The 55385-nt window shown below is 70.7% G+C and carries 60 protein-coding genes (2 of these 60 cut by a window edge); 32 read left to right on the plus strand and 28 right to left on the minus strand.

Annotated elements, in window-relative coordinates:
* From HEB94_RS13550 to HEB94_RS13565, 4 genes are all read left to right on the plus strand, one after another.
* A protein-coding gene (locus HEB94_RS13550) for an SDR family NAD(P)-dependent oxidoreductase (protein ID WP_192750216.1) crosses the window boundary here: on the plus strand, window positions 1-131 show its 3' portion. The gene continues 694 nt to the left of window position 1, outside the view; 131 of the gene's 825 nt are visible here — the last part of the coding sequence; the start codon falls outside the window, past its left edge; its stop codon occupies window positions 129-131.
* Between the two features lie 137 nt (window positions 132-268).
* Window positions 269-1159: an oxidoreductase gene (locus HEB94_RS13555; protein ID WP_192750217.1), complete on the plus strand. Its 891-nt coding sequence runs from the start codon at window positions 269-271 to the stop codon at window positions 1157-1159.
* A gap of 127 nt (window positions 1160-1286) precedes the next feature.
* Window positions 1287-2123, plus strand: a complete 837-nt coding sequence (locus HEB94_RS13560; protein ID WP_192750218.1) for a helix-turn-helix transcriptional regulator — start codon at window positions 1287-1289, stop codon at window positions 2121-2123.
* A 42-nt stretch (window positions 2124-2165) separates the two neighbouring features.
* Window positions 2166-2555 carry an MmcQ/YjbR family DNA-binding protein gene (locus HEB94_RS13565; protein ID WP_192750219.1) on the plus strand — a complete coding sequence of 130 codons (390 nt, stop codon included), beginning with the start codon at window positions 2166-2168 and terminating at the stop codon, window positions 2553-2555.
* A gap of 69 nt (window positions 2556-2624) precedes the next feature.
* On the opposite strand, the gene HEB94_RS13570 is transcribed toward HEB94_RS13565, so the two are convergent.
* The 3 genes from HEB94_RS13570 to HEB94_RS13580 form a co-directional block, all read right to left on the minus strand.
* Complete coding sequence (locus HEB94_RS13570) at window positions 2625-3203, minus strand: TetR/AcrR family transcriptional regulator (RefSeq protein ID WP_192750220.1); 579 nt, start codon at window positions 3201-3203, stop codon at window positions 2625-2627.
* Window positions 3204-3215: 12 nt separating this feature from the next.
* The gene (locus HEB94_RS13575) at window positions 3216-3938 is read right to left on the minus strand and encodes an MBL fold metallo-hydrolase (RefSeq protein WP_192750221.1); all 723 of its coding nucleotides are present in this window, start codon (window positions 3936-3938) and stop codon (window positions 3216-3218) included.
* A gap of 76 nt (window positions 3939-4014) precedes the next feature.
* Window positions 4015-5454 carry an MFS transporter gene (locus HEB94_RS13580; RefSeq protein WP_202897168.1) on the minus strand — a complete coding sequence of 480 codons (1440 nt, stop codon included), beginning with the start codon at window positions 5452-5454 and terminating at the stop codon, window positions 4015-4017.
* Between the two features lie 308 nt (window positions 5455-5762).
* Here HEB94_RS13580 and HEB94_RS13585 point away from each other — a divergent pair, with 308 nt between their 5' ends.
* The 3 genes from HEB94_RS13585 to HEB94_RS13595 are packed head-to-tail and all read left to right on the plus strand — an operon-like array spanning window position 5763 to window position 8268.
* Complete coding sequence (locus tag HEB94_RS13585) at window positions 5763-6314, plus strand: hypothetical protein (RefSeq protein ID WP_202896326.1); 552 nt, start codon at window positions 5763-5765, stop codon at window positions 6312-6314.
* 35 nt (window positions 6315-6349) lie between these two features.
* Window positions 6350-7465 (plus strand): Dyp-type peroxidase, encoded by a 1116-nt coding sequence (locus tag HEB94_RS13590; protein WP_192750223.1) that lies wholly within the window; start codon window positions 6350-6352, stop codon window positions 7463-7465.
* A complete protein-coding gene (locus tag HEB94_RS13595; protein WP_192750224.1) occupies window positions 7462-8268 on the plus strand; it encodes a family 1 encapsulin nanocompartment shell protein in 807 nt (268 codons plus the stop codon). The genes HEB94_RS13590 and HEB94_RS13595 overlap by 4 nt, the downstream gene beginning before the upstream one ends.
* Before the next feature lie 43 nt (window positions 8269-8311).
* Here the strand turns inward: HEB94_RS13595 and HEB94_RS13600 are convergent, their stop codons facing one another.
* The 3 genes from HEB94_RS13600 to HEB94_RS13610 all read right to left on the minus strand — a co-directional run bounded on the left by HEB94_RS13600 (window position 8312) and on the right by HEB94_RS13610 (window position 10002).
* On the minus strand, window positions 8312-8923 hold the full coding sequence (locus HEB94_RS13600) for a methylated-DNA--[protein]-cysteine S-methyltransferase (protein WP_202896327.1): 612 nt from the start codon (window positions 8921-8923) through the stop codon (window positions 8312-8314).
* Window positions 8920-9411, minus strand: a complete 492-nt coding sequence (locus HEB94_RS13605) for an RNA polymerase sigma factor (RefSeq protein ID WP_337917658.1) — start codon at window positions 9409-9411, stop codon at window positions 8920-8922. The genes HEB94_RS13600 and HEB94_RS13605 overlap by 4 nt, the downstream gene beginning before the upstream one ends.
* 135 nt (window positions 9412-9546) lie before the next feature.
* Window positions 9547-10002 (minus strand): nitroreductase family deazaflavin-dependent oxidoreductase, encoded by a 456-nt coding sequence (locus HEB94_RS13610; RefSeq protein ID WP_192750226.1) that lies wholly within the window; start codon window positions 10000-10002, stop codon window positions 9547-9549.
* 95 nt (window positions 10003-10097) lie between these two features.
* Here HEB94_RS13610 and HEB94_RS13615 point away from each other — a divergent pair, with 95 nt between their 5' ends.
* From HEB94_RS13615 to HEB94_RS13630, 4 genes are all read left to right on the plus strand, one after another.
* Window positions 10098-10727 carry a TetR/AcrR family transcriptional regulator gene (locus HEB94_RS13615; protein WP_192750227.1) on the plus strand — a complete coding sequence of 210 codons (630 nt, stop codon included), beginning with the start codon at window positions 10098-10100 and terminating at the stop codon, window positions 10725-10727.
* A gap of 139 nt (window positions 10728-10866) precedes the next feature.
* Window positions 10867-11280, plus strand: a complete 414-nt coding sequence (locus tag HEB94_RS13620) for a YciI family protein (protein WP_202897169.1) — start codon at window positions 10867-10869, stop codon at window positions 11278-11280.
* Window positions 11280-12530 (plus strand): sigma-70 family RNA polymerase sigma factor, encoded by a 1251-nt coding sequence (locus HEB94_RS13625; RefSeq protein ID WP_192756424.1) that lies wholly within the window; start codon window positions 11280-11282, stop codon window positions 12528-12530. Before HEB94_RS13620 ends, HEB94_RS13625 begins: the two co-directional genes overlap by 1 nt.
* Before the next feature lie 150 nt (window positions 12531-12680).
* Window positions 12681-14801: an ABC transporter substrate-binding protein gene (locus tag HEB94_RS13630; RefSeq protein WP_192750229.1), complete on the plus strand. Its 2121-nt coding sequence runs from the start codon at window positions 12681-12683 to the stop codon at window positions 14799-14801.
* A gap of 161 nt (window positions 14802-14962) precedes the next feature.
* Here the strand turns inward: HEB94_RS13630 and HEB94_RS13635 are convergent, their stop codons facing one another.
* Entirely contained in the window at window positions 14963-16429 is a 1467-nt protein-coding gene (locus HEB94_RS13635; RefSeq protein WP_192750230.1) for an HNH endonuclease signature motif containing protein, read from the minus strand.
* 272 nt (window positions 16430-16701) lie between these two features.
* On the opposite strand from HEB94_RS13635, the gene HEB94_RS13640 reads away from it, so the two are divergent.
* The gene (locus HEB94_RS13640; RefSeq protein ID WP_202896328.1) at window positions 16702-17097 is read left to right on the plus strand and encodes an alkaline phosphatase PhoX; all 396 of its coding nucleotides are present in this window, start codon (window positions 16702-16704) and stop codon (window positions 17095-17097) included.
* A 177-nt stretch (window positions 17098-17274) separates the two neighbouring features.
* On the opposite strand, the gene HEB94_RS13645 is transcribed toward HEB94_RS13640, so the two are convergent.
* Window positions 17275-18054 carry a class I SAM-dependent methyltransferase gene (locus HEB94_RS13645; RefSeq protein ID WP_192750231.1) on the minus strand — a complete coding sequence of 260 codons (780 nt, stop codon included), beginning with the start codon at window positions 18052-18054 and terminating at the stop codon, window positions 17275-17277.
* Window positions 18055-18169: 115 nt separating this feature from the next.
* On the opposite strand from HEB94_RS13645, the gene HEB94_RS13650 reads away from it, so the two are divergent.
* The 6 genes from HEB94_RS13650 (at window position 18170) to HEB94_RS13675 (ending at window position 24328) form a co-directional block, all read left to right on the plus strand.
* Entirely contained in the window at window positions 18170-18673 is a 504-nt protein-coding gene (locus HEB94_RS13650) for a winged helix-turn-helix transcriptional regulator (RefSeq protein WP_192750232.1), read from the plus strand.
* A 310-nt stretch (window positions 18674-18983) separates the two neighbouring features.
* Window positions 18984-19931 (plus strand): glycosyltransferase, encoded by a 948-nt coding sequence (locus HEB94_RS13655; protein WP_202896329.1) that lies wholly within the window; start codon window positions 18984-18986, stop codon window positions 19929-19931.
* Between the two features lie 178 nt (window positions 19932-20109).
* Window positions 20110-21243 carry a glycosyltransferase gene (locus HEB94_RS13660; RefSeq protein ID WP_192750234.1) on the plus strand — a complete coding sequence of 378 codons (1134 nt, stop codon included), beginning with the start codon at window positions 20110-20112 and terminating at the stop codon, window positions 21241-21243.
* A gap of 35 nt (window positions 21244-21278) precedes the next feature.
* Window positions 21279-22244 carry a glycosyltransferase gene (locus HEB94_RS13665; protein WP_202896330.1) on the plus strand — a complete coding sequence of 322 codons (966 nt, stop codon included), beginning with the start codon at window positions 21279-21281 and terminating at the stop codon, window positions 22242-22244.
* A complete protein-coding gene (locus HEB94_RS52425) occupies window positions 22241-23710 on the plus strand; it encodes a glycoside hydrolase family 130 protein (RefSeq protein WP_202896331.1) in 1470 nt (489 codons plus the stop codon). Before HEB94_RS13665 ends, HEB94_RS52425 begins: the two co-directional genes overlap by 4 nt.
* Window positions 23711-23782: 72 nt before the next feature.
* Window positions 23783-24328, plus strand: a complete 546-nt coding sequence (locus tag HEB94_RS13675; RefSeq protein WP_337917659.1) for a GNAT family N-acetyltransferase — start codon at window positions 23783-23785, stop codon at window positions 24326-24328.
* Here HEB94_RS13675 and HEB94_RS13680 read toward each other — a convergent pair.
* The 3 genes from HEB94_RS13680 to HEB94_RS13690 all read right to left on the minus strand — a co-directional run bounded on the left by HEB94_RS13680 (window position 24298) and on the right by HEB94_RS13690 (window position 26327).
* Window positions 24298-24948, minus strand: coding sequence for an SRPBCC family protein (locus HEB94_RS13680; RefSeq protein ID WP_337917660.1), 651 nt, complete (start codon window positions 24946-24948; stop codon window positions 24298-24300). The genes HEB94_RS13675 and HEB94_RS13680 overlap by 31 nt on opposite strands.
* Window positions 24949-25059: 111 nt before the next feature.
* Entirely contained in the window at window positions 25060-25752 is a 693-nt protein-coding gene (locus tag HEB94_RS13685) for a class I SAM-dependent methyltransferase (protein WP_192750236.1), read from the minus strand.
* Between the two features lie 5 nt (window positions 25753-25757).
* The gene (locus tag HEB94_RS13690) at window positions 25758-26327 is read right to left on the minus strand and encodes a methyltransferase domain-containing protein (RefSeq protein ID WP_192750237.1); all 570 of its coding nucleotides are present in this window, start codon (window positions 26325-26327) and stop codon (window positions 25758-25760) included.
* A 118-nt stretch (window positions 26328-26445) separates the two neighbouring features.
* Between HEB94_RS13690 and HEB94_RS13695 the strand changes: the two genes are divergently transcribed.
* Both HEB94_RS13695 and HEB94_RS13700 read left to right on the plus strand, forming a co-directional pair.
* Complete coding sequence (locus tag HEB94_RS13695; protein WP_192750238.1) at window positions 26446-28581, plus strand: ABC transporter substrate-binding protein; 2136 nt, start codon at window positions 26446-26448, stop codon at window positions 28579-28581.
* 39 nt (window positions 28582-28620) lie between these two features.
* Window positions 28621-28983, plus strand: coding sequence for a VOC family protein (locus tag HEB94_RS13700; protein ID WP_202896333.1), 363 nt, complete (start codon window positions 28621-28623; stop codon window positions 28981-28983).
* A 12-nt stretch (window positions 28984-28995) separates the two neighbouring features.
* Here the strand turns inward: HEB94_RS13700 and HEB94_RS13705 are convergent, their stop codons facing one another.
* Complete coding sequence (locus tag HEB94_RS13705) at window positions 28996-29388, minus strand: DUF2237 family protein (RefSeq protein WP_192750239.1); 393 nt, start codon at window positions 29386-29388, stop codon at window positions 28996-28998.
* A 360-nt stretch (window positions 29389-29748) separates the two neighbouring features.
* On the opposite strand from HEB94_RS13705, the gene HEB94_RS13710 reads away from it, so the two are divergent.
* Window positions 29749-31422 (plus strand): alkaline phosphatase D family protein, encoded by a 1674-nt coding sequence (locus HEB94_RS13710; protein WP_192750240.1) that lies wholly within the window; start codon window positions 29749-29751, stop codon window positions 31420-31422.
* Window positions 31423-31532: 110 nt separating this feature from the next.
* Here the strand turns inward: HEB94_RS13710 and HEB94_RS13715 are convergent, their stop codons facing one another.
* The 3 genes from HEB94_RS13715 to HEB94_RS13725 all read right to left on the minus strand — a co-directional run bounded on the left by HEB94_RS13715 (window position 31533) and on the right by HEB94_RS13725 (window position 35520).
* Window positions 31533-32147 carry a gamma carbonic anhydrase family protein gene (locus HEB94_RS13715; protein ID WP_192750241.1) on the minus strand — a complete coding sequence of 205 codons (615 nt, stop codon included), beginning with the start codon at window positions 32145-32147 and terminating at the stop codon, window positions 31533-31535.
* A gap of 73 nt (window positions 32148-32220) precedes the next feature.
* Window positions 32221-35118, minus strand: a complete 2898-nt coding sequence (locus tag HEB94_RS13720) for a GAF domain-containing protein (protein WP_192750242.1) — start codon at window positions 35116-35118, stop codon at window positions 32221-32223.
* Between the two features lie 132 nt (window positions 35119-35250).
* On the minus strand, window positions 35251-35520 hold the full coding sequence (locus tag HEB94_RS13725; RefSeq protein ID WP_192750243.1) for a DUF6343 family protein: 270 nt from the start codon (window positions 35518-35520) through the stop codon (window positions 35251-35253).
* Window positions 35521-35655: 135 nt separating this feature from the next.
* Between HEB94_RS13725 and HEB94_RS13730 the strand changes: the two genes are divergently transcribed.
* On the plus strand, window positions 35656-36444 hold the full coding sequence (locus tag HEB94_RS13730; protein ID WP_337917661.1) for a class I SAM-dependent methyltransferase: 789 nt from the start codon (window positions 35656-35658) through the stop codon (window positions 36442-36444).
* A gap of 12 nt (window positions 36445-36456) precedes the next feature.
* Here HEB94_RS13730 and HEB94_RS13735 read toward each other — a convergent pair whose 3' ends face one another.
* From HEB94_RS13735 to HEB94_RS13745, 3 genes are all read right to left on the minus strand, one after another.
* The gene (locus HEB94_RS13735; protein WP_202896334.1) at window positions 36457-36633 is read right to left on the minus strand and encodes a LapA family protein; all 177 of its coding nucleotides are present in this window, start codon (window positions 36631-36633) and stop codon (window positions 36457-36459) included.
* A 220-nt stretch (window positions 36634-36853) separates the two neighbouring features.
* Window positions 36854-37339 carry a GAF domain-containing protein gene (locus tag HEB94_RS13740; protein ID WP_202896335.1) on the minus strand — a complete coding sequence of 162 codons (486 nt, stop codon included), beginning with the start codon at window positions 37337-37339 and terminating at the stop codon, window positions 36854-36856.
* Between the two features lie 290 nt (window positions 37340-37629).
* Window positions 37630-38151, minus strand: coding sequence for an SRPBCC family protein (locus tag HEB94_RS13745; RefSeq protein ID WP_192750245.1), 522 nt, complete (start codon window positions 38149-38151; stop codon window positions 37630-37632).
* A gap of 151 nt (window positions 38152-38302) precedes the next feature.
* Between HEB94_RS13745 and HEB94_RS49245 the strand changes: the two genes are divergently transcribed.
* The 8 genes from HEB94_RS49245 to HEB94_RS13780 all read left to right on the plus strand — a co-directional run bounded on the left by HEB94_RS49245 (window position 38303) and on the right by HEB94_RS13780 (window position 45844).
* A complete protein-coding gene (locus tag HEB94_RS49245) occupies window positions 38303-38980 on the plus strand; it encodes an AAA family ATPase (protein WP_202896336.1) in 678 nt (225 codons plus the stop codon).
* Window positions 38953-41127, plus strand: coding sequence for a LuxR C-terminal-related transcriptional regulator (locus HEB94_RS53500; protein WP_202896337.1), 2175 nt, complete (start codon window positions 38953-38955; stop codon window positions 41125-41127). Before HEB94_RS49245 ends, HEB94_RS53500 begins: the two co-directional genes overlap by 28 nt.
* A gap of 70 nt (window positions 41128-41197) precedes the next feature.
* Window positions 41198-41530 carry a hypothetical protein gene (locus tag HEB94_RS13755; protein ID WP_192750246.1) on the plus strand — a complete coding sequence of 111 codons (333 nt, stop codon included), beginning with the start codon at window positions 41198-41200 and terminating at the stop codon, window positions 41528-41530.
* Complete coding sequence (locus HEB94_RS13760; RefSeq protein ID WP_192750247.1) at window positions 41518-42102, plus strand: hypothetical protein; 585 nt, start codon at window positions 41518-41520, stop codon at window positions 42100-42102. Before HEB94_RS13755 ends, HEB94_RS13760 begins: the two co-directional genes overlap by 13 nt.
* Window positions 42103-42131: 29 nt before the next feature.
* Window positions 42132-42695, plus strand: coding sequence for a DUF3558 family protein (locus HEB94_RS13765; protein WP_202896338.1), 564 nt, complete (start codon window positions 42132-42134; stop codon window positions 42693-42695).
* Window positions 42696-42844: 149 nt separating this feature from the next.
* Window positions 42845-43123, plus strand: a complete 279-nt coding sequence (locus HEB94_RS13770) for a hypothetical protein (protein WP_192750248.1) — start codon at window positions 42845-42847, stop codon at window positions 43121-43123.
* Window positions 43096-44424, plus strand: a complete 1329-nt coding sequence (locus tag HEB94_RS13775) for a hypothetical protein (RefSeq protein WP_192750249.1) — start codon at window positions 43096-43098, stop codon at window positions 44422-44424. Before HEB94_RS13770 ends, HEB94_RS13775 begins: the two co-directional genes overlap by 28 nt.
* Window positions 44417-45844 carry a hypothetical protein gene (locus tag HEB94_RS13780; protein WP_238361520.1) on the plus strand — a complete coding sequence of 476 codons (1428 nt, stop codon included), beginning with the start codon at window positions 44417-44419 and terminating at the stop codon, window positions 45842-45844. Before HEB94_RS13775 ends, HEB94_RS13780 begins: the two co-directional genes overlap by 8 nt.
* On the opposite strand, the gene HEB94_RS13785 is transcribed toward HEB94_RS13780, so the two are convergent.
* The 4 genes from HEB94_RS13785 to HEB94_RS13800 are packed head-to-tail and all read right to left on the minus strand — an operon-like array spanning window position 45801 to window position 48892.
* On the minus strand, window positions 45801-46310 hold the full coding sequence (locus HEB94_RS13785; protein WP_192750250.1) for a hypothetical protein: 510 nt from the start codon (window positions 46308-46310) through the stop codon (window positions 45801-45803). The genes HEB94_RS13780 and HEB94_RS13785 overlap by 44 nt on opposite strands.
* 11 nt (window positions 46311-46321) lie before the next feature.
* Complete coding sequence (locus HEB94_RS53505; protein ID WP_192750251.1) at window positions 46322-47629, minus strand: molybdopterin-dependent oxidoreductase; 1308 nt, start codon at window positions 47627-47629, stop codon at window positions 46322-46324.
* On the minus strand, window positions 47626-48234 hold the full coding sequence (locus tag HEB94_RS13795) for a TIGR04282 family arsenosugar biosynthesis glycosyltransferase (protein ID WP_192750252.1): 609 nt from the start codon (window positions 48232-48234) through the stop codon (window positions 47626-47628). The genes HEB94_RS53505 and HEB94_RS13795 overlap by 4 nt, the downstream gene beginning before the upstream one ends.
* Window positions 48224-48892, minus strand: a complete 669-nt coding sequence (locus HEB94_RS13800) for a glycosyltransferase family 2 protein (protein WP_192750253.1) — start codon at window positions 48890-48892, stop codon at window positions 48224-48226. Before HEB94_RS13800 ends, HEB94_RS13795 begins: the two co-directional genes overlap by 11 nt.
* 125 nt (window positions 48893-49017) lie before the next feature.
* Here HEB94_RS13800 and HEB94_RS13805 point away from each other — a divergent pair, with 125 nt between their 5' ends.
* A complete protein-coding gene (locus HEB94_RS13805; RefSeq protein WP_192750254.1) occupies window positions 49018-50070 on the plus strand; it encodes an NAD-dependent epimerase/dehydratase family protein in 1053 nt (350 codons plus the stop codon).
* A gap of 13 nt (window positions 50071-50083) precedes the next feature.
* Here HEB94_RS13805 and HEB94_RS13810 read toward each other — a convergent pair whose 3' ends face one another.
* Both HEB94_RS13810 and HEB94_RS13815 read right to left on the minus strand, forming a co-directional pair.
* Window positions 50084-51196 carry a sensor histidine kinase gene (locus tag HEB94_RS13810; protein WP_192756433.1) on the minus strand — a complete coding sequence of 371 codons (1113 nt, stop codon included), beginning with the start codon at window positions 51194-51196 and terminating at the stop codon, window positions 50084-50086.
* A gap of 5 nt (window positions 51197-51201) precedes the next feature.
* On the minus strand, window positions 51202-51987 hold the full coding sequence (locus HEB94_RS13815) for a response regulator transcription factor (protein ID WP_192750255.1): 786 nt from the start codon (window positions 51985-51987) through the stop codon (window positions 51202-51204).
* A gap of 113 nt (window positions 51988-52100) precedes the next feature.
* Between HEB94_RS13815 and HEB94_RS13820 the strand changes: the two genes are divergently transcribed.
* The gene (locus tag HEB94_RS13820; protein WP_192750256.1) at window positions 52101-52796 is read left to right on the plus strand and encodes a methyltransferase domain-containing protein; all 696 of its coding nucleotides are present in this window, start codon (window positions 52101-52103) and stop codon (window positions 52794-52796) included.
* Here HEB94_RS13820 and HEB94_RS13825 read toward each other — a convergent pair.
* The 4 genes from HEB94_RS13825 to HEB94_RS13840 all read right to left on the minus strand — a co-directional run.
* A complete protein-coding gene (locus tag HEB94_RS13825) occupies window positions 52730-53539 on the minus strand; it encodes a phytanoyl-CoA dioxygenase family protein (RefSeq protein ID WP_192750257.1) in 810 nt (269 codons plus the stop codon). The genes HEB94_RS13820 and HEB94_RS13825 overlap by 67 nt on opposite strands.
* Window positions 53540-53596: 57 nt before the next feature.
* Window positions 53597-54559 carry a VOC family protein gene (locus HEB94_RS13830; RefSeq protein WP_202896339.1) on the minus strand — a complete coding sequence of 321 codons (963 nt, stop codon included), beginning with the start codon at window positions 54557-54559 and terminating at the stop codon, window positions 53597-53599.
* 89 nt (window positions 54560-54648) lie between these two features.
* On the minus strand, window positions 54649-55293 hold the full coding sequence (locus HEB94_RS13835; RefSeq protein ID WP_192750258.1) for a response regulator: 645 nt from the start codon (window positions 55291-55293) through the stop codon (window positions 54649-54651).
* A protein-coding gene (locus HEB94_RS13840) for a sensor histidine kinase (protein WP_192750259.1) crosses the window boundary here: on the minus strand, window positions 55257-55385 show its final stretch. The gene runs 1194 nt beyond the window's last position; 129 of the gene's 1323 nt are visible here — the last part of the coding sequence; its start codon lies beyond the right edge, outside the window — the gene reads right to left on this strand; its stop codon occupies window positions 55257-55259. The genes HEB94_RS13835 and HEB94_RS13840 overlap by 37 nt, the downstream gene beginning before the upstream one ends.

A 55385-nucleotide genomic window follows, 5' to 3' on the forward strand; every position in this document is an offset into this window, starting at 1 on the left:
CGCTGTCGGGACGATGGGTGGACGCGGCGGACGACCTGGCGGAGATCGCGCGCCGGACCGATGAGGTCGCCGACGCCGACCTGTTCCAGCTGCGCCGGCGGAAGCGGCCGGGGCATCCGTTGCCTGGCTGACCGTCGGCTGCCCGACTGAGCTCTCGTTGACGGCCGGTGTGGGTGGCGATCCTAGGAGTGACGCACCCTGGTCGCGCCGCGGCGCCGTCCTAGCGTGAAGGCGTGGCTGTCGCCACCGTCACGCGAGGAAGGTGATCATGTCCGTTTGGTTCGTCACCGGTGCTTCCCGCGGCCTCGGCCGGGAGATCGCACTGGCCGCGCTGGATCGAGGCGACCAGGTCGTCGCCACCGGCCGCGACGCCGACGCTGTCGTCGCGGCGCTCGACTCCGCAGTCGACACCGACGCTGCCGTCACGGCGCTCGACGCCGCCCCGCCGGACCTGCTCGTCGTACCCCTGGACGTCACCGACACGGCCCAGGCCAAGAATGCGATCGACGCGGCGCTCACGCGGTTCGGACGGATCGACGTGCTCGTCAACAACGCCGGGTTCGGCATCATCGGCGCCATCGAGGAGATCTCCGACGCGCAGACCCGGGCGTTGTTCGACGTCAACGTCTTCGGCCTGCTCACGGTCACCCGCGCGGTCCTGCCCGTACTCCGGCGCCAGCGGTCCGGACACATCGTCAACATCGGCTCCATCGGCGGCTACTCGCAGTACCCCGGCAAGGGCGGCGCCGGCATCTACGCCGCCAGCAAGTTCGCCGTCGAGGGAATCACCGAGGCCCTGCTCGGTGACCTCGACGGGCTGGGGGTCAAGGCCACCGTCGTCGAGCCCGGCTCGTTCCGCACCGAGTTCCTCGGATCCTCGAGCGTGCGCCTGGCCGCCGACGTCATCGACGACTACGAGGCGACAGCCGGTCGGCGGCGGGCGGGCGTGCACGACGAGAACGGCACCCAACGCGGCGATCCCCGCAAGGCCGCCGAAGCGATCGTGGACGTCACCAAGGTGGAGAATCCTCCGACCAGGCTGCAACTCGGGCCGGACAGTGTCGCCCGCGTGGAGGAGAAGATCGCGCTGGTCGCGAAGGAACTCGACACCTGGCGGCAACTCGGGCAGGCCACCGACTACGACGACGTCGCCGCGTAGGGACTACCGGCCGGTTCGCGACCGGCCGCCCCGGCGCGTTCGCGAAGGCGGGTGCGCGGGCGCGACGGCGTGCGCCGCCGAACGCGGAGGGCGCCGTACCCGTCCTAGATCCGTCGTAGCGTGGACGTTGTCTGGCGGAGAGCTCGGGCCGTTCCTCCGGGCACGGCGTGCGATGCTCCAGCCAGAAGATGTCGGTATGCCCAGTTCGGGTGTCCGACGCGTCCGCGGCCTGCGCCGCGAGGAGGTCGCCCTGCTCGCGGGAGTGAGCGTCGACTACTACACGCGCCTCGAGCAGGGCCGGGAACGCCATCCGTCCCCGCAGGTGCTCGACGCGCTCGCTCGGACGTTCCGACTCGACGGCGACGCACGCGGCCACCTGTACCGGCTCGCCGAGATCCTGCCCCGGGCCGCGACGACGTCCGCCCATGGGAACGCGACGCGGACGATCAACCCCGACCTGGCCCGCCTGCTGGACAGCTGGCCGGCCACGCCGGCCTACGTCGTCAACCGCACCCTCGACATCCTCGCGAGGAACCGCCTGGCCTCCGCGTTGTACGCCGGCTTCGCCCACGCCGACAACCTGGCGCGGATGACGTTCCTCGACCCCGCCGGCCGGGAGTTCTACCTCGACTGGCAGCGCGCGGCGGCCCGTTGCGTCGCGCGCCTGCGACTCGCGGCCGGGTACGACCCGCGTGACCCGCGCCTGCTCGACCTGGTCGCCGAGCTCACGCGGCGCAGTGACACCTTCGAGGAGCTGTGGGTACGACAGGACGTGCGGGAGAGAAGCGGCGAGCCCAGGGACTTCCAGCATCCGAAGGCCGGCCGCCTCGCCCTCGTCCACCAGGCCTTCGACGTCCACGGCTCGCCCGGGCAGCAGCTCGTCGTCGACCAGGCCGAGCCCGGCAGTGCGAGCGCCGAGGCGCTCGCCCTCCTCCGGTCCGGCGCGGACGTTCCGCCCGGCTGACGGTCCGGCTGGCAGGATGGCCCCGCGAGAGAGGGGCCGTCGATGGCTGACCAGGACGACGTACGCCGGATCGCACTGTCCCTGCCGGAGGTGTCTGAGGGCGCGGACCACTTCGCGTTCTCCGTTGCCAACAAGGGCAAGCAGAAGGGCTTCGCCTGGGTGTGGCTGGAACGCGTCCACCCCAAACGCGCCCGGGTACCGCAGCCGGAGGTCCTGGCCGTCCGGGTCGCCGACGATAGTGAGAAGCAGGCGTTGCTCGCCTCCGACCCGGAGAAGTTCTTCACCGAGCCGCACTACAACGGCTTCCCGGCGGTGCTGGTCAGGCTGGCGAAGATTCCCGTCGACGAACTGGAGGAGCTGCTGGTCGATGCCTGGCGCTGCCAGGCCCCGCGCTCCCTGGTCGACGACTTCGACGCCGTGCAGGACCGCTGAGACGCCACCCGCCGGCGCGCGGGTCGAGCCGGCTCAGCTCGGCGAATCGGCTCAGTTCGGCGAATCGGCTCAGCTCGGCGAGTTGGCCTCGGCGAGTCGGCGCAGACCCGCGGTGACCATCTCGCACAACTGGTCGTAGCTGAGGTCGAGGTCCTCGGAGAGGCCGAAACCTCCGGCCGCCTCGAGTGAGGCGAACCCGTGCATGGCGGCACGGATGCTCCGGGTGGCGTGGATGGCGGCCGCTCCGCCGAGGCCGTAGCCACGCAGGACGGCGAGGGCGACCTCCAGCATGCGCCGGCCAGGCTCGGCCAGCACCGGGTCGGCCAGGGGGTCAGGCGGCAACATCGAGTATCGGTTCGGGTGCTCCGAGGCGTACGCCCGCCACGCCCGCATGAGCGCACCCACCGCGTCGTCGCCGCTGCGCCCCATCACCGCCGAGGCGAGCCGTCCGGTGATCTCCTCCAACGCCCGGACGGCGAGCAGCCGGCGCAGCTCCGCGAGGTTGCGAACGTGCTTGTAGAGCGAGGGTGCGGCGACACCGGTGTGCTCGGCGACGGCGGCCAGAGTCAGTGCCTCGACGCCCTTCTTGTCGACGTGTGCCAGCGCGGCGTCCACGACCGCGGCGGTCGACAGTCCGGCCCTAGGCATCTGCCCCTCCGCTCATGCGGTCATCACCCGTTCGCGGCGCAGGAAGGTGCGGATGGCCTCGCGCGGCTGGTCGCTGATCTCCGGTCCGTGCGTGAAGGCCGCCACCCGGTAGTCGAACTCGGCCAGCCGGGTCGCCGTCTGCTTGGTGAGCTGGAAGTTGGTGCAGAACGACTTCGGCGACCAGCGCAGGTTGCGGACGTTGAAGATCGAGTCGCCGGTGATCAGGACGCCGCTCGGTCGGTGCAGCAGCGCGACGTGCCCAGGGCTGTGGCCGGGCGTGTGGATCACCTCCAGGCCACCGGCGATGTCGAGGACCTGGCCGTCCACGAACTCCTCGGCGACCTCGGCGGGCTGGAAGCCGCCGTCGGGCAGCCGCTGGAGCAGGCGCCCGCCGAACGTCGAGAGGTCGCGGCCGGGGGTCTTCCCGCTGCGCAGGTTGGGCGCGTCGATCTCGTGTGCCACGACAGGTGCGCCGGTCTCGTCGACCATCCGGGCGAGCCCGCCGGCGTGGTCGGGGTGGGCGTGGGTCATCACGATCCGGGTGACCTGGGAGGGAGCGCTGCCGATGAACGAGAGCGCCGCCACGATCTTCTTCGGCGCCTTCTTGGTGCCGGTGTCGACCAGTGTCACCTGCCCGTCGTCGTCGACGAAGGCGTAGGAGTTGACCAGGTCCCACGGTGCCGTGGGGATACGGAAGACGCCGGGGGCGACTTCGGTGGCGGGTGACTTGGCCATGGGTGATCCTCCTGAAAGCTAATGCGATTAGCTAGGAGGCTACGACGATTCGAAGAGATGGTCAAGGTGACCGCCCTCACGTCCCGGTCCGCAGCACTTCGGCGGTCCGCGTCGCGGTGCGCTCCGCCCACCGGGTGGTCGTGACCGCGCCCACGACGAGTGACAGGACGCCGCAGCCGGTGATGATCCACCAGGCCGGCCGGGCCGCGTCGACGAAGTCGGCACGGGCGAAGGCGCCGGCCATGCTGGCGGCGCTCCCGCCCCCGACGCCCACCGCGAGAGCCGCACCGATCACCGCCACTCCGAGCGCCTGCCCGACCTGCCGGCTCGTCGTCGCCACCGCGGCGGCCACACCGGACTGGGACAGCGGCATGCCGGATACGGCGGTCGTGGTGATCGGGGCGTTCACCATCCCCACGCCGAGCCCGAACAGGACGTAGCTCGTGAACAACAACGGGACAAACGTCTCCGCCTCCAGGGCACCGAGCAGTACGCCGCTGACGGCGACCGCGCTGCCACCGATGAGCAGGGACGGGCGGGAGCCGAACGTGCCGACCATGCGGCCGGACAGTGGGGCACTGACGAAGATCATGACGGCCATCGGCAGGGTCCACAGCCCGGCGTCCAGCGGGGAGAGGCCGCGGACATCCTGCAGGTAGAGGGTGTTGATGAACAGGAAGCCGCCGAGGGCCGCGAACGTGCTGACGGCGATCGCGGTGGCGCCGCTGAACGGCGCGCTGCCAAAGAACCTCGGGTTGATCAGGGGTTCGGCGTGCCGGCGTTCGTACCGCAGCAGCGCGACGAGGGCGAGGAGGGCGATCAGGAAGCAGCCGAGGATCCACGGCGAGAGCCAGCCCCTGCCGGGGCCCTCGATGATGCCGTACGTGAGGAAGCCCAGCAGGGCGATCACCAGCACCTGGCCCACGGGGTCGAAGCGGCGTCGTTTCGCGGCGCGGGACTCCGGGACGAATCGGTGGGTGAGGGCCAGCGCGGCCAGCCCGATCGGGATGTTGATCCAGAAGATCGCCCGCCAGCTCACCGCCTCGACGAGCGTGCCACCCACCAGCGGGCCGGTGGCCATGCTGATGCCGAAGACCGACCCCCACACTCCGACGGCCCGGGCGCGTTCCCGGGGATCGGTGAAGGTGTTGGTGATGATGGAGACGGCGACCGGGTTGAGCATGGAGCCACCGACCGCCTGCAGCACCCGGAAGACGACCAGGAGTTCGAGGCTCGGCGCGACCGAGCAGAGCAGCGACCCGGCGGTGAAGACCACGAGCCCGATCTGGAAGACCCGCTTGCGTCCGAACCGGTCGGCCATCGAGCCGCCCAGCAACAGCAGGGAGGCGAGCACCAGCGTGTAGGCGTCGATCGTCCACTGCAGGTCCGACAGCGACGCGCCGAGGTCCCTGCGAAGGGTGGGCAACGCGACGTTCAGGACGGTGCTGTCCATGCTGACGATCAGCAGGCTCGTACAGCAGATACCGAGCACCAGCAGGCGATGCCGGTGGCTCATCTCCAGCACGGAGGGCTCCCCTCGGGGTGCCTCGGTGGGCTCACCGCACGACGCTGTGCTTCTGCAGGGGCAGGCGTATCCCGTTCTCGGGCCTCCGGGTCGACGGCATCCTCGACGAGTCCGTGGGCTCCGTCATCTCGGCACGCTCCTCGCAACGTGGTCTCGACACGCCTCGGCCACGGGGTACATGGACGCTACCCCGGGAGCACTCCGAGACACATGGCCGAACTCTCACGCCGTCACACCGGTTGGCCATCCGCGACGGCTACCTGGTTGTCACCGGGGCGCGGTTGGGAACGATCCCCACCATGAAGCGGGTGGTCCTCGCCACACTGCGCGGTGCCGCCGCCGGCGCGGCCGGTACGACGGCGCTCAACGTCGTCAGCTACGTCGACATGGTCACCCGGGCCCGCCCCGCCAGTACGACGCCCGAGGCGACGATCGAGACGTTCTCCCGGCGCAGCCACATCCCCATACCGGGTACGGACGGAGCGCGGGCCAACCGGGTGGCCGGGCTGGCACCGCTCACCGGCATCGTCGCCGGCGTGGGTTTCGGCGCGTTGCTGGGCCTGCTCCGTGGCACGGGCTGGCACTCCGGGAAGGTCGTCACGATGGCCGCCGCCACTGCGGGTGTCATGGTCGCGACCAACACACCCATGACCGCCCTCGGTGTCACCGACCCACGCACCTGGGCGGCGACGGACTGGGTGGCCGACGTCCTTCCGCACCTCGCCTACGCCGCCGTCACCGTCGCGGTCCTGGACGGCCTGGACGGCGACGACGGCCTCAACACGGCGGAACGCCGGCACTGGCTCACCCCGCTGTCGCGCGTCCTCGGCGGCCGGCTCGCCCGGTCGTAGGGACGCCGGGCGTCACGAAAGGGAGTTCTCGCCTCATGACCACGCCGGTGTCCCCGTCCGTCACCCTGGCGCCCTCCGCGGCCCCGGCCGAGTCGCAGCCCGTCCTGGCACCGCCCGCCGGCGCGGCGATCTTCCTGGTCGTCACCATCGATCCCGGGGCCGAGGACGACGTACGCGACCTGCTGTCCGACGTGTCCGGGCTGCAGCGTTCGGTCGGCTTCCGGATCCCGGCCGGTGGCCTCACCTGCGTCGTCGGCATCGGCTCGGACGCCTGGGACCGGCTGGTCAGCGGTCCGCGCCCGGCCGAACTGCATCCCCTCCCGGAGATCCGCGGCGACCGGCACGTCGCCGTCTCCACACCGGGCGACCTGCTCTTCCACATCCGCTCGACGGAGCTGGACCTGTGCTTCGAGCTGGAGACCCAGATCATGAACCGCCTCGCCTCCTCGGTCACGGTGTGCGACGAGGTGCAGGGCTTCAGGTACTTCGACGAGCGTGACCTGCTCGGCTTCGTGGACGGGACCGAGAACCCCACCGGACATGCGGCCTTCGACGCGGTCACCATCGGCGCGGATCCGGAGTTCGCCGGCGGCAGCTACGTCATCGTCCAGAAGTATCTGCACGACATGGCGACCTGGAACGCCCTCCCCGTCGAGGCGCAGGAGCGGGTGATCGGGCGGAGCAAGCTCGCCGACATCGAGATGCCCGACGACGTCAAGCCCGCCAACTCCCACGTGGCGTTGTCCACGATCGTCGACCCGGACGGAACCGAACGACAGATCGTGCGCGACAACATGGCGTTCGGCGCGCCGGGGCGCGGCGAGTTCGGCACCTACTTCATCGGCTACGCCAGTACGCCCAGCGTCACCGAGCGGATGCTGGTCAGGATGTTCGTCGGTGAGCCGCCCGGTAACCACGACCGGATCCTGGACTTCTCCACCGCGGTGACGGGCAACCTCTTCTTCGTGCCCACGGCCGACTTCCTCGACGACCTGGCCGACCTGCCCGCGCCGATGACCGCGACGGATGCCACCCCCTCGACGGCGGAGGCGACCCCCTCGGTGCCGGACGGGACGAACGCCACGGCGAACCCGGACGTCCCGGACGGTTCGCTCCGCATCGGCAGCCTGCGAAGGAGCACGCCGCGATGAACAACCTCTACCGCGAACTCGCGCCGGTCTCGACCGCCGCCTGGGCCGAGATCGAGGAGGAGGCCCGGCGTACGTTCACCCTCCACGTGGCCGCGCGCCGCGTGGTCGACATGGACGGACCCGGCGACCTCATTCTGGCCGCCGTGGGTACGGGCCACCTCACCACGATCGAGCCGCCCGCGGCGGGGGTCATGGCGCGGGCCCGGGTCGCCCAACCCGCCGTGGAGCTGCGCGTGCCGTTCACCGTCAGCCGTCAGGCCGTCGACGACGTCGAGCGGGGCTCGAAGGACTCGGACTGGCAACCGGTGAAGGACGCGGCCCGCCTGATGGCGCTGACCGAGGACCGGGCGGTGTTCGAGGGGTACCCCGCGGCCAGGATCGCCGGCATCCGGGAGAGCTCGTCGAACCCCACCCTCACCCTCCCCGCCGACCCGCGCGACTACCTCAACACGGTCAGCCAGGCGCTGACCTCGCTGCGACTCGCCGGCGTCAACGGGCCCTACTCCCTGCTGCTCAGTGCCGACGCCTACACCCTGGTGACGGAGACGTCGGACCACGGATACCCGATCAGCGCCCACCTCGCGCGGGTGGTCGACGGCGACATCATCTGGGCGCCCGCCATCGACGGCGCGTTCGTGGTGTCCACCCGCGGCGGGGACTACGAGCTGCACGTCGGGCAGGACCTGTCCATCGGCTACCTCTCACACGACCTGGAGACCGTGCGGTTGTACCTCCAGGAGTCGCTGACCTTCACGATGTACACCAGCGAGGCGGCGGTGGCACTCACCCCACAGGCCAGCTGACCTCAGCGGCCGGCTGACCTCGCTTCGGGTCGATCACGTCCGGTCAGGCCGTCGCCTCGAGGGTCAGCAGGGCGCGCTTCGCGTCCGGGCCACCGACGTACCCGCCGAAGCTTCCGTCGGAACGCACCACCCGGTGGCAGGGCACCACGACCGGCAGCGGGTTCGTGGCGCAGGCGGTACCCACGGCCCGAACGGCCCTCGGGCTGCCCGCGGCCGCGGCGACCTCGGCGTAGCTGCTGGTGTGGCCGTAGCCGATCTCGGGCAGGTGCGCGAGGACCTCCCGACGGAACCCCTTGGACAGTCGGAAGTCCAGCGGGACGTCGAAGGTGTGGCGCCGCCGGTCGAAGTACTCCTCGAACTGCCTGCTCACCTCGTCCAGCCGGCCCGGAGCGTGCAGGATGCGGGGGCTCACCACGTCGGCCAGCCGGGCCAGGACCGCGTCGTGGTCCTCGCGGGCATAGGCCACCCGGAACAGGCCCTGCTCGGTCGCGGCGAGCAGCAGCGGACCGACGGGTGTGTCGATGGTGCGATAGGCGACGTCGAGGATGCCGTCCCGTTCCGCAGCGGCGACCAACCGCGCGTGCAGACGGGCGTTGGCCTCCGGGTCGAGCGTCGGGAGCGAGGCGAACAGGCGTTCGGGGTCGGTGGTCATCATGGGGTCTTTCCTCCCAGGGTCGCGCCGTGCGGGTACGCCGCGCGCAGGGTCTTGATCCCGTCGGCGGCCGCCCGGCGCGCGGCGTCCGGAGAACTCCCGACGATGGCGGCGATCTCCTTGTAGGGCAGGCCGACGAGATAGTGGTAGGCGACCGCCGCCCGCTGCTTGGCCGGAAGCGTCCGGAGCGCGTCCCACAGGTCGCCGTCCCAGTCGTCCGGGCGGCCGTTCCGGGTGGGCCGGTCGGGTACCTCGTCCACGGCGATCGGTCGACGAGCCCGTGCCCGGGTGAGGTCCACGGCCTTGCGGTGGGCGATCGTGACCAGCCAGGCCTCGACGTTCGCGTCCTCGGGGAGCTCCGGGTAGGCCTTCAGCGCCGACAGGAACGTCTCCGACCAGGCGTCCTCCGCGTCGGTGGGGCCGACCACGGCGCGGCACACGCGGAGCACCGTCGGCCCGTAGTCGGCCACGATCTGTTCGAAAGGTCGCACGGTCACACCTGGTAGACGTCCGGGCCGCCCGGAACGTGAGGGTCGGCGAGGAGGATGCCCGCCCGGTCGGGGGGCGGCAGCACCCTCCTTCCCAGGCTGGCACGCGTCAGAGGTGCGCGTCCAGGCCGGTCCCGGTCACGAGGTGCGCGCCTGGTCCTCAGTGGCGGGCTCGAGGATCACCACCGGAATGGGTCGCGAGGTTCGGGACTGGTAGTTGGCGTACCCCTGGAACGTCGCGATGATCCGCGGCCACAGGGCGGCCCGCTCCTCGCTGGTCGCCGTACGGGCGACCATGCGGCGCGCCGTTCCCGCCATGACGGCCCGCACCTTCGGGTTGGCGCGGAGGTTGAGGTACCACGCGGGGTTGCGGTCGTCGCCGCCGAACGACGCGACCAGCACGATCCGACCGTCCTCGACGATGGGGACGGTGAGCATGGTCGAGCGTTCGCTTCCGGACCTGCGCCCGGTGGTGATCAGCTCGACGACCGGCATTCCCATCGCGCGGCCGAAGAGGCGCCCCTTGCTGGCGCTGAACGCGGCCCGGTGGAGTCTGGTGGCACATCGGTAGAGGACGTCCTTCGCTCTGGCCATTTCGCACCTCTCTGTCCGCCGCGGGGCGGCGGGGTGTGCTTCCGCGCGTCTGCCCGCGCTTCGTTAGAGTCGAACTCTAGAGATAAGCTACAGCCATGACCCCTGTCAAGAGCGGTGGAAAGCGAGCGGAGAAGACCCGCGAGACCCGGCGGAAGATCCGTGACGCGGCCCGCGACCTGTTCATCGAGCAGGGCTACGGCGCGACGATGCTGCAGGACGTGGCGACCCGGGCCGGCGTCGCCGTCCAGACGATCTACTTCACGTTCGGCAACAAACGGGCCCTGCTCAAGGAGGTCGTCGACGTCTCCATCGCGGGTGACGACGAGCCGCTCGCGACCATGGAGCGGCCGTGGTTCCACGCCGTCCTGGCCGCGCGGACCGCACCGGAGCAGCTGCGGGAACAGGTGAAGGGCGTCCGTGCCCTGCTCGAACGGGTCGCCCCGATCATCGAGGTCGTCCGTGCCGCGGCCGCGGCGGATCCGGAGGTCGAGCCCATGTGGGCCGACCCCGACCCGCGGTTCACCGTCCAGTCGGCGACGGCGAAGGCGCTCGTGGCCAAGCCGGGGGTGCGTGCCGGGCTGACCGCCGACGAGGCCGCCGACGTGCTGTACGGCGTACTCAGTCCGGAGCTCTACCTGCTGCTCGTCCGGGATCGCGGCTGGTCGTCGCAGCGGTGGGAGCGATGGGTGTACGACGTCCTGCGCGGCCAGTTGTGCGCCGACTGACCCTGGCCCGGGTTATCCAGAGTGACCGGAACTCGGGAAACTCGGTCCTGGCGGATGTCCGGTCGCGGGCGGCGGCCTCGACGTCCCTGCTGAAAGGCGCCGAGGAGGCGCCGCCGGAGAGGAGACTGCCGTGAAGTACATGATCATGATGGCCGGGTCGCAGCGGGACTACGACATGCTGACCGGCAAGGCCACCGACAGCCCCGCCTGGACGCCGGAGGAGATCGCCGCCCTCCACACGTTCATGGCGGAGTGGAACAACGAGCTGGTGGCTTCGGGGGAGTTCGTCGACGCACGCGGCCTGAGCGCTCCCGCCCACGCGAGAAGAGTGCAGGTGCGCGACGGCGTACCGGTCGTGACCGACGGACCCTATCCCGAGACCGAGGAGGTCCTGGCCGGCTACACGATCGTCGAGTGCGAGAGCTTCGACCGGGCGACCGAGATCGCCGCGCGTCTCGCCAAGACGCCGCATCCAGAGCACGCGACGATGACCAACGGCTGGTACGTCGACGTACGCCCGATCGACGAGTACGCGCCCGAACCGGAGCTCTGATCACGTCCGCGTCCGATCACGACCTCGAGGACCTGCTGCGTCTGCTGGCGCCGCGGGTCCTCGGCGCGGTCGTCCGCCGCTACGGCCACTTCGACCTGGCCGAGGACGCCGTACAGGAGGCCCTGATCGCGGCCGCCGACCAGTGGCCCGCCGGGGGAACCCCGGACAGTCCGCGCGCCTGGCTGATCACGGTCGCCTCGCGCCGGCTGACCGACCTTCTGCGCAGCGAACAGGCCCGGCAACGCCGCGAGGACACCGTCGCCCGGTGGGCGCTGCCCGACGACTGGCTCGCTCCCGGCGCCGACCGGTCGGTGGAGGCCGACGACACGCTGATCCTGCTGTTCATGTGCTGCCATCCCTCCCTGTCCCCGGCGTCGCAGATCGCCCTGACGCTGCGGGCGGTGGGCGGCCTCACCACCGCTGAGGTGGCCCGCGCGTTCCTGGTGCCGGAAGCGACCATGACGCGGCGCGTCAGCAGGGCCAAGCAGCGGATCAGGGAGAGCCGCGTCCCGTTCCGCATGCCACCGGCCGCCGAGCAGGCCGAACGGCTCGGCGTGGTGCTGCACGTGCTCTACCTGATCTTCAACGAGGGGTACGCCGCGACGACAGGCCCGAGCCTGCAACGCGTCGAACTCTCCTCGGAGGCGATCCGGCTCACCCGTACGCTGCACCGGCTGCTGCCCGAGGACGCCGAGGTGGCCGGACTGCTCGCGCTGATGCTCCTCACCGACGCACGCCGGGCGGCGCGGACCGGGCCGGACGGCGCGCTGATCCCGATGGCCGAGCAGGATCGAAGCCGTTGGGACGGTGTGCTCGTCGCCGAGGGGATCGCCCTTCTCAGTGAGGCCCTGCCCCGGGGTCCGACGGGTCCCTACCAGGTCCAGGCGGCCATCGCGGCCGTCCACGACGAGGCGCCGAGCCCGGAGCAGACGGACTGGCCGCAGATCCTGGCGTTGTACGACGTGTTGATGCGCCTGTCGAACAATCCCGTGGTGGCGTTGAACCACGCCGTCGCGGTGGCGATGGTCCAGGGTGCACATGCCGGCCTCGCGCTGCTGGAGAAGCTCGAGGTCGACGAGCGGATCGCCGAGGACCACCGGCTGTACGCCGTTCGCGCGCACCTGCTGGAGGTCGCGGGGGAGCGGGCGGCCGCTCGCGAGGCCTACCGCGCCGCTGCCGAGCGAACGACCAGCCTTCCGCGGCAGCGGTACCTCCACGCCCGCGCGGCCACGCTCGACGACGTCCGGTAGAGGTCGCTCAAACCCTTGCGGGCGGCCGATTCTGGTCACGGACATGGCCGATCCTGGACCGGATGCTCCAAAGGCCCCTTGCCGGGCTCGATTTCCATCGTTGAAGTAGAGAGGGTTGCAGGTCGACGTCGAGTAAGGGATGTAATCGAAATGGCAAGAATCGGTGCGCTGGACCGGCGAACGTTCCTCTACGGATCCGCTCTCACGGCCGGCGCTGTCATGTTGGGTGCCTGCTCCTCAGGTGACGGCGGCGGCGCCTCGTCGGCGGGCGGGAAGGCCGCGAACGGGCCGACGGGCAAGGGATCAGAGACCAAGCCGCTCCAGGCGCCCGCGAAGTTCCAGGAGGCGCCGATGCTCTCGGCGCAGGTCAAGTCCGGTGGTCTCCCGGCGGTGGACAAGCGGCTGCCGACCGAGCCGTACGTCGTACCGCACCGGTGGCTCGAACCAGGCAAGTACGGCGGCAACCTGCTGGTGTCCGTGCCCGCGACGAACGACCTGCAGATCCGGGAGTACATGTACGGCCATTCCCTGCTGCGGTTCATCAACGACGGCCTCGACGTCGCACCGGGGCTGGTGTCGAGCTGGGAGGCCAACGACGACGCGTCGGAGTGGACGCTGCACTTCCGTGAGGGCCTGAAGTGGTCGGACGGCGAGCCGTGGACCACCGCCGACATCATGTTCTGGTGGGAGGACATGGTCCTCAACGAGGAGCACTCCGAAGTTCCTCCCGACGAGGCCCGGTCCGGCAAGGGCACGATCATGAAGCTCACCGCGCCCGACGAACGGACGCTGGTGTTGAAGTTCGACGCCCCGGCGCCCCTCACGGCCCTGCGGTTGGCGGGTTACACCAAGCGCGGCAACGGCGCGACCTGGATGGAACCCAAGCACTACATGAAGCAGTTCCATCCCCGTTACAACAAGGCGGTCAAGAAGAACTGGGCCAGCGCCGACGGCGAGTTCGAGCGCAAGCGTGACTACTCCGCCAACGCCGAGTGCCCGACAATGTCGGGTTGGCGGCTCAAGTCCTACCGGGACGGCCGCCAGGCGATCTGGGACCGCAACCCCTACTACTGGTGCGTGGACAAGGCCGGTCGGCAGCTGCCCAACATCGACACGCTCACGTTCACCGTCGTCGATGATCCCGAGGTCGGCCGGCTGCAGATGCAGGAGGGCAAGCTCGACTACGTGCACGGGCCGTTCTCCGGGCTCACCCTGGCCGACGTGTCCGGCTTCAAGCAGACCGCGCAGCGGAGCAGCCTCGAGGTCCTCTTGTGGGACAGCGGGAGCGGCACCGGGTCGATGTTCTTCTTCAACTACGACCACAAGGACGAGCGCATGCGTGCGCTGATCCGGGAGCCGAAGTTCCGCCAGGCGTTGTCCCTCGCCGTCAACCGGGCCGAGATCAAGAAGTCGATCTACTTCGAGACCGGCGAACCGACCACCGGAACGATGAGCCCGAAGGCGGTCGAGTACCAGGTCAACGACCAGGGCAAGCAGGTCTACCGGCAGTGGCGCGACTCGTTCGTGAAGTACGACCCGGCCCAGGCGAAGACCCTGCTCGACGGCATCGGTGTCGTCGACAAGGACGGTGACGGTCTGCGGGAGATGCCGGACGGGACGAAACTGAAGATCCGGCTCGACTACCCGGCCGACACCACCAAGGACCACCAGCAGAAGAACAACCTGCTCAAGCGGGACTGGGAAGCCATTGGCGTGACGGTGAACCTGAACCCCGTACCGCCCGACGCGTATGGCGACCAGTGGAACTCCGGCGCGTTGGAGTCGCAGTGCGCCTGGGAGGTCGGTAACGGCCCGGACCACCTGACGCAGCCGGCCTGGCTGATCCCGATCGAGCCGACCCGTTGGGCGCCGCTCGAGGGTCAGTTCTACAACCTGCGGGGGACTCCCCAGGAGAAGCAGCAGTTGGACGTCGACCCGTTCAAGCGCACGCCGCCGCGGATGGAGCCGGACCCGAAGGGGCCGATCGCCAAGCTGTGGAAGCTCTACGACCAGAGCAAGCTGGAGCCGGACGAGGTCAAGCGTCGCCAGTTGGCCTGGGAGATGGTGAAGGTCCACGTCACAGACGGCCCGTTCTACATGGGTACGGTGGCCAACACGCCTCAGCTGGTGCTGGTCCACAAGGACCTGCGGAACGTCCCGCGCCGGGACAACCTCGCCCTGGGCGGCTTCGTCAACCCGTGGCAGCACCCGACGCCCGCGGTCTACGACCCGGAGACCTACTTCTGGTCCAACCCGGACGAGCACACCTGAGTTCGAGAGCTTGACGAGGCGGGTCTGAGCGTCGGTGTGTGTTGCCACGGTTCGGCCCGCCTCGGTCAGCCTGCCGCTGCGCGTCGCGCGGGCGGGTGCTCTGGGGCGCGCGCCTCCGCGCGCCCTCCGCGCGGGGAGGCGCGGGGGCGCGCTTGCGGTGTTCAGCGGCGGAGGGGGTGTTGTCTCGGGTTGGTCCATGGGGGTGGGATGTATTCGGGGTGGCCGTGGTTGCTCATCCTGACCTGCCAGTTGTCGTGGTGGATCAGGTGGTGGTGGGTGGGGCAGAGGAGTACCCCGTTTCTGACATCGGTGGGCCCGCCGTCTGCCCAGTGGATGAGGTGATGGGCGTGGCACCATTTTTCGGGTGCTTGGCAGTCGGGGAAGTTGCAGTGGTGTCCGTCGCGTTCGCCGATGGCGTGGCGTTGGTTGCTGGTGAAGAGTCGTGTTCCGGTACCGAGGTCGAGGATGGATCCGTCGCTGCCTAACACGGCGGGGAGGATCTCGGCGTCGCAGGCGAGCATCCGCAGCCACCGCGCCGATACCGCGATCCCACCCGGCACCTTCCCGAACGCTCCGACCTTCGGACCGTCACCGTCTTCTGCGTCCCCGCACCCGGTGACGCAGCCCTCGCAGCCGACCGCGTGCTCTCCGCACCCGGAGTCGTGCTCGCCGCAGCCGCCCGCGCTGTCCCCACAGCTGGTCTCGGGGCTGGTGGGGTTGAGGGATGCGGTGGCTTGGAGGGTGGTGTGGATGACGCCGTGCCCGTACAGGCCACGTAGAAACTCGAAGGGGACCGTGGCGGTGAGGCGCGGCCTCGTCCCACCCCGGGTGGGTGCGTTGCCGGCGGCTTGGGCGAGCCCGATCCATTCGATGGCGGCGTCGGCCAGGCGCCGGTCGTAGGGGCGGGTGTCCCTGCCGTGCGGGCCGGGGCGTGGTTTCGCGAGGGCGTCGAGCATGCCGTGCAACTGGGTCATGTAGGCGCGTTCGAACCGCATCGTCACCGTACCCACACCTGGTCCGGCGGTGCCGAAGTAGACGGTCCTGCTCGCCGCGGCTTTCCGCTCCTCCCGCGCCAACTGTTCACCGATCCGCCGGTCGGCGTCCTCAGGGGCCACCACCTGGTACAACCGTTCCCCCAACGCCCGCAGCTCCTGCGGGTCGAACGCTTCAGCCTGCCCCACCAACGCGGCCTCGCCCTGGGCCTTCACCTCAGCGTCGATATCGGCGGGGAGTTTCCCCATGGCCAGGTGGATTTCCTGCGCATGCCGCAACGAGACTCTTCCCTCAGCCAGTGCCTGCTTCGTGGTGTGCAGGGTGACGTCGAGAGCCTTCGCCAGCTTCACCGCGCCACCGGCTTCGGACCGGCTCATCCGGGTCTGCTGGCGGACCCACACCGCCGAGCTCGCCGCACCCGTGCCGGTGTGCACGGCGTTCACATCGGCTTGTCGCACCAGGTCCAGTATCAGGGCGTCCAGACGCGCCCGCTCCTTTGTGAGCGCCGCGAGTATCGGACCCAACTCGGCATCCGGGAGTGACCAGAGTGGACACGACGCCGCCTCGTCGAGACAGTCGCGGACACCATCAACCACCGCACCAAGCGGATGAGTGGAGGTGGTGTCGGTGTCCATGACCAAACCCTAGACCCGACCACCGACAACAACCCCTTGTAAACAAGCCGATCCGAGCCGCGCAGCCAAGAAGATTTCGAACAATTTCTTGTCCGAATGCACTCAGGTAGCGGAGCTCCACCGACGGCAGGAGCTAGATGCCGGTCGACGTCAAGGCAACCTTGCATCCACGAGCTCATCCGACAGTGCACCCATGCGACAGCGCACCCGTCCGAACGACGCGGCGAGCCGCCACGGACCAGGCGCCCTAGGTCGGCAGCTGGCTGACCGAGATGTCCGCCCGGCCCGACCGGGAGACGAAGACGACGTCGGTGCGCAAGCAGTTCGCCCCGGACGAAGTCACCTTCAGCCACAAGCTCGAGGGCGCCTGGTGGAGCGACGGTGGCGCGTACTTCGTCGCGAGCTTCGCTCGTGAGTCCGACGGCAGCGTCCACGAGCACGACGGTCAGGTGTGGTTCTACGACCCCGGCACCGAGATGATCCAGCTGAGGACCATCTTCGGTGTGAACCCCGACCCGGACGTGGACACGAAGAACTACGACGGTCCGGACAACATCACGGTCTCCCCCTACGGTGGCGTCATCCCCGCCGAGGACGGTGAGGGCATCCAGCACCTCGTCGGCGTGACGAGGCAGAGCACGGCCTACCCGCTTCCCGCAACGACATGAGCGGCGGCGAGTTCACCGGACCGACGTTCAGCCCGGACGGCGCGGTGCTGTTCGCCAACAGGTCACGTCTTCGCCATCACCGGCCCGTGGGTCGAGCCGGCGAACCGCCACGCGTAGGCGTCGCGTCCAGGCCCTTCAAGTCCGTTCGGGATCAGGCCCGTTCAAGGTCAGGTCAGGTCAGGTTTCGCCGGTTCGGGAGGCGTGGCCGAGGTAGGTCACCAGCGGGGTGCCCGCCGGATCGAGCACGAAGTCGACCAGCGGGGCGACCTCGTGGTCACCGATCCGCCCGCGCCGGCGGGCCAGGACCGCCTTGACGAGATTGCGGGGATCCTTGGGCTTGAACCCGCAGACGTCCTCGTTTCGCAGTCCGTACGCCACCATCAGCGCGGCGAGCTCGGCGGGTGGTCGAAGCCGGGCCGCCGCGTACCGACCGCGCGGCATGATCCGGGTCATCGGCAGCGACTGGAAGGCGACGAGGTACGTCAGACGCGCAGGCAAGGTGCGGTTGACGGTGTCGTAGAACACCAGGCCGTCCCCGCGAACGACACGGGCAGCCTCGGCGAGCACCTGGTCGAGGCGGCCGGTGATCTCGAAGGTGTCCGCGTAGTAGGCGAGGTCGAACGCGCCATCAGGGAACGGCAGTGACTCACTCGTGGCGGTCTCGTGCGCGATCGGGAGACCGGCTCGCTCACTCGCCGCCGCGGCCAGCCCGGTCGCCACCGGCGACGGATCGACGGCGGTGACGTGCAGGCCAAGCCCCGCGAGTCCGCGCGCCAGGTCGCCGCGACCACTTCCGACCACCAGGGCCCGCAGACGTGACGGTTCGAGCCGTCGTCGACGCAGGACCCCCGCGACGTACTCCAGCCGAACCGCCTGGAAGGCGACCGCCCTGAGCTGGCGGCCGTCGACGGCGTCGGCGTTCGGGGTGTCGATCTCGATCAACGGAGCCGTTGCCATGGTTCCCCCATGTCGCCGTCGTCGGGTGCGGGGCGAGTGACGCCTACGCGCCGTACGTTCCTTGAAGGAACCTAGCACGCCAAGTTCCCTCGGGGAACCCAACTAGGCTCGCTCCATGACCCGCACCCGACTTGCCGACGTGGCCTGTTCGATCGCCCGGGCGACCGACCTGTTCGGTGACGCCTGGACCGCGCTGATCATGCGTGACGTCCTGGTCGGGGTGACGCGGTTCGACGACCTCGCCCGCGACCTCGACATCTCCCGCAAGGTGCTCGCGGCGCGCCTGACTCGGCTGGTCGAGGAGGGAGTGCTCGTTCGCGAGCGCTACCAGGACCGTCCTCCTCGGGAGCACTACCTCGCGACCGAGAAGGGCAAGGAGCTCTATCCGGTGCTGCTCGCGTTGATGAACTGGGGCGACCGGTGGTACGCCGGCATCGCCGGCCCACCGGCCCGCGTGCACCACCTCGCCTGCGGCCAGGACACGACTCCGGTGCAGGTCTGCGCACACTGTGGAGATCCGCTCACCGTCGACAACACCGTCCAGCTTCCCGGACCGGGCGGGCGGGTCGGACCGGGTACGCAGGTCATCGGCCCCCTGATCGCGGCCCGCGGGCAGTAGCCGGCCGCCGCAGGCGCGGCCGCGAATTCGACGTTCAAACCACCAGGTTTTCCCGAATTCACGGACTCCTCCTGACCGAGTCGGGTGCCGCGTCGGACCGCTGGTTTGCGCGGGGAAATCGACGCCATGACACCCACTTTGGTGGATGAGCGGGATTTTGGTCCGTCCGAAACTATTCTGACGCCATGCGAACGCGGTTTCCGTCCCGGGCTGTGCCCTTTCCTCGGCTGCGCGACGTCCGATGAAGGTGGCACTACTCGGTCCAGTGGCATGGCGCACACCGCCATGCCATTACGGACCGTGGGAACAAGTGACCGGCCTGCTCGCCGAAGGTCTGGTCGCCCGCGGCCTGGACGTGACACTGTTCGCCACCCTTGATTCGGAAACCTCGGCCCACCTCGACGGCGTTTGTCCCCACGGATATGCCGAAGATCCCGGCATGGACGGACGAGTCTGGGAGGCGATGCACGTCGCCCACGCTTTCAGTCGGTCGGCCGAATTCGATCTCGTCCACAATCACCTGGACTGGTTACCCCTCGCGTTCGCCGAGCATTGTCGGGTGCCACTGGTCACCACGATCCACGGGTTCTCCGGGCCGGGAATCCTGCCCGCCTACGCGCGGGCCAACTCGGCGTACGTCTCGATCTCCGACTCCGACCGCGCGGACGACCTCGACTACGTCGCCACCGTCCATCACGGGATCGACCTGGCCGGATTGCCGTTCTCGCCCGCCGGCGGACCGGGACTGGTCGCGTTCGGCCGGGTGCATCCGGACAAGGGCACCGATGCGGCGATCGAGATCGCCCGGCTCAGCGGTCGGCCACTGACGATCTGCGGGATCGTCCAGGATGAGCGTTATTTCATGGAGCGGGTCGCCCCACACGTCGACGGCGAGCAGGTCACCTTTCTCGGCTCTGTCGGACCCAAACAACGTGCCGAGATCCTCGGCGGTAGTGCCGCTTTGTTGCACCCGATCTCCTTCGACGAGCCGTTCGGCCTCTCGGTTGTCGAATCCATGGCGTGTGGAACGCCGGTCGTGGCATACCGCCGGGGTTCGATGCCCGAAGTTGTGGACGAGGGCGTGACAGGATTTCTTGTGGGCAATGCCGCTGCGGCGGCGCAGGCGATCGAGCGGATCGACACAATTGATCGGGCCGGTTGTCGGGCCCGAGCGGAGCAGCGCTTCGGCGCGGATCGGATGGTGACGGACTACCTGACTGTCTATCGCGATATCGACCTCGGCCGACGGGGCCACTGATAGGTTCGGAGTGCGATGAGACCGTCCGGGGTCGGTGCAGGGTTCGCGGTTGGTCGACATCTTGCAGGAAGGCGCCCTGTGAAATTCGTTTCACCGGTCATCATCGCCGATCGGTGAATTGCATTTCGCCGCGTGGGTTGACACCTGCCCACGCGGGCGCATGACCGGAAGGCACGGTATGGCAATCAGCTTTGGCTTCCTCAGTACGTACCCGCCCACGCAGTGTGGGCTCGCCACCTTCACGAGCGCGCTCGCCAACCAGCTCACGGTGGACGGCGTGGGTGGCGGAATCGTGCGCGTCACGACTGACGCCGACGACACTCGTGCGAGCAAGGACGTGGTGCACACCTGGTCCGCGTCCACGCCCAACGGCTGGGCGCGAGCAGCCGCGGTTCTGGACAACTTCGACGTCGCGGTGATCCAACACGAGTACGGCATCTACCCCGGACCGGACGGCGAGGACGTTCTGCCTCTGCTGCGCCGGCTGCGGATTCCCAGCATCGTGGTTCTGCACAGCGTGCTGACCAACCCGACCTTCCGGCAGTTGGTGCTGCTGAAGCGGATCGTTGCCGCGGCCGGTGCGGTCGTCACCATGACCCAGACCGCCCATGACCGGCTGCTGGCCGACTACGGCGCCGACCCCGGGAAGGTGCACGTCATTCCGCACGGTGCCGCCAACTACGCGCGGGTACCGTCCGGCGCGCGGCAGCGGCCCCACCTGCTCACCTGGGGGCTGCTCGGGCCGGGCAAGGGCATCGAGTGGGCCCTACGCTCCCTCGCCCACCTGCGCGACCTCGACCCGGCTCCGACCTACACCGTCGCCGGCAAGACCCACCCGAAGGTGCTGGAGCGGCACGGCGAGTCCTACCGGGAGAGCCTGCGGCGGATCGGTGCCGAACTCGGCATCAGCGAGGCCGTGCACTTCGACCCCGTCTACCGCGACGCGGAGTCGCTGGCCCGGCTCATCCGGTCCGCGGACGTCGTGGTGCTGCCGTACGACTCACGCGAACAGGTCACCTCGGGTGTCCTCATCGAGGCGGTGGCGGCCAGGATCCCGGTCGTGGCGACGAGGTTCCCGCACGCGGTCGAACTGCTCACCGACGGGTCGGGTCTGCTCGTGCCTCACCAGGACCCGCGCGCCATGGCCGCCGCCATCCGCCGCGTCCTCACCGAGCCCGGCCTCCCGGACCGGCTGGTCGGACGCTGGACGGGCTCGACCCTGCGCTGGCCTGAGGTGGCCGAACGCTACGACACCCTGGCCAACCAACTCCTGGTCGCGCGCCGGCCCGCGACGGCGGCACTACCGACGTGAGCGCACCCACCCCCACGTTCGCTCACCTGGACCGGATGACTGACGACACCGGTCTGTTCGAGCATGCCCGGCACGCGATCGTCCGCCGGGAGCACGGCTACTGCACCGACGACATCGCCCGTGGGCTCGTGGTCACCAGCCGCGAGCCCGACCCGCCGCCGTCGGTGCTGCGGCTCGCCGAGTGCTACCTCACCTTCCTCACCCATGCCCAGGACGAGAAGGGAGCGTTCCACAACCGGCTCGGTCATGATCGCCGTTGGAGCGACGATCCTGGGCTTGGGGACTGGTGGGGTCGCGCTCTGTGGGGCCTTGGCACGGCGGCGGCCCACAGTCCGGCGTCCTGGATCCGGGACGAGGCGATGCTCGCCTTCATGTTGGGCGCGACCCAGCGCTCGCCGTGGCGGCGGGCGATGGCCTTCGCCGGGCTCGGCGCGGCGGAGGTGCTGCGCGCCAACCCGGACAACCAGACCGCCGCCGCTCTGCTCGCCGACGGCGCCGCCGCCGTCGGCGAGCCGGTGGAGTCGGGGGACTGGTGGTGGCCCGAGGACCGGCTGACCTACGCCAACGCGGCCCTCGCCGAGGTCGTCATCGCCGCCGGTGACCTCGGCGGCGACAGCGGGCTCCTCGGCACCGGACTGCGGATGCTCGAGTGGCTGCGTGACGTCCAACTCAACGACGGCCGGCTCTCGGTCATCCCCGCTCCGGGGTTCCGCCGTGACGGCGAACGGGTGCGGCACGACCAGCAGCCGATCGAGGTCGCGAGCTTCGCCGACGCCTGCGCGACCGCCGCCGCGGTCACCGGCGAGTCGAACTGGGAGGCCGGGGTGAGTCAGGCGGCGGCGTGGTTCATGGGGGACAACGACACCGGTACGCCGATGTGGGATCCCAGCACCGGCGGCAGCTACGACGGCCTGACACCGGTCGGCCCCAACCGCAACCAGGGCGCGGAGTCGACGCTCGCCCTCATCTCCACCCTGCAGCACGCCAGGCGTCTGTCGTGACCACGCCGGGAATGGTCTCCCGGCTCGACCTGACCCTGGACCCCGACCCGCGCCGCGTCATCGTCAGACCATTCGTCCCGGGCGAGAGCGTCGAGGTGGTGCGGCAGCGGGTCGCCGCCCTCTTCGAACGCGTCGTTCGCCTCGACGACGACGAGACCCGGCACCTGCTGCAGCAGACCCTGCAGCGCTTCGGTTCCCGCCACCACGACCTGGAGGCGACGTTCCGGCACCACTACGACCTGGTCCGGCAGCGCATCGCCGGCGACGGCGCGCTCTCACCCACCGCGCGCCTGCTGGTCGGGGCGTACTTCAGTCAGGAGTACGCCGTCGAGGCGGCGGCGCTGTGCAACCCGTCGATCGTGCTGCATCCGGACCAGTCGGACCTGTCGCAGGGGCAGCTTCGGACGGCGATCAGCCTGCGCCAGATCGGCGAGGGACACCTGTCCTCGATCGGCTTCGCGACCGCCGTCCTCAGTCCGGGAGCGCGGATCGAGGTCGCCGACCGTGGCGGCCCGCTGCTCGCCGGCCGCCGCGGCAGCGCCAAGCACCGGCGCGACCTGTTCGCCGCCGGGCTGGAGGAGGACGGCTGGCACGACGAGATCACGGCCGAGGTGCTGAGTGCCCTACCGGACCGCTTCGACGACGAGGACTTCGAGCGGGCACTCGGCGCCGTCCCGGTCGACCGGCGCGCCACCGCGGCCGCGCACACCAGCCTGGAGCGGCTGCGCGAGGCCATCGCCGCGAGCTACGCGGTGAGTTTCCCCGCCGACGTCCCGTTGGCCCAGCGGGTCCTGTGGCCGCTCACCGCCGTGGAGAGCCACGGCATGGAGGACGCGAGATTCGTCAGGTTCGTCGGGGACGAAGGTGAACCCGCCTACCACGCGACCTACACGACCTACGACGGCCGGCACATCAGCGTGCGGATGCTGAGTACGACGGACCTGCAGCACTTCGAGGTGACGCCCGTCCGCGGTCCGGCGGCCCGGAACAAGGGGATGGCGCTGTTCCCCCGTACGGTGCGGGGCCGCCATCTCGCCCTGTGCCGCTCCGACGGGGAGACGATCGGCCTGACCACGCTCGACGTCCAGAACCGCTGGCAGCAGCCCGTTCCCCTGCACATTCCGCAGCACGGCTGGGAACTCACCCAGGTCGGCAACTGCGGGTCGCCGCTGGAGACCGACGCCGGCTGGCTGGTGCTGACCCACGGGGTCGGCCCGATGCGCCGGTACGCCATCGGCGCGCTGCTGCTCGACCTGGACCAGCCCGAACGCGTCATCGGCCAACTACCGGGTGTCCTGCTCGCCCCGGACGAGGAGGACAGCGAGGGCTACGTCCCGAACGTGGTCTACTCCTGCGGCGGGCTGCTGCACGACGGGACCCTCTGGCTGCCCTACGGCGCGAGCGACACCAGGGTCGGCTTCGCGACCGTCGCACTCGACACGATCCTGAACGCGATGCGGGTCTAGGGTGCGTCTCCTGCGGACACCCCCGCGCGGAGGTGCGCTCCAGGCCCCTTGAGAGACTTCGCCGCTGTGGACGTGAGTGTGCGGGTGGACGAGACCCGGCCAGCTCAGCTGGCACCCGGGAGTGAGTCGAGCCATCCCATGGAATGGTCGCTGCGCCCGGCCGAGCCGTCGGACGTCGAGGTGATCGCCGAGCTACGCGCGGCGGTGATGCGTCCGGACCTGGAACGGCTGGGACGCTTCGACGGGCACCGGGTCCGGCAGCGGCTGCGAGACTCCTTCTCCCCTCACACGTCGGTGATCGTGGTGGACGGCGCCTTCGCCGGCTCCGTCACCCTGCGCCCGGCGGAGGACGGGTGGTGGCTGGAGCACTTCTATCTCCTGCCGAGCCTGCACGGCCGGGGCCTCGGATCGGCCGTGCTGCGCAGCCTGCTGGCACGCACCGACTCCGACGGCATCCGGGTTCGCCTGAACGTCCTGCAGGGCAGCGCCGCCCAGCGGCTCTACGAGCGCCACGGGTTCACCGTCGAGGATCAGGACCCGGTCGACGTCTTCATGGTGCGGCGACCGGGTGGGGGATCACGCCCTGGTCACTCGCCGGTCGCCGGGGGAGCGGTGTAGAAGTCGGTCGTGCGCTTCTGCGCGGCTCGCGCGGTCGCCTCGTCCTCGCCGGCCGCGATGCTGGCGTCGGCCCACAGTTCGCTGCTTCGCGTCATGAACTCCCGAGCCTCCTCCGAGACGGTCCAGGCCATGGTCGCCGCGGGATCGTTGCTCGCTCCGGTGGCCAGGTGCGCGCTGAGCCCCATCAGGGTGAGGTCCCAGCCCACGCCCACGGCGCCGGGACCGTACTGCTCCCACCGCTCAGGGTCGTCGTCGGGGGCGATGTGCTCGAGCGTGAACGTCGTACCGCCGTCGGTGGTCTCGGCGAGGTTGAGCTCGACCCAGGACATCCCGCCGCCGAACTCCCAGGTCGCGGCCAGCCAGCGAGGTGGTTCGCAGCTCAGGACCTCTCCGCCCGCGTTGCCCTCGAGTTGGTAGCGCCCGCCGACGCGGAGGTCACCGGAGATCGGGAGGAACCAGCGCGGAATGCGCTCGGGGTTGGTGCAGGCGTCCCAGACATCCTCGATGGCGGAGTCGTAGGTCTGGGTCGCGCGTACGACCCGGGCGGGCTTGCCGTCGTACTCGCGGCTGCTGGTCACTCGCTGCACGGCACCGATCTGCCGCGTCACGTCACTGATCACCGATGCTCCTCGCGAAACCGCTGGCGTTGGACGTGCGTCACTGTGCCATCGTCGGCTTATATAGGTCAAGGCTGATGAATGCGTGGCGACGAATCCGCGGACGGGCAGGTCTCAGCGGGTGACGGGAAGGGCGCGCACCCAGGTCTGGTCGTCGGTGAGGTAGGCGTCGACGGTGAGACCCGCCTGGGCGAGCGCGTCCTCGAACTCCTCCCTGCTCAGCGGGCGGCACAGGAACGTCTGGGTCCAGTGCGCGTCCGCGAAGACGTACTCCGCGTGGACCGAACGGACCCCGGGACCGACCGGCTCGGAGGAGACGATCCGCGCGAGCCCGTCTCCCACGGACGACTCCCTGGGGAGGTTGTCGTGCCAGCCCTCGCCCTCCCGCTGGATCAGGACGCAGCCCTCGTCGGCGACGTGGCGCCGGCAGGTGTCGAGCATGCCCTGGCGCACCTCCACCCGGCCGGCGTGGACGAGGAACGACGCCAGCAGGACGACGTCGAAGCGCTCGTCGAGGTGGAGTGTCTCGATCGGGCTGTGGACCGTGCGGGTCTCACGGACCCGCTCCAGCATCTCCGCCGACTCGTCGACGGCCGTCACCGTGAAGCCGCGGCGGAGGAGCGGACGCGTCATCCTGCCGACACCGCATCCGAGCTCGAGGATCCGCGCGCCGGTGGGCACCGCGCCCACGATGACGTCCGGCGCGTCGCCGGCGGGAAGACGTTCGTAGAGCTCCACCGCGCAGCCGTCGGGGGTGATCGGTCCGGGCCCGGTGCCGTCGTACCCGTCGCGTCGTCTCGTGGTCATGGCACCTATCCAACCTCGGCAACCGCGGCGAACACAGGTGTGGCGCCGGCGCCCACGCTCGCGCGGGTGAGGGTGCAGCGGTAGCCGGCGCGCTCGAGGTGGTCGGGGATCCGGGCCTCGAGCCGCGCGAGCGAAGCGGCGTCGGGTGGGTCGTAGACCAACAGCAGCTCGCCGCCGGGTGCGAGCAACTCCGCGATCACCGCGAGCTCCGGCTCCGCGGTCGCGGTCCAGAACACGTTGACGTTGACTGCGAGGATCCGCTCGAAGCGTGTCCCGGCGAAGGAGCCGTCCGCGAGGTCGGTCAGGCGCGGGTCGAGGTCGGCCAGAGCGGCGACGACGAAGTGGGCCCTGCCCGCCGAGACGGCCTCGGCGTTGCGGGCGCGGGCCGCGCCGACGGCCGTGGCCGACCGGTCGATGGCCAGCAACCGCCCGCCGTCGAGCCGCCGGCAGATCAGCTCGGCGGCGACACCACGGCCGCAGCCGACCTCCAGGACGTCCGCGCGCGGCTGGACTCCGAGTGTGTCGACCGCCCAGGTCAACCGCTCGGGTGGACGCCGCGACGTCGACGAGGCCACGTCGCGGATCGTACCGGGACCGTAGGACCCACCGTGACCAACGGTGACCAACACGGGACGACGCGAGTGGCGGCGGGCTGGTCCGACCGTAGTCTGTTCGATCTCTGATTGGGGATCTATGACAGGTCAACAGGCAGTCTCTCGCCCGCTGAGTCGTCGGAGCTTCCTCTACGGATCGGCGACCGCGGCCGGTGCCGTCATGCTGACGGCGTGCTCGGCGGGTGAGTCGTCGGCGCCGCCGGCGGCGCAACCGTCGAAGCCTGTCACGGGCAAGGGCTCGCAGACGAAGGCCCTTCCGGTGCCGAAGCGTTTCACCGAGGCGCCCGGCCTCGCGAAACAGGTGGCGGAAGGCTCGCTTGCTCCGGTGGAGCAGCGCCTCCCGGAGCATCCCTACGTGGTCCCGCACAACTGGGCGCGACGCGGGAAGTACGGCGGAAACCTGCGCCTGATCATCGACGACACCGCCAGCGGCGCGATGAAGGAGTGGATGTACGGCCACTCCCCGCTGCGCTGGCTCAACGACGCGATCGACGTCGGACCAGGGCTCGCCGAGAGCTGGGAGACCAACGAGGACCACACGGTGTGGACCCTGCGTTTCCGCAAGGGTCTGCGCTGGTCCGACGGGCAGCCCTGTACGACGGACGACGTCATGTTCTGGTGGAAGGACATGGTGCTCGACGAGCGCCATCCCGACGTCGCGCCCGCCGAACTGCGTTCGGCGCGGGGGACGCTGGCCAAGGTCAGCGCGCCCGACGAGCTGACCCTGGTGATCGAGTTCGACACGGCCGCGCCCCTCACCGCGGCCTACCTCGCCAACTGGGTCAAGGCCGGGAACGGCCCGACCTGGATCGCGCCGAAGCACTACCTGCGCAGGTTCCATCCCGCCTACACCCAGGGACTCGGCGAGAAGTGGGCCGACGCCTTCGAGGCGAAACGGAACTACGGCACCAACACCGAGTGCCCGACGATGACCGGATGGCGGCTCGCGACCTATCACGAGGGTCGCAGCATGGTCTGGGAGCGCAACCCGTACTACTGGTGTGTGAGCCCGCAGGGCGACCAGCTTCCCTACCTCGACACCCTCACGGTCCTTGCCGTGCAGGATCCGGAGGTGGCGAAGCTCAAGGTCCAGAACGGTGAGGTCGACTACGCCCACGGCACGTTCATGGGCATCTCCCTCGCCGACGTGTCCGGACTCAAGCAGGCGACCGAACGCAGCAAGCTCGACGTGTTGCTCTGGGACAGCGGCTCCGGCTGTGGCTCGCTGTTCTTCTTCAACCTCAACTACCGTGACCCGAACATCCGGAAGCTGCTGAACCAGCCGAAGTTCCGGCAGGCCCTCTCCCACGCGGTCGACCGTGACGAGGTGCAGAAGACGGTGTTCTTCAACACCGGCTACAAGACGACCGGGACCTACAGCTTCAAGGCGTCGGACTGTCTGGCCGACGACACGGGTCGCGCCGCGTTCGAGGGCTGGCGGGACAGCTTCGTCGCCTTCGACACGAAGAAGGCCATGGCGCTGCTGGACGAGATCGGCGTCGTGGACCGGGACGGTGACGGCTTCCGGGAGCTTCCCGACGGCGGCAGGTTCCGGCTGCGCCTCGACCAGTCCGCGGAGACCGAACCAGACGGCGACCGGATGGCCAACCTGCTGCAGAAGTACTGGCGGGCGATCGGGCTCGACGTACTCCGCAATCCGGTGCCCCCGGCCCAGTGGGCCATCAAGTGGCAGGCCGGCGAGCTGATGACCTACACTGCCTGGCTCAACCCCGCGATGCCCGTGCACGAGGTGCTGGTGAGCCCGGAACTGATGGTGCCGGTCGGCAACTCGCTGAGCGCGGCGTTCTGGGCGCCGCTGTACGCGAACTACCACATGATCCGCAACACCCCGCAGGAAGCGGCGGTGCGCGACGTCGACCCCTACGAGCGGAATCCACCGAGCATGAAGCCGCCGGAGGACGACCCGGTCGCGCGGATGTGGTCGCTGTACGACCGGGCGCGGGTGGAGACGAACGCGCTGAAGCGCTACCAGCTCGTCTGGGAGATCATCAAGATCCACATCGCCGAAGGCCCTTTCTACATGGGTGTGGTCGGCAACTTCCCGGTGGTCGAGCTCGCGCACCAGGAGCTGCGGAACGTCCCGTCCCGGGACAACCTCCGGCTCAACGGGCTGATCTGTCCGTGGCAGCATCCGACGCCGGCGGCCTACGACCCGGAGGCGTTCTTCTGGAACAACCCGAAGGAGCACGCCTGAGGGTGTACGGCGCGGACGGTCGCGTGTCAGACTGCGGCGATGCGCATCGTGGCGTCTGATCCCGTGCTGGCCGTTCACGACCTGGCCGGTTCGGCGGAGTGGTTCGCCCGCGTCCTGGGCGCTGAGATCACCGAGCCCGACCCGGGCAACTGGATGTTCTGCCGTGCCGGTGACGTGACCATCATGCTGGGCCGTTGCCCGGACGCCCTGCCCGCCGCCGAGCTGGGCGACCACAGCTACGTCGCCTACCTCCGGGTGGACAGTGTCGAGGAGTTCCACGCCCGCGCCGTCGCCGCCGGCGCCGACATCCTGCGCGCGCCCACGGACCAGCCGTGGGGCATGCGGGAGATGGCGCTCCGCTCACCCGAGGGGCACCGGTTCATGCTCGCCGAGCGACTCTGAGCGCGTCGGCGTTCAGATCAGCGAGCTGGGATCGGCCGGCACGTCGACGGCGTACTTCCGCAACGTCCCCAGCGGGATGATGTCGCTCGCACTCTCGTGCGTCGCGGCGAGTACCACCGGCGGAGCCACACCAGCCTCGAAGGCCTGGAGCCAGCGTGCCGCGACGACACACCACCGGTCGCCGGGATGCAGGCCGGGGAAGGCGAACGCCGGGCGCGGCGTACTGAGGTCGTTGCCCACCCGCCGCTGGTGAGCGAGAAACTCGGCGGTCATCACCGCACAGACCGTATGGCTGCCGAGGTCCTGGGAGCCGGTCCGGCAGTAGCCGTCGCGGTAGAACCCGGTCAGGGGGTCGGTGCTGCACGGTTCGAGCTCACCGCCGAGCACGTTCCGGTCGCCTGTCACGTCTCCAGCCTTCCACGTCCACGCCGATCGGGCACGGACCGTCCCCGCGCGACAGGCCAGTTGAGCCGTTCCTCATGACCAGGGCATCACGGGACAGCACTCGGTCAGCGCCGGGCCAGCACTCGGTCAGCACCGGGTCAGCGCCGGGCCAGCACCGGGCCATGACCGGGATCGGTCAACGTTCGGGCACGCTCCGGAGTCGGGTGAAAACGGGATGAACACGAGCATTCGGCATGGGTGCCCGAGGCGCCGGCGCCGATCGGACACCTCACGGTCACCAACGGATCACGGAACAGTCACGTAGCTGGGAGCTGCTCCCTCAATGCTGTGCGTTCCGAACCGACCTCGCGGAGGTGCTCAGTGCCCCAGCAGAACCCCACGGCCGACGGGCTTGGACGTCGAACGCTCTTGCTCGGCGGGCTCGGCGGAATCGCCGCCGGTTCGCTCGTCGCTCTGCCCCAGTCGGCCTACGCCGCACCCAAGCCCGCCGCGGTGAAGGACCCGTTCACCCTGGGCGTGGCCTCCGGTGACCCGAGCCCCGACGGCTTCGTGCTCTGGACCCGGCTCGCCCGCAACCCGCTCGCCGAGGACGGCCTGGGCGGCATGGCCTACAAGCCGATCGAGGTGGAGTGGCAGGTCGCGACCGACGAGCGCTTCCGCAGGATCGTGCAGGCCGACACCGTGACGGCCTACCCCCAGGCCGCTCACAGCGTGCACGTCGAGGTGAAGGGGCTGGACTCGGGGCGGGAGTACTTCTACCGCTTCCGGACCGGGAAGTTCACGTCCATGGTCGGCCGCACGCTCACCGCTCCGGACGCGAACGCCCTGGTGCCCTCGCTCGCCATGAGCTTCGTGTCGTGCTCGCAGTTCGAACACGGCTTCTTCACGGCCTACCGCCGACTCGCCGAGGACCAGCCCGAGCTCGTGCTGCACCTCGGGGACTACCAGTACGAGTACCGCGCGGGCGGCTACGTCGCACCGGGCGGCAACGTCCGCGACCACGAAGGCCCGGAGACGGAGACCCTCGCCAACTACCGGCAGCGGCACGCGCAGTACAAGAACGACCCCGACCTGCAGGCCGCCCACGCCATCGCGCCGTGGCTGGTCGTCTGGGACGACCACGAGCTCGACAACAACTGGGCCGATGAGATCCCGGAGAACAGCCAGCCGAACTTCCTGGCCCGGCGGGCCGCGGCCTTCCAGGCGTACTACGAGAACATGCCGTTGCGTCGTACGTCCATCCCGCGCGGCATCGACATGCAGCTCTACCGCCGGATCCGGTGGGGCAAGCTCGCGAACTTCCACATGCTCGACACCCGCCAGTACCGCGACGACCAGGGCTGCGGCGACGGCTACGACGACTGCCCGGCGGCGATCGACCCGGCGCGTTCGATCACCGGCGCCGAGCAGGAGGAGTGGCTGATCGACGGGTTCCACAGGTCGAAGGCGCGCTGGGACATCCTCGGCCAGCAGGTGTTCTTCGCCCAGCGGGACAACAACCCCGGCCCGGCCAAGATCACCAGCCAGGACGCGTGGGACGGCTACGTCGCGTCCCGCCAGCGGATCACGCAAGGATGGGTTGACGCCAAGGTCCGCAACCCCGTCGTGCTCACCGGCGACGTGCACGCCCACTGGGCCAGTGAACTGAAGCTCGACTACGACGACCCGACGTCGCGGACGGTGGGCTCGGAGCTCATCTGCAGCTCGATCACCACCGGTGGTGACGGCGCGGACTCCAACCCCGCCGACCACCCGTTCCTGCAGATCAACCCGCACCTGCGCTTCTACAAGAACCTGCGTGGCTACGTCTCGACGAAGATCACGCCGACCCACATGCAGGCGGACTTCCGCTGCCTGCCGCAGGTCAAGGAGGCCGGCGCGGCGGCCTTCACGCGCGCGACGTTCATCATCGAGGACCGTGAGCCGGGCCTGCACCAGACCTTCGACCGGCCGCCGGCGACACTGCGCAAGGCGCCCGCCGACCCGGCACAGATCATCGCCGACACGGTCGCCTGGGAGACCGAGCGTCCCTGATCGCCGCTGGTCGTGGAGCTGAGTGAACGCCGTACCCAGGGACGACCGAGGTACGGCGTTCTCCGGTTGGGTGCTGGGCTCGCGCACGCACTCGTCCGGGCGCCGGCGGGTCAGATCTGGAAGCGCTGGGGCGGCTCGACGGTGACGTCGTCGCGGTGGGCGGCGAACCACGCGGACTGGCGGGCCATGCGTTCGCGCGCACTGGTGTCCCGGCTCGTGCCGTAGACGGTTCCGGGGAAGTCGAGGCCCTCCTGGATCGCCCAGATCTGGTCGTGCTGGTCCGGCGGCAGGATCGACGCCGGGTCACCGACCGCGATCCAGCCGATCGGCACCATCGACCCCTGCGGCAGGACCGTGTTGACGTGCACGACGCCGTGAACCCGGACCTCGCTGCCCGCGCCGATCACGGCGCCGGGAAAGACCGCGGCGCCGGTGGCGAGGAAGGATCCCGACTCCACGCGCGCGCCGTTGAGATGGACGTGCGGCCCGACGAGAACGTCGTCGCCGACAACGGCGGGGTGCTGCCGACGGCCGCGGATCACGGAGTTCTCCATGACGACCGAGCGCGCCCCGACACTGACGTGGCCGTCCTCGGCGGAGAGGACGGCGCCGAACAGCACCCGCGCGTCCGGCCCGACGCGTACGTCACCGCACAACACCGCGGTCGGCGCGACGTAGGCGCTCGGGTCGACGACCGGACGGCCACCCCGGTGTTCGATCAGCACGGCGCCACGATGGCACGCGCGGCCCCCCTTTGCCACTCGACTGGCCCAACCGACCGCGGTCGCGGTCCTGCCATCAGCCGCCGGCTGAGTCCGTGGAGTCCGTCGCGTCCGTCGTGTCAGTCGGGTCCGTCGTGTCGTCCCCCGCGAGCCGCTTGATCGTCTGCCGGACCTGCGCGGTCGTCTGGTCGAGGTCCTGGATCGCCTGTTCGACGCGATCGCTGACCGACCGCTCCGCACTCGCTGACGCCGCACCGTGCAGGCGGAGGCCGACCGCGAACAGTCGTTGCAGGACGGCGTCGTGGAGTTCGTGCGCGATCTGCTCGTGATCCTGCAGCATGCGCAGGTGTACCCGGTCGTCCTGGGTGCGGACGCGTTGGAGGGCGAGGGAGGCCAGGTCGGCGAAGGTCCGTATCTCCTGCACCTCATGACGGGCGAGCCGTTCGCTGGGTGAGTCCCGCCGCCAACCGGCGAACAACACGCCCAGCACCTCGTCCTCGTCGGCGGCGACGAGCGGCATCATCATGCCCAGGCCCAGCGCGTCGACGGCATCTCGCCACTCCGCGGGCGGATCGTGACCCCCGTGGTGTGCGTAGTCCTCGCTGACGATTCCCTGACCGGTGGCGATCGCGCGTGCCGCCAGCCCCCCGCGAGGGATGCGCGCATCAGGCGCCACGGGCGGGATGTCGATTCCCTCGAATCCCGCGACCCGCAGGCTCGAGGAGTCGGTCGGGTCGACCAGCAGGATGCCGCCGACATCGGCACCGGAGATCAGCCGAAGCTGTCGGATCACCAGCGCCATCGCCTCGTCGCGGTCGACCTGGCCGATCAGCAGCCGCGCCATCTCCGAGGTCGCCACCAGCCAGCGGTCACCGCGGTCCCGCTCGTCGAGGACCTGAGTGCGTTGCATCGCGAGGGCGGCGTTGTCGGCGAACGTCTCCAGCAGGGCGAGCTCGTGCCGGGCGAACCGTTCGTGGGGCGAGCCGCGCCGCCAACCGGCGAACAACGCCCCCGACACCTCGCCCGCCGCCATCGGGATGATCATGGTGAGCCCGATCGTCGCCAGGTTGTCCGCCATCTCCGGCGGCGGGTCGTGGGCGGGGTCGTGCACGAAGTCCTCGCTCACGACCGCCCGCCCCGACCTGATGGCGGCACGGACGTTCTGTGAGTTCGAGATGAGGTGGTGCGAGTAGTGCCGACGCACTCCGTACCCGTCGACGATCACGAGGGACATGGCTTCGGACGCGGTGGGGTCGGCCTTGATGATGGCGCCGAAGTCCGCGCCGGAGACCCTCCGCAGCAACCGCATCACCCGCCGGATGGTCGCCTCCTGGTCCCGGTCACTGGCCAGCCGTCGAGTCAGCTCGCTGCAGGCCTCGAGCCACCGCTGTCGTCGGTCACGTTCCTCGTTGGCGCGGGCCCGCTGCAACGCCAGAGCGAACTGATCGGCGAAGCTCTCCAGGAGGGGCGCGTCGTCCCTGGCGGCTCGCTCCGCTGAGGATCCGCGTCGCCACGCGACGATCAGCGCGCCCCGGTCCCCTCCGGGCGCGGACCGCAGGGGCATCAGCATGGTGAGGCCCAGCACGGAGAACGCCTCGCGCAACTCCGGCGGAAGGTCGAAGCGGTCGTCGTGCACCATGTCGGTGGAGATGAGCGGGACACCCGACCCGATCACCTCGTCGAGCGGGCTTGGGCAGCGCGTCTGCGTCCCGGACGTGTTCTCCAGGCCGAGACCGTCGACGACGTCGAAGGTCACCGTGCCGGGTGGCCCGAAGTCGTTCGCCAGAACGACCGCCGCGTACGCCGCCCAGGAGATCTCCCTGATCCGCCGTGCCGCCCGGGCCATCACCTGGTGGGGCTCGACGTCGGTGAGCAGCAGCCGGGTGACCTCCGCGCTCGTGTCCGCCCAGCGTTGCTGCCGGGTCCGGAACAGCTGGGCCTCGTGCCGCTGAAGGAGGAGCGTGGCCGTCCGCGCGAAGGGGATGGTCAGTGTGGACACCCGCGGGAGTTCGGAGGCGTGCGGCGAATCCGGCCGCCAGGCGAGAAAGATCGCGCCCAGCGGTTCGGCCGTGGTGCCAAGCGGGACGGCGAGACCAGGGCCGAGGACCGAGAGCGTCTGACGCCATTCGGCGGGCATGATGGGGGATCGGATCTGGGCGACGTCGTACTCGACCGGGTGGGCGGACCCCATGATCGTGGCCAGGAAGTGGCCACTGGGGAGGTACGCGCCGTTCATCAGTTCCGATCCGAGCCCCGCGGCCGCTTCGACGAAGGCCCCCGGCGGTCCGTCGTCGACCTTCCTGACATGGGTGATCGCGGTGCTGTCGGCGCCGGTGGCCGCGAGCAACAGGCCGGCAACGGCCTCGAGCCCCTCCTCACGCCCAACGTCCCCGCGCAACAGGTGAACCATCTCCGCGATCGCGTCGAGCCACCGGAGTCGCGTCGGCAGATCCGTGACGAGGTGGTAGACGTCGACGGCCAGGCCGGCGGCAGACGCGAGGCAGGCCAGCGTCCGCACGTCGTCGGCGGAGAAGTCCGCACCCTCCCGCTCGTGCGCCACGTACAGGTAGCCGGTCAGGCCGGCCTGGGTCCGCACGGGAGCGCCGACGAGGCTCGCCACGCGCGGGTGACCCGACGGGATGCAGTGCCGGGCCTGATGCGCGCGCACCTCGTTGAGCAGAAGTGGCTGCGGCGACACCAGCAGGGCCGCGAGGAACGCGTCCAGCCCGGGCAGGTCGCCCGGTGTCTCCAGGGGCCGACCAGGAGGCCCGAAGCTTGCCGCCTCGACCACCTTGCGGTCGGCGTTCCCCAACAGGGCCACACCGATCCCGCCCCCGGTCAGCTGGCAGGCGGCGGCGACGAGTCCTCTCAACACCGGAAGCCGCTGCTGGTCGATGGCCGCGTCAAGGCGTCCTTGCGTCAGCAACCGACTCGCAGTCTGACCGGGGGGCGTGCCGGCTTTCCCCACAGGCATCGTTCAAGCATAAAACGTGTCCCGCCGGTGGTGGAAAGTCCGAAAGTGCCCCAAGGGTCACGCTGGTGGCGATGGGAGCGAACCGTACGCCTCTTCCGGATCGGACCAGAGGAAACGCGCGGTGCGTCCGGGTCAGGGCCGGTTGGGACGGTTGGGTCGGTCCTGGCGGGTGTGCAGGAACGCCAGGTCGACGACGGCGGTCAACGCCACCACGACGCAGATGGCGCTCGCGACCCACTCGCCGCCCGCCGTTCCGCCCGGGCTGCGCGCGGCGAGCGCGAAGGCCACCGCACCGATCACGCCACCCACGAGGGCGACCAGGGCCAGCACCCGGCGAAGCCCGTAGGCGCTGCGTGCGGTCGTGGGTTCGGTGCCGCTACGCCGGTTCGTGGGAGCACTCATCCGCGATCCCTCCCCTCAGAAGCCACGACGTGCCTCTCCTTCCATCCTCGGCGAGTCACGTACGACAGCAAGGGCACACAAGCCCTGGCAGCAAAGGATTGGAGTCACGTCGCGGTGGACTGGCATGCTGTCGGCGTGGACACCCATACGACCGTCAACCAGAAGATGTGGGACGAGTTGGCACCGCTGCACGCCACGTCCCGCCACTACGACGTCGACTCCTTCCTGCGCAGGTGCGACTCCCTCGAGCGGTTGGAGATCGAGGAGGTGGGGGAGGTGGCGGGCAAGCGCCTGCTGCACCTGATGTGCCACATCGGCCTGGACACGCTCTCCTGGGCATGGCGCGGCGCCCAGGTCACCGGCCTGGACTTCTCGGCCGAGGCGGTCAGGATCGCGCAGGACCTCGCGGAGCGGACCGGCACGCCCGCCGAGTTCGTGTGCGCCGACGTCATGACGGCGGCCGACCACCTCGACGGCGGTTACGACATCGTCTTCTTGTCCAAGGGCATCCTGATGTGGATCGAGGACGTCGCGGGGTGGGCCCGGACCTGCGCGAGGCTGGTGCGACCTGGCGGCACCTTCTACATCCTCGACTTCCACCCACTCGCGCTCGCGCTCGCTCCGGCAGGTGACGGCGGAGGCCTCGTCGTCGAGGGCGACTACTTCCACAAGGATTCCCCAGTGGTCGTGGTGAAGGATGGTTCCTACGCCGTCTCCGAGCCCGGCATGAAGAACCAGGAGTCGCGGGAGTGGGCACACTCCCTGGGTGAGGTGGTCACCGCGCTGGTCGACGCGGGGATCAGGATCGAGTTCCTGCACGAGTTCGCGTCGACCACCTGGTCCGGCGGCGCCGCCGACTCGGACGAGAACGCGGCGCGACACCGGCTGCCGACCGCCTTCTCGATCCGCGGCGTCAAGGACTGATTGACGGCCTGGTCAGCGCTCGCGCCGCCGGATCGTGAGGAGGCTGGCGAGCAACCCGAGGATCCAGGCGATCAGCAGGGCACCCCACAACGGCATCGTCACCACCGGCACGAGAAGCTGGATCGACGTTTCCGTCGTGTTCTGAAAAATGAAGATCAGAGCGATGACGGTGATGATCAGGAAGCCCACGGCCCGACGCACCAGCGGATGATGGAAGAACGAGCGCGCCTGCGGTTCGCGCTCGTGAGTGACCCGAGCCATGTCGTCCCCCCGTACGCCGATGTGGCTTACTCCGAGCATGCGCCTCGGGTCGGTCGACCGCAACGGACGAACGCGGCGACGGGTGAACCGGGTGAATGCCGCGGAGACCGACGCTGCCCTCGCAACGTGGGCAATCAGAGCCGCGCCCTCACAGGTGGAAGCCAGGGTCCGGCAGACCCTCGGGGAATCGCGCGAGCGCGTCGGCAGCCATTCCGGCGAGCGTCTCCAGCGTGCGAACCTCGACGTCCGACGGCTGCCGAACGCGGTCCCAGTAGGCGCCCAGGGCGCCGAGGGGTTCGGGACCAAGCATCGGCGAGACGATCATGCTGCGCACGAACGTCGGGCGGTAGGCCTCCTGCGGGATCCGCGGGTCGGTGCGAATGTCGGGAATGACGACCGTCTGACGGTGTTCCATCGCCCATCCGCCGATGCAGGAGGACGCGGGAAAACGTTGCCCCTTCCACAGGGGGCTGATCGAGTCCTCGTCCGCGTAGTAACAGTCGTCGTCCTCCAGGAGAACGAACGTCGCTCCCTGGGCATCGAGGAGACGGCGCGTGGTGACTCGTACTATCTGCTGGACATCTTCCAGGAGCCTTTTCCAACTGGCCCCCGACGTGCCCGAGCAGGTCCACAAGATCCGGCAAGGTCAACCTCCCCGCTTGACCGGCTGACACTCAACCCTAGCCAGTGCCGTGTCAGCTTCCACACACGTCAAACCTCGCGGGAACACCAGTAGCCGAACAAAACGACGACTCGCGCGGAAAACTTTCCGGAGTCGATCGACGCCGGCCAGAACGGCCGGACGTCGATCGCCCCATATTCGCGACAGGGTGCTTTGACGCGACCTCGATCGCCGCGCCCTCCTCCGCTCCTCCTCTGGGCCGAGCTCGGTGTCGTCGTCAGCACAGCCCAGCACGGGTTACTTCATGACATCTCCCGGTCCGAGCGTTCCATCCCGCGCAGTGTCTGGGTCATGTGTGCGCGCAGCTGCGCCAGCCGATCGGCGACGAGCGTGGCCGCCTGGTCGGGGTCCTCATGCGTCGCCCGGCGCATGCCGCTGTCGCCCGGACCGTGGACGAAGCTGTGGCGTACGAGCGTCCGCGCCGCCGTCTCGCCCGGCTCCAGGTCGTAGCGCCAGCGCGAGCCGGGCCGGTCGGGGTCGCCGCTCCGGTCGAGGACCACCCACTCGAACGTGCGCGGACGCTCCGCCACGGTGACCACACACGTCACCTCGCCGACGAAGCCGTTCCCGAACCGGTTCCGACCCTCGAACCTCGCACCGGGCGTCGTCACCGGGCCGTCCCCGAGAGGCGCCGCGTGGACGCACTCCGGGCTCCACTCGCCGATCCGGGACACCTGCGTGACCATCTCCCACATCCGCTCGACCGGTACGTCGAGCAGAAGCTCCAGGTCGACCCGTGCCCCGGTGACGTCGGACTCACCCATGTCGCCTTCGCCTTCCTGTCCTGGCCCTTGTGGCCTCTGGTGTCAGGAGGTTCGCTCACCGTGGTGGCGTCTCCTGTTCGTCACGACCATGACGAACGGCGGACGCCCGCATCGACAGTGTCTCGACATCGAGTTCTGCGAGGATCCTGCCGTGGACAGTGCGGTGGTTGGCCGCGACGCCGTGCTCGAACGGGCCTGGCGATCGCTGGCCGGGCCAGGAGTGGTGTTGATCGAGGGGCCGGCCGGGATCGGGAAGACCGCCATGTGGCGCGGTCTGGTGGGCCGTGCGCGGGCAGCCGGCTGGCGGGTGCTGTCCTGCGCGCCGACCGAGGCCGAGGCCGCGCTGCCGTTCGCCGCCCTCGCCGACCTGCTGCGCCCCCTGGCCGAGCAGATGGCGACCCTGCCCCGTCCCCAGCGCGTCGCCGCCGAGGTGGCGTTGTTGGCGTCGGACTCCGAGGAGCCGATCGACGAACGTGCCCTCGGCGCGGCGACCAGGTCGCTGCTGGATGCCGCCGTGTCCGCCGTGTCCGCCGTGTCCGCCGGGTCCGCCGGGTCCGGCACGGGCGAGACGCCGGTGCTGGTGGCCGTCGACGACGCGCCCTGGCTGGACCGCCCGAGCGAACGCGCCCTGCGCTTCGCGCTCCGCCGGGTCGCCCCGAGGCTCGCTGTTCTGGTCACCTGTCGGTCGGACTCGGGTCCCGCGAGCGTGCCACCGGTACCCCTCGGGCTCGACCAGGAACCGACGGCCGGCGCGCTCACCCGGATCGAGCTGGACCCCCTGGGCGTCGGCGCCACCACATCGTGCGCGCCCGGCTCGGCGCGACCCTGAGCCGGCCACTCCTCGCGCGGATCGCCCGCGACGCCGGTGGCAACCCGCTGCTCGCCATCGAGCTGGCCCGAGCCGTACTCCGGCTGCCCCGCCTGCCCTCGCCCGGCGAGGACCTTCCGGTCGTCGCGTCCATGCAGCAGTTGCTGGCCGACGCGTTCGCGATCCTGCCGGTGCCGAGCCGGGACGCCGTACGCCTCGCGGCCCTGCTCGCCGTACCGACACTGCGGAGCCTGCGCGCGGCGGGCGTGACGCCGACCGACTTCGACGCCGCGGAGGAGGCCGGTCTGCTCACCGTCTCACCGACGGGCATCGAGTTCGCGCATCCGGTGTACGCGGCGGCGGTGCGGACCGCCATCCCGGCCGGGGTACGCCGCCAGCTCCACCGCCGGCTTGCGGACGTCGTCGCCGACCCGGACGAGCGGGCCCGACACCTCGCGCAGTACGCCCTGGAACCCGACGCCGCCATCGCGCGCGAGGTCGCGGCGGCCGCCGAGCGCCGGCGCGCCCACGGGGCACCGGAGCTCGCCGCCGAACTCCACGAACGCGCCGCGAAGCTCACACCACCGGAGGAGACCGCCGAGCGGGGCCGACGCCGGCTCGCGGCGGCACGTTGTCGCTACGACAGCGGCGACTACGCCACGGCCGGTGCGGAGGCGGACGCCGTGGCGAGCGAGCTGACCGGGGAAGTACGCGCCGAGGCGTTGCTGCTGCGGGCGTCCGTCGCGTGGAGCGCGGACGACCTCGCCACCGCGCTCAGCGCCGGTGAGGCCGGGTTGGCCGCGGCGCCACCCGACTCCGCCCTGGCCGGGCGCATCCACGCCCACCTGGGCGTCTTCCGGGACGCGCCGGAACCCGCTCGCCTCCACGCCGAGGCGGCGGCGACCCTGCTGGCCAGGAGCGACGACGAGGCCGACCGGTCGCTGCTCGCCGGCGTGTCACTGCAGCTCTTCTTCAACGAGATCCGCGCTGGACGGCCGGCCCGGACCGAGCTGCTGGAACGGGCCCTCCAGCTCGAGGGCGACGAGCCGTCCTGGCTGGCCGGGACGGTCCCGCCGATCTGGTGGAAGGCGATCGACGAGCACGACCGCGCTCGTACCCGGCTGCACGCGATGCTGACCTGGGCGGTCGGCCGGGGGGACGAGCCGTCGCAGCACGAGGTGCTCACCCATCTCGGCGAGGCTGAGCTGCTGGCCGGCCGGTGGTCCGCGGCCGAGTCGCACATCCGCGCCGCCCGCGAACTCGGCGAGCAGCTCGGCTCCGGGCTCATCGCCGAGAGCTGGCTCGGCGGGCTGCTGGCCGCGTATCGAGGACAGCTCACCGAGGCGGCCAGCGTCCGGGAGCGGTGCCTGCGCCTCGCCGAGGAGCACGACGACCTGTGGTGCCGGCGGCTGTACCTCCAGCTCGCCGGCCTGGTCGCGCTGTCCGCGGGCCGGATGGCCGAGGCCGCGACGGCGTACGGCGAACTCGCCCACCGGATCGACGCCCTCGGTCTGGTCGAGCCGTTGTCGATGCGCTTCGAACCGGACTGGATCGAGGCGTGCGTCGGGTCCGGGGACCTCGACACGGCGGCGGTGGCCCTGGAGCGGCTCACCACGCGCCACGCGCGGTTGCCGCGGCCGTGGACGACGTTGGGGCTGGTCCGCAGCCGGGCCGTCCTCGCCAGCGCGCGAGGTGAGGATCCGGCGGGGGCGCTGGCCGATCTCCTCGCGGCACGGGCAGCCGTCCCGGCCGACGTACTCCCACTCGACCGGGCTCGCTGCCTGCTGGTCGCCGGGATGGTGCACCGGCGGACCAGGCGCAAGCGGGAGGCCAGGGAGGCGCTGGAAGCCGCGGCGGCGGAGTTCGCCGCGCTCGGTGCGACGGCGTTCGCCGAGCGCGCCCGCGAGGAACTCGCCCGCGTCGGCGGTCGCCCTCCCGCTCCAAGCCACCTGACCGCGACGGAGGACCGGGTCGCCCGCCTCGCCGCGCAGGGACGCACCAACCGGGCCATCGCCGACGCGTTGTTCCTCAGCCCCAAGACGGTCGAGGCCAACCTGGCCCGGGTCTACCGCAAGCTCGGCATCGCGAGCCGGGCCGAACTCGGTGCGGCGATGGTCGGAGTGCCCCCGCGGCCGGCCGAGAAGCAGGTGGCGACCGAGGGTCGGTAGGGGTCGAGGGGATCGATGCAGAGGGAAACACCCGATTCCTCGGGCTCCGCGCGGCCCTAACTTTCCTTACGTGACCCGCCGACTGTTCGCCCTGGAGCACTACGACCGCACCGGTGGTGAGTCCGTCCCCGAGATGGGACCACTCGCCGGTACGCCAGGTCTGCGGCTGGTCGGCGCGGTGCACCTGCCCGCCGACGACGTGGTTCTCGCGCTCGTCGAAGGTTCCGACGCCGAGACCGTCGCCGCCGCGGCAGCCGCCGCCGGCTGGCGGGTGGATCGGCTGACCCCGGCGGCCTGGCTGGCGCCCTGGGAACCGCGGGCGGGCGACACGGAAACGACAGACCGCGGACCGGGTGTACCCGGCCGCACGAAACACAAGGGGGAAGAACCATGCGACGCTTGATCGCTCCGATGGTGTGCATGTTCCTGCTCGGAGTCGCCGGGTGCGGCTCGTCGGACTCCCCGGACGAGACGGCCGCGAACGACGCGGCCACGGTCGAGTCCGGCGCGCAGCAGGGCAGTGACGGCGCGGCGGGGAACGAGGCCGGGACCGACGCCGGGACCGACGCCGTGGACGCCGGCACCGGCGGTGTGGCCGCCAACAACGACGTCCCGCCCTGCCCGTTCACCGCGGACCAGGTCACCGACCTGGTCGGCCAGCCGATGACCGACGAGGGGAACTGCCTGTTCGGCGACGGCAAGGGCGTGGCCAGCGTGACCATCACCACGGCGTCCGGTCTCGCCGGCGCGACGACGTACGCCTACTCCCACGACATGGCAGGGAAGTCGTTCGACGCGGTGACCGACCTCGACTACGGCACCGACTCCTATCTCGCGGTCAAGGACATCCAGGCCGAGGCCGTGGTCGTCAGTGACAAGGGCAGCTACACGGTGATCATGAGCAGCTTCGAGCGCTTCGACAATGCCGGATACGAGCAGACGATGCGCAAGATGCTCGACCAGATCATGGCCTGACACCCCTCATGAACCCAAGGAGAGACCAGATGAGGCGGACGCGGACCGGTCGGCGACCAGCGCTGCTCGGTGTGGTCGTCCTCGCGATGACCGGCCTGGTCGGCTGCGGTCAGGACGCCCCGGAGGCGGTCGCAGACTCGCAGGCGGCGCAGGTGAGCCCGGCGGCCGAGCCGACCACCGAACCGGCACCGACCCAGACGCCGAGCCCGACACCCACGCCGACCCCGGCAGCGGTGGACCCGTGCGCCCTGGTGACGGCCGAGGAGGCAGCCCACCTCGCGGGTACACCGCTGAACCCGGCCCAGCGCGTACGCGACACCTGCACCTACACCGGTCCCGTGACCGGTCCCACCGCGCAGGTCGAGGTCTACCTGGGCGACGGAGCGAAGAAGATCCTCGACATCGACCGCCAACTCGGCCACGAACTGAAGCCCCTTCCCGGCGTCGGCGACGAGGCCTACGCCGAGGACGGCGCCGCCTTCTTCCAGAAGTCGGGGCTGTGGGTCTCGATCCGCCTCGTACGGCTGAACGACCCGGCGGAGAACCGGAAGCCGCTCGAGGAGGCGGCCCGCACGGCGGCGAGCCGCGTCTGACCGAACGCCGCGGACCACCCGCCCGGTCTGGCACAGCCACCTTTGTCCAGTACTCGGTCCACTGGTCGGTCCACCGGATCGACTCACTGGGTCGGTTCACTGACCGGTCCGCTGATCCAGCCATCCCAACCTCGACGAGGGGAGCCGTCGTGCACGTCCAACTGGTGACCCGCCGAGGCCTCGTCGCGCTCGTCGTCGCCCTGGGTGTCCTGCTCGGTGCCGCCGCGTGTGGCCGGCCCCTGCCGGCCGGTCCCACCGGCACACCGAGTGCGCCGCCGGAGCAGCAGCGTGGTGACGCGCCCGCCACCGAGGCCGACCTGCGCTACGGGCAGGAAGTGGTGCCGAACCCAGGCGTGACGTACCAGCCGAACGTGGTCCTGGTGGGGGAGGTGGCCGGTCGGTGCGCTCGGCGACGGCCGACGGGTTGACCTGGCGCATCGACCCACGCGCCGACCGGGCGGACGAGTTGGCCCCGGGGAAGGTCATGTTCCTCACCGGCCGGGCGGTCGGCCGGGTGCTGGACGTGCGTCGGGAGGGCGCGGACCTGGCGGTCACCATCGGGCCGGTCGACATCACCGAGGTGATCCGGGACGGCAGGTTCGCGACGGACCGGCCGGTCGCCTTCGACAAGGTCGTCGTCTACTCCGCCGAGGATCCGTTCTGGGCGCAGACGGAGTCCGAACCGGACCCCGATGCCTCAGGCGGCGGCGGGAGTGGGGGGAGCGGCGGCGGTGGGGGGAGCGGCAGCGGCGGACGGATACCCGGTTTCTCCGCGCCGATCGGCCAGACCACGGGGCTGGCCGGTCCGCGCGAGGGCCCGGTGACCAGGGAGGGGCGGCCGCCGCTGCCGCCGCCGCGACTCGGCGGACCGATCGACGCCGTCGCCGGCGCTTTCCGGCTCACCCCCACCTGCTGCGCGGGCGGGATCGGGGCGCACTTCCACTACGACCGCGAGGGCGTCCGCCTCGACGGGAACGTCGAACTGCTGCTGACCAAGCCGTCCGGCGGGTTCGACCTGGTGATCGAGGGCGGCCGGATCACGACGGCGAAGTTCCAGATCGAGGGAGGCGTCGGCCTTCGGCTCAAGGTCGCGGGCGCCACCAAGGTGGGCACCCAAGGCAACATCCACCCCTACATCACCGTGCCGGTCGACTTCACGGTCCCGTTGGGGCAGTTCCTCGGCGTGCCGTTCTCCGCGACCATCAACCAGGCGTTGGAGATCCGGACGGCGTTCAGCGCCAAGGACGGCAACATCAAGGCGGAGGGGGAGTACACCTTCACCGGGGGCCTCGGCTTCGGGTACGACAAGGGCAGGTTCGGCCCGCCGGGCCCGCAGGGCTTCACCACGAAGAACAGCATCACCAACTCGATCACCGGCCCGTCCGTCGGCGTCAACGGACTGCTCGTCACCTACCAGGTCCGGTTCCATGTGGGGATCGGGGCCTTCGGCTTCACCACCGGGCTGTACGTCGGCCTGACCGCGGCGGTCGGGCTGAGCGTCGGCTCGGCGCTGGGCTCGCCCATCACGGTGTGCAAGGGGACGGGTGTCAGCCTCTCCACGGACTTCGGTGTCGGCTACACGCTCCCGGCCCCGGTCGTGAACGTGATCAACTTCTTCCTCCGCGTGTTCAAGGCCAAACCCATCGAGCGCAGGGGCGGCATCGGCTCGTCGGCCACCTTCTTCGCCAAGGCGGAGATCGTTCCCGACATACCGTTGTGCCGTGCATGAATCGCGGCTGCCCACCCTCGGTCCGGGGGATGCCACAGACGTGGTCGAGTCCAAGGATGCTCGCGAGTACCGGCGACTGTTGCCGATCCGAGGCAACGGCTCGCGCGCGGACCTGATCGCCGTCGCGGCCGGACTCGTCCTGCTCGCCGCGGCGGTCGTGGTGGGCATCTCGTTGCGGGCCGACGGCGTGCCGATCCATGCCCCGACCGCGCCGCTGCTGGGGATCTGGCAGCCCCATGTCGGCGCGACCACGCCGGTGGCCTGCGCGCTCGCGGTCCTCGTGGTCGGCTGGGGGCCGACCCTGGCGAGCCGGCTGCGTTGGCGGTGGCTGCTGGTCGCCGCCTGGGCGGTGTCGCTCGCGTGGATCTTCAGCCTTGCCCTCGTGGACGGCTGGGCGCGGCTCGCCGCCCGGCTGCCGCACGACTATCTCGTCGCGCTGCCGACCGCACCGCCGTGGCCGGAGCTGTTGCGGATCTACACCGACCGGATCGTCGGTGGCCAACCCGACTCCTGGACCACGCACGTGGCCGGGCACCCGCCGGCCGCGCTGGGGTTCTTCTCGCTGCTGGACCGCATCGGCCTGTCCGGCGGCGGGTGGGCCGCGTTCGTCTGCATGGTGCTCGGCTCCACGGCCCCGGTGGCGGTGGCGGTCGCGCTGGGCTGCCTGGACGGCGAGGACGTCGCCCGGCGGGCGCTGCCCTTCCTCGTGCTGGCGCCGGCGGCATTGTGGATCGGCGTCTCGGCGGACGCCCTCTTCCTGGCCGTCTCGGCGTGGGGGATCGCGTTGCTGGCCGCCGCGACCCGGCTGCGCGGACCAGGCGGGCCGGCTGCCGCCGTCGGTGCGGGGTTGCTGCTCGGGCTGTCGCTCTATCTGTCGTACGGTCTGGCGCTGCTCGGCGTGGTCGCGCTGGCGGTGCTCGCGGTCGGCCGGCGGCTGCGCCCACTCGTCATCGCGGGCCTGGCGGTGGTCGCGGTCGTACTCGTCTTCACCCTCGCCGGCTTCCACTGGTGGGAGGGGTACGACCGGCTGGTCGTGCGCTACTACCAGGGGTGGGGCGCCGAACGCCCGTACTCCTACTGGGTGTGGGCCGACCTCGCGGCCCTGCTCGTCTGCACCGGGCTCGCGGTGCCGGCCGCCCTGCGTCGGGTGCTGGTGGTGATCGGCGACGCCGCCCGGACGCGGACCTGGCCCCGACCCGTCCTCGGGACCTGTGCGGTGGTCCTCGCGACCGCCGCCGCGGTGACCGCTGGGACCCTGTCCGGGCTCAGCAAGGCCGAGGTGGAACGGATCTGGCTGCCCTACGCGCTGTGGCTGGTCGCCGCCTGCGCCCTGCTGCCTGCTCGAACGCACCGGTACTGGCTCGCCCTACAGGCGGTCACTGCTCTGGTCGTCCAGCATCTGGTGCTGACGAGTTGGTGAGCCGCCGCGCCTGACCCACCCGCCAGGCGAGGATGACCGCCGACCCGACGAAGAGCGCTCCGGTGATCAGCAGCCAGTGCGTGAGGTACGGCGTGACCGGGCGTCCGGTGATGTGCTCGAAGCCCGACGGCAACCGCAGGATCAGCGGGGCGAACACGAGGAACAGCAACGCCGACAGCACCGCCGGCACCCGGAGATGGTTGATCCACGGACCGGGCGGGAGCGGCCCCGGAGCCGGCCGGTGCCGAAAGACCGCGCGAGCTCCCCGGTCGAGCAGGCTGTACAACGGCAGCAGGAGGAGGTCGTGGCCCACGATGGCGCCCACGAACCACGCCGCGACGCCAAGCGGGTTCCCGGGCACGAACCGCATCGCGGCGTACCCGGCCAGCGCGAACGAACCGAGCAGCACCAGCAGGTGCAGCGGGCCGGCGCCGTACCACCGCAGCGGGCCGAGAAGCCGTCGCATGCGTCGTGCCCTCAGGTTCGAAACGTCATGGCCGACACCCACTTGGTGTTGTGGACGCCCGGACCGTTGGCGACGATGACCCTGGCCGGGAAGCCATGGTCGAGGGACAGGTCGGCGCCGTTGACGCGGAGCGCGAGCAGGGAGCGCGGATCCAGCACCTGGTTGGTGGCCAGGTTGGCGGTGCCGAAGCCGCCGCCGCGCTGGAGCGACTCGACGAAGGCACTGGCGAGGTCCGACTCGGGCACGCCGGCGAGGTCGGCGAGATCACGAAGCCGGACACCGGTCCAGTCCTGGACGGTCGACCAGCCCTCGACGCAGGCGATCGGCAGCCGCTCGGTGTACTGCGGCAACGCGAGCAGGTCGGCCCGCGACAGGCGCAGGCCGCGCCTGCCCACCACGTGCAGCCGCCAGTCCGGCCCGGTCTGCGCGGCGGTGATGCCGCGGTAGGCGGCCGTCTTGTTCACCGGGAAGTCGTCGAGTGCCGTGCCCTGGACGCCTCCGCGCGGGGCGAGCAACGCGAGCCTGCGGAGCGGTCCGCCGATGGTCTGCCCGATCGTCAGGACCAGGACGAGGAGCGAACCTCCTCCGACCAGAGCGATCAGGCCGCGCCGCGTCATCGTGGGCGGTTCCGGATTCGGTGCCACCAGACCGTGGTCGTCGGGCGGCTCGGGGCGGGTGTCCACGAGCCGGGTCCGCAGTTCGGTCCGCAGCCGACGCGAACGTAAGGCGGTCACCACGGTCCGGGCCCGGACCGCCACGTGCACGGCCAACGCGCCGGCGAACACCCAGGCGCCGTAGAAGTGGGCGGCGTAGAAGCCGGTCGGAAAGACGTACCAGTACTGGATGTTGATGATTCCGGTCGCGAACTCGAAGAAGGCGCCGCCGACGAGCAGGAGCAGGCTGGCGCGTTCGATCGCCTGCGCGGGCGAGGTGACCGGAGGCCAGGTGAACAGCTTCGGGATCACCGACCAGAGCTTGGCCAGCAGGACGGGTACCAGCGCGAGCCCCACCAGCACATGGATTCCCTGCGTGAGTTGGTAGAGCCAGACGGGCCGGGTCGGCCAGGTGAAGAGATAGAACCCGAGCACCCCCTTGTCCGGCGTGGTGTCGTTGAACCGTCCGCCCAACCAGGGGTTGTACGCGGCGTAGGACAACAGTCCGGTGACGAAGACCAACGTCAGTCCCACCAGCAGAACCAGCCCCAGCACCGACGTCAGCCAGGGGCCGCGCAGCGGGCTGCGCCAGTACGTCGACCGGAACGGGTTCCTCCGCGGCGTCCTGGTCGGGTCGATCTCCGACTCCTCCCTCGGCTCGTTCACAGTCGCGCCATCGCCTGGGCGAACCGGGTGTGAGGTGCCTGCGCAGCGACCGTCACGGCGTCCGCCCAGGTGTCCACGTCGCGCAGCGGCGGGAGGTCGACGACTCGGAGACGGGCCGCAAGGAGGCGTTGACGGAGCACGGCGCCGGTGTGGGACACCGACATCGGTACGCCGAGCACGAGTGCGGGATCGGGGTCGGCAAGCCCCAGGGCCCAGAAGCCGCCGTCCTCCGCCGGGCCGAGGTAGGCGTCGGCGGCGGCGAAGTCGCAGTCGAGCAGTTCGACGGTGACCTGCGGTGTGTCCATGCCCACCAGAAGGACCGGCCCGGTGCCGGTCTGCAGTGCCGCCGCGATCCGGACGTCGAGCGGCCCGGGCACCTGCGGCACCACGAGGAATCCCTCCGGCAACCACGCGCCTGGCGTTCCTCGCAGCGCGAGGACCCGGCTGTGCGCCGGCGCCCGCGCGACCACGGCCAGCGTGTCGGTCAGCGCCGCCCGTGCCAGCTCCGCCGCCTGTGCGGGCGAACACGGCGGCGTCAAGCGCGTCTTGGCGAAGCCGGGCCGAGGCTCCTTCGCGAGCACGACGATCGTGAGATCAGGGTGCATCGGCGTTCCGTCCCAGTACTCGACGCATGTCGTGCACGGCGCGCAGCGTGCCGCGTACGGAGCCGGTGACTTTCGAACGGCCGCCGGCGCGCGGCCGGTACGCCACGTCCACCTCGCGCAGCCGCCAGCCGGCAGCGGCGGCGCGGACCACCATCTCCAGCGGATAGCCGAACCTGCGGTCCTTCAGGGCCAGGCCGAGCAGGGCCTCCCGTCCGGCGGCGCGCATCGGTCCGATGTCTCGCACCTCCACGCCGGCCCGGCGACGTACGGACCAGGCCAGAGCCGCGTTCCCGAGCCGGGCGTGCACCGGCCACGCCCGCCATTCGGTCGCCCGCCGTCGGCCGAGGACGAGGTCGGCCTGTCCCGCCACGACCGGGCCGGTGACCCGCGACAGGAGCGCCGGGTCGAGCGACCCGTCCGCGTCGCAGAACGCCACCACGTCGGCGGTCGCGGCGCGCAGGCCCGCCTCGCAGGCCGCCCCGAAACCGCGTCGCGGCTCCCGCACGACCTCCGCGCCATGGGCGCGGGCGACTTCGACGGTCTGGTCGGTGCTGCCGTTGTCGACGACGATGGGCCGAAAGCCGGGTGGCATCCGACGGAGCACCCACGGCAGGGCCGCGGCCTCGTTCAGGCTCGGAAGGACGACGTCGATCACCATCTCGACCACGCTACGAACGATCAGCCGGCGCCAGAAGCCCAACCGTGCTTACGAAACGGTGACGTGCGGCCGACGACGCGGGCCGAACCCGCCGACCGAGGTGGTTCGTCGCTAGCGTCATGTGCATGCGCGTCCTTGTCACTGGTGGGGCCGGCTTCATCGGCTCCCACGTCGCCGAGCTCCTCACCGAACGCGGGCACGACGTGCTCGTGGTCGACGCTCTCCTACCCGCGGCGCACGGCGGTGAAGCGGCGAACGCTTCCGAGGCGGCCGGCGGGCGGACCTACGAGATCGTCCTGGCCCGGCTCCAGGAGCCGGGCGTCCTCGCCTCCGTCCTGCCCGGCGTCGACGTGGTCTGCCACCAGGCCGCGATGGTGGGTCACGGCGTGGACCCGTCCGACGCGCCCTCCTACGCCGAGCACAACGACTACGCGACCGCCTACCTGTTGGCCGCGATGCACGAGCACGGAGTACGCCAGCTCGTCCTCGCCTCCTCGATGGTGGTGTACGGCGAGGGCGCCTACCGCTGCGCCGACCACGGTCCTGTGCGCCCCGGACCGCGGCGTAAAGAAGATCTTGACGCGGGGAGGTACGAACCGCCGTGCCCGTCGTGTGGGGCCGCTCTGGAGCCGGAGTTGGTCTCGGAGCTGGCCGCAGCCGATCCGCGCAGCACCTACGCCGCGTCGAAGCTCGCTCAGGAGAACTACGCGGCCGCCTGGGCGCGCCAGTCCGGCGGAGCGGTGTGGGCCCTGCGCTACCACAACGTCTACGGTCCGCGGATGCCGCGCGACACGCCGTACTCCGGCGTGGCAGCGATGTTTCGCTCGGCGCTCGCCCGCGGCGAGGCGCCCCGGGTGCTCGAGGACGGCCGGCAGCGGCGCGACTTCGTGCACGTGCGGGACGTCGCGCTGGCGAACGCGCTCGCCGTGGAGACGAAGGTGCGGGGCTTCCAGGCCGTCAACGTCTGTTCCGGTGAGCCGCACACCATCGGCGACCTCGCCGAAACGCTCGCGAAGGCGGCCGGGGGGCCGGCACCGCGGGTTGTCGGAGGGGCCAGGCCGGGCGACGTACGACACGTGGTCGCTGATCCCGCGAAAGCGGGGGCGGTGTTGGGATTTCGGGCGCGCACGGCGTTCGCCGACGGGGTGCGCGCGTTCGCCACAGACCCGCTCCGTTAGGAGGGCGGACCGTTCACGCCGCGAGCGGGAGACGCACCTCGAACCGGCACCCAGGTCCGTGGTTGCATGCCTCGATGCGGCCACGGTGTGCCTCGACCAGGCCGCGCGCGATCGCCAGGCCGAGCCCACTCCCGGCCGGCTGGGCGGCTGTCGGTCCGGTGCGCCGCCCGCCGTCGAGGTCTCCGGCCGGCGGCCCTTCCTGCGGTGAGCGCGCCTGGCTTCCCCGGAACGCCACCTCGAAGACCCGGGTGAGCTCGGCTTCGGGAATCCCTCCGCAGGCGTCGTCGACGAAGACCCACGCCTCCGCGTCGTCGCTGCCTACGTGGACCATGACGCTGGTGCGTTCCGGCGTGTGACGTACGGCGTTGGAGATCAAGTTACGGACGATGCGCGCGAGCTCCGGTGAGCTGCCGAGCACGGTGGGCCCGGTCGCAGCGTGCGTCCGCAGCCGGACGCCCTTGCGCTCGGCCATCGGTCGCTCGGCGGCGACGGCCTCGTCGACGATCTCGGCGAGGTCCACCGTCGACAGTGAGAGGCGCAGTGCACCAGCCGCGATCCGGGAGAGCTCGAAGAGGTCGTCGACCATCCGGCTGAGCCGGTTCGCCTCTCCGGTGATCTTGTGCGCGTACGCGTTCACCTCGTCCGGACGGGACACGACGCCGTCGGCGAGCGCCTCCGACATCGCGCGGATCCCGGACAGCGGCGTCCGCAGGTCGTGACTGACCCATGCGACCAGCTCACGGCGGGCCGCCTCGGCGGTCCGCTCCCGCGCTCGGGCGTCGCGTTCCCACACGCTGCGCCTGGCGAGCGAGCGGCCGAGCAGGACTCCGGTCGGTACGGTCACCAGGGCGACGAGCAGGCAGATCACCAGCGTCGTGGTGAGGATCGGGGTGAACATGAAGCCGCTCACGCCGAGGACGCCGGCCAGCGTGGCGACCAGAGGTGTCAGCACCAGGACCGTCGTCGAGGTGGCGAGCCCACGCCTGCGGAGCTTGTGCAGGGCGGCCGAGCCGGCGAGGGCGACCGGAAGTGAGAACGCGACGGCGTACGGCGCGACGTGCACGATCTCGGTGAGCACAGTGGGGGGAGCGGTGGCGGCCGCTGTTGTTGCTGTCAACGCAAGCATGACGGTCACCCGCGCGCTTCTTCGTAGCGGTAGCCCACGCCCCAGACCGTGACGATCCGGCGCGGTTTCGTGGGCGTGGGTTCGATCTTCTCCCGTAGCCGGCGTACGTGCACGGTCACGGTCGAGTGGTCGCCGAAGTTCCAGCCCCACACCCGGTCGAGGAGTTGGGTGCGGGTGAAGGCGGTGTCCGGATTCTGGAGCAGGAAGGCCAACAGGTCGAACTCGCGGGTCGTCAGCGTGAGGTCACGGCCGGCGAGTTCCCCCCGCCGAGCGTCCAGATCAACCGAGAGGTCGCCGTCGACAAGCCGGCGCACCGCAGCGGGCGGCCGTGGGCCGGTCACGTGCTGCGCTTCGGTGCGACGCAGGATCGACAGCACACGCAGGGTGAGCTCGCGCGGGCTGAACGGCTTGGTCACGTAGTCGTCGGCGCCGACCTCCAGGCCGAGGACGCGGTCGTGCTCCTCGCCGAGGGCCGTCAGCATGAGAACGGGCAGCGCGGAGTCGCGTCGGATCCGGGCGCAGACCTCGATGCCGTCGACGCCGGGCAACATGAGGTCGAGGACGACCAGATCGGGCTGTTCGGCCGCGACGATCCGCAGTGCCGTCTCGCCGTCACCGGCGAGGAACACCCGCATCCCGGCGCGTTCGAGGTAGCGGCGTACGACATCACGGACGGTGACATCGTCGTCGACGACGAGCACTCGGCGCCGCGTTGCGGTATCAGCTCCGCCCCCCGGGTGGTGGCATGGCTGCGTGGGCCGTTCGGCGGCGAGGTCCTGACCGTCGTCCATGGCCTCATCATCCTGGCCGGCGAATCGTGGCGGAACTCGCTGGGCGAGCCGTCATCGTTCGGTAATCCTCGCAAGGGGTCCACTGGCCCGCTCGGCTGCCTACCGTCGGCCGCGTGGACGTGATCGACGACAGTCACGAGGCACCCGTGCTGCTCCGTGCCAACGGCGTCCGCGAGCCACTCGAGGTGGCCCGCTGGCTCGCCCCGGCGACCCCGACCGACGGGATCGTTCTCGATGCCTGCCGCGGTCCCACCGTCGACGTCGGATGTGGACCCGGTCGGCTGGTGGCGAGCCTCACGGACCGTGGCGTGGTGGCCCTCGGGGTCGACATCTCGCCGACCGCGATCGCGCTCACGCGGGCGCGAGGCGCGGCGGCCCTGTGCAGAGACGTGTTCGACCCGCTGCCGGGCGAGCGGCGCTGGCGGCACGTGCTGCTCGCGGACGGCAATATCGGGATCGGCGGTGATCCGGTCGCCCTGCTGCGCCGGGTGAGCCTGCTGCTCGGCCCTGGCGGAAGCGTGCTCGTCGAGACCCGGCCACCAGGCCAGGGCCTGCGGCGGGAGCGGGTTCGGCTCGTCCGGACGTCGGGTGCGTGTGGTCCATGGTTTCCGTGGGCCTTCGTCGGCGCCGACGCCGTGGAGGAGCTCGCGTCGTACGCCGGACTGCGACGGAGCTGGTCCATGTCGGACGGCGGCCGCTGGTTCGCCGAGCTGGAGTGCAGTGCGGCCGGAAGCTCCGTCGGCTACGGCACGGTGATCCCGTCCTCCGGCGTTGCCAGCGCGTCCAGGATGGTGGCCTCGACCGGGTAGGCACCGGCACGGTCGTCCAGCGCGAACGACCCGAGCAGCGCCACGCCCGGCTGGGCGATGATCCGCGGGGTCGTCCCGCGATGCGGCCACGACGCCGCGTGGACGAGGAACGGGTGGCAGAGGTAGACGTCCCCGGCCGAACCGGTCACCTGGGCCACCGGTCGACCTGCGCTCGCCCGCTCCACCAGCGGGCTCAGCGTCCGTCCGTCGTACCCCTGCTCGCCTCCGCGGGCGAGCACCTTGGCCGCGTCGACGTGGGAACCGGCGCGCACCCGGGTCGGCGCGTCGTCGGGGCCCACGTCTGTGAGGAGGAAGAGCGCCAGCAGTCCACGGTCGCGGCTGCGCACGTTGGTGCGCCAGGTGTCGCCGACGGGGAAGCTGCTCTCGACGTGCCAGCCCGCGTCGCCCGGGTCCTCGGTCGAGGGGAAGCGGACCGGCAGCGTGCCACCGATCCCTTCCCGCTTCCACCACCGGTCCGGGCCGATCAGCTGGTCGTAGGCCTCCCACAGGGGCTTGGCGGTGCCGGCCGCCGCGAAGGGCCGGCCTTCCGTGCCACCTTCCGGGCAGTTGATGCGTACGACCGGTGCCGACCAGGACGACGGATCCGTCCGTGAGACGCCCTGCTCGGCGAGCCGGTCCCAGATCACCGCGACGCAGGCGTCGATCGTGTCGCGGGAGACGGCCGACCCGACCCGCACGAAGCCGTCCCGGACGAAGGTGGCGATCTCGGTGTCGGACAACATGAGAAGGACCCTCGTCGCCAGGACCGCGCCCCGTCAACCGAGTATCGGCCGAGGCGCTCAGCTGCCGGGGTCGTACGCACTCACCGTGAAGACCGCACCCTGCGGGTCCCGCACCATCGCGAGCCGGACGGCCGGCCCGGCGTCGAGCGGTCCCACCAGGAGCGTCCCGCCGAGTTCGACCGCGCGCTCGGCGCTCCGGTCGGCGTCCGACACGGCGAACGTCACCGCCCAGTGCGGGCCCGCCACGGCCTCGCCCGGCCCGTCGGTCAACGGCAGCAGCCAGCCGATCGCGTCCGCGAAGCCCGCAGGAACACCAGCCTCGGCCTGGCGGGCCCGCAGCCCGGGCTCGAACGTCTCGAGGAACTCCGCGTAACCCGGCCGCTGCCACATCACCGTCTCACCGGACCCGAGGTCGACCGGCGCCGCTGCCCAGCCGAACACGTCCTGGTAGAAGGACCGCGCGCCGTCGAGGTCATGGGTGTGCAGGTCGCTCCAGTTCCAGGTCCCCGGCGCGTTGACGAGTTCGGCGCCCAGGTGTCCCCGGGGCTCCCAGAGGGCGAACGACGCGCCGGCCGGGTCGACGCACCTCGCCGTCCGCCCGGCGTCGAGGACGTCGACGGGCTCGGAGATCACCAGACCGCCTGCCTTTCGCACCTTCGCCACCGCCTCGTCGGCGCTGTCCACGCCGATGGAGGTGTGCCACCTCGCGGGCCCGGTCACCGCTGACGGGCCGGTCACCGCTGACGGGCCGGTCACCGCTGACGAGCCGGTCACCGCTGACGAGCCGGTCAGCGATCCGATGCCGGCGACGTCGCGACCACCCAGCGTCGCCACGTGGTACCGCCCGGGCGCCTCGGGCGTCGTGCGGTCGGCGAACTCCCATCCGAACAGGCCGCCGTAGAACTCCGCCGCGGCCGCCGGGTCCGGCTGCGCGGTGTCGACCCAGCACGGAACTCCGGCCGGGAAACCGACTCGTCGACGCATCGCGGGACCACCTTCTGTTGGCTCGGCTGTCGTCATGCCTGGCACGGTAGGCCGGCGAGCGGTCACTTTCTGACCGCATTCGCCGCGTGACGCGCCGGCCGAGGGCCGAGCTCAGAGATGGGGACTCAGCGGTTGAGGTACGCCAGGACCGCGAGGACCCGGCGGTTGTCGTCACCGGAGAGGGGCAGGTCCAGTTTGGTGAAGATGCTGGCCGTGTGCTTGGTGACGGCGCTCTCGCTGATGGAGAGCCGCTGGCTGATCGCCGAGTTGGAGCGACCCTCGGCCATCAGGGTGAGGACGCCGCGCTCGCGCTCGGTGAGAGCGTCGACGCTGCCGCGGGCGGTGTTGCGCACCAGCAGCCGGGAGATGACGTGCGGGTCGAGGACGGTACCCCCCGAAGCCACCTGGCGGACCGCGTCGACGAACCGGTCCGCGTCGGAGACCCGGTCCTTGAGCAGGTACCCGACCGCACCGGCCTGGTCGGCGAGCAGCTCACGCGCGTAGAGCTGTTCGACGTACTGGGAGAGCAGCAGGATCGGCAGCCCGGGCCTGTTCCGGCGGGCCGCGAGCGCCGCCTGCAGTCCCTCGTCGGTGAAGGACGGCGGCAACCGGATGTCGACGACGGCGACGTCCGGGGCGTCCGTGCGAAGCGCGTGCAGCAGAGCCGGGCCGTTGTCGACGGCCGCCACGACGTCGAAGCCGTGCTCGCGCAGCAGGTGGGCAAGGCCGTCCCTCAGGAGGAAGAGGTCCTCGGCGATGACAACGCGCACGGAACCTCCATTCGAACCGTGGTGGGCCCGCCGTGCGGGCTGTCGACAGCGAGGGTGCCGTCGAACGCGGCCAGTCGCCGGGTGATCCCGCG

This window comes from Actinopolymorpha pittospori (genome assembly GCF_014873875.1).
GTDB classification, from domain to species: domain Bacteria; phylum Actinomycetota; class Actinomycetes; order Propionibacteriales; family Actinopolymorphaceae; genus Actinopolymorpha; species Actinopolymorpha pittospori.

Excerpts from the sequence above, each read along its gene's own strand:
- HEB94_RS13555 (WP_192750217.1), top strand. The coding sequence starts at position 269 with ATGTCCGTTTGGTTCGTCACCGGTGCTTCCCGCGGCCTCGGCCGGGAG.
- HEB94_RS13565 (WP_192750219.1), top strand. The coding sequence starts at position 2,166 with ATGGCTGACCAGGACGACGTACGCCGGATCGCACTGTCCCTGCCGGAG.
- HEB94_RS13570 (WP_192750220.1), bottom strand. The coding sequence starts at position 3,203 with ATGCCTAGGGCCGGACTGTCGACCGCCGCGGTCGTGGACGCCGCGCTG.
- HEB94_RS13575 (WP_192750221.1), bottom strand. The coding sequence starts at position 3,938 with ATGGCCAAGTCACCCGCCACCGAAGTCGCCCCCGGCGTCTTCCGTATC.
- HEB94_RS13580 (WP_202897168.1), bottom strand. The coding sequence starts at position 5,454 with ATGAGCCACCGGCATCGCCTGCTGGTGCTCGGTATCTGCTGTACGAGC.
- HEB94_RS13585 (WP_202896326.1), top strand. The coding sequence starts at position 5,763 with ATGAAGCGGGTGGTCCTCGCCACACTGCGCGGTGCCGCCGCCGGCGCG.
- HEB94_RS13590 (WP_192750223.1), top strand. The coding sequence starts at position 6,350 with ATGACCACGCCGGTGTCCCCGTCCGTCACCCTGGCGCCCTCCGCGGCC.
- HEB94_RS13595 (WP_192750224.1), top strand. The coding sequence starts at position 7,462 with ATGAACAACCTCTACCGCGAACTCGCGCCGGTCTCGACCGCCGCCTGG.
- HEB94_RS13600 (WP_202896327.1), bottom strand. The coding sequence starts at position 8,923 with ATGATGACCACCGACCCCGAACGCCTGTTCGCCTCGCTCCCGACGCTC.
- HEB94_RS13610 (WP_192750226.1), bottom strand. The coding sequence starts at position 10,002 with ATGGCCAGAGCGAAGGACGTCCTCTACCGATGTGCCACCAGACTCCAC.
- HEB94_RS13615 (WP_192750227.1), top strand. The coding sequence starts at position 10,098 with ATGACCCCTGTCAAGAGCGGTGGAAAGCGAGCGGAGAAGACCCGCGAG.
- HEB94_RS13620 (WP_202897169.1), top strand. The coding sequence starts at position 10,867 with ATGATCATGATGGCCGGGTCGCAGCGGGACTACGACATGCTGACCGGC.
- HEB94_RS13630 (WP_192750229.1), top strand. The coding sequence starts at position 12,681 with ATGGCAAGAATCGGTGCGCTGGACCGGCGAACGTTCCTCTACGGATCC.
- HEB94_RS13635 (WP_192750230.1), bottom strand. The coding sequence starts at position 16,429 with ATGGACACCGACACCACCTCCACTCATCCGCTTGGTGCGGTGGTTGAT.
- HEB94_RS13640 (WP_202896328.1), top strand. The coding sequence starts at position 16,702 with ATGTCCGCCCGGCCCGACCGGGAGACGAAGACGACGTCGGTGCGCAAG.
- HEB94_RS13645 (WP_192750231.1), bottom strand. The coding sequence starts at position 18,054 with ATGGCAACGGCTCCGTTGATCGAGATCGACACCCCGAACGCCGACGCC.
- HEB94_RS13650 (WP_192750232.1), top strand. The coding sequence starts at position 18,170 with ATGACCCGCACCCGACTTGCCGACGTGGCCTGTTCGATCGCCCGGGCG.
- HEB94_RS13660 (WP_192750234.1), top strand. The coding sequence starts at position 20,110 with ATGGCAATCAGCTTTGGCTTCCTCAGTACGTACCCGCCCACGCAGTGT.
- HEB94_RS13665 (WP_202896330.1), top strand. The coding sequence starts at position 21,279 with ATGACTGACGACACCGGTCTGTTCGAGCATGCCCGGCACGCGATCGTC.
- HEB94_RS13685 (WP_192750236.1), bottom strand. The coding sequence starts at position 25,752 with ATGACCACGAGACGACGCGACGGGTACGACGGCACCGGGCCCGGACCG.
- HEB94_RS13695 (WP_192750238.1), top strand. The coding sequence starts at position 26,446 with ATGACAGGTCAACAGGCAGTCTCTCGCCCGCTGAGTCGTCGGAGCTTC.
- HEB94_RS13700 (WP_202896333.1), top strand. The coding sequence starts at position 28,621 with ATGCGCATCGTGGCGTCTGATCCCGTGCTGGCCGTTCACGACCTGGCC.
- HEB94_RS13720 (WP_192750242.1), bottom strand. The coding sequence starts at position 35,118 with ATGCCTGTGGGGAAAGCCGGCACGCCCCCCGGTCAGACTGCGAGTCGG.
- HEB94_RS13725 (WP_192750243.1), bottom strand. The coding sequence starts at position 35,520 with ATGAGTGCTCCCACGAACCGGCGTAGCGGCACCGAACCCACGACCGCA.
- HEB94_RS13745 (WP_192750245.1), bottom strand. The coding sequence starts at position 38,151 with ATGGGTGAGTCCGACGTCACCGGGGCACGGGTCGACCTGGAGCTTCTG.
- HEB94_RS13760 (WP_192750247.1), top strand. The coding sequence starts at position 41,518 with ATGCGACGCTTGATCGCTCCGATGGTGTGCATGTTCCTGCTCGGAGTC.
- HEB94_RS13765 (WP_202896338.1), top strand. The coding sequence starts at position 42,132 with ATGAGGCGGACGCGGACCGGTCGGCGACCAGCGCTGCTCGGTGTGGTC.
- HEB94_RS13785 (WP_192750250.1), bottom strand. The coding sequence starts at position 46,310 with ATGCGACGGCTTCTCGGCCCGCTGCGGTGGTACGGCGCCGGCCCGCTG.
- HEB94_RS13795 (WP_192750252.1), bottom strand. The coding sequence starts at position 48,234 with ATGCACCCTGATCTCACGATCGTCGTGCTCGCGAAGGAGCCTCGGCCC.
- HEB94_RS13800 (WP_192750253.1), bottom strand. The coding sequence starts at position 48,892 with ATGGTGATCGACGTCGTCCTTCCGAGCCTGAACGAGGCCGCGGCCCTG.
- HEB94_RS13805 (WP_192750254.1), top strand. The coding sequence starts at position 49,018 with ATGCGCGTCCTTGTCACTGGTGGGGCCGGCTTCATCGGCTCCCACGTC.
- HEB94_RS13810 (WP_192756433.1), bottom strand. The coding sequence starts at position 51,196 with ATGCTTGCGTTGACAGCAACAACAGCGGCCGCCACCGCTCCCCCCACT.
- HEB94_RS13815 (WP_192750255.1), bottom strand. The coding sequence starts at position 51,987 with ATGGACGACGGTCAGGACCTCGCCGCCGAACGGCCCACGCAGCCATGC.
- HEB94_RS13825 (WP_192750257.1), bottom strand. The coding sequence starts at position 53,539 with ATGTTGTCCGACACCGAGATCGCCACCTTCGTCCGGGACGGCTTCGTG.
- HEB94_RS13830 (WP_202896339.1), bottom strand. The coding sequence starts at position 54,559 with ATGACGACAGCCGAGCCAACAGAAGGTGGTCCCGCGATGCGTCGACGA.